At 61.1% G+C, this 56,944-nt stretch carries 51 protein-coding genes and 1 pseudogene (2 of these 52 only partly in view); 22 read left to right on the forward strand and 30 right to left on the reverse strand.

Annotation, left to right across the window (positions count from 1 at the left end; translation table 11 throughout):
* The 4 genes from GV818_RS06045 to GV818_RS06060 form a co-directional block, all read right to left on the reverse strand.
* Positions 1-725, reverse strand: the 5' portion of a protein-coding gene (locus GV818_RS06045; protein WP_161776051.1) for an AMP-binding protein. It extends 943 nt beyond the left edge of the window; 725 of the gene's 1,668 nt are visible here — the first part of the coding sequence; it begins with the start codon at positions 723-725; its stop codon lies off the left edge, out of view.
* 176 nt (positions 726-901) lie between these two features.
* Entirely contained in the window at positions 902-1,351 is a 450-nt protein-coding gene (gene sixA / locus GV818_RS06050; RefSeq protein WP_161776052.1) for a phosphohistidine phosphatase SixA, read from the reverse strand.
* The gene (locus tag GV818_RS06055) at positions 1,348-1,695 is read right to left on the reverse strand and encodes a DUF4389 domain-containing protein (protein WP_161753537.1); all 348 of its coding nucleotides are present in this window, start codon (positions 1,693-1,695) and stop codon (positions 1,348-1,350) included. Before GV818_RS06055 ends, sixA begins: the two co-directional genes overlap by 4 nt.
* 18 nt (positions 1,696-1,713) lie before the next feature.
* A complete protein-coding gene (locus GV818_RS06060) occupies positions 1,714-2,739 on the reverse strand; it encodes an NAD(P)H-dependent glycerol-3-phosphate dehydrogenase (RefSeq protein WP_161776053.1) in 1,026 nt (341 codons plus the stop codon).
* A 195-nt stretch (positions 2,740-2,934) separates the two neighbouring features.
* Between GV818_RS06060 and GV818_RS06065 the strand changes: the two genes are divergently transcribed.
* From GV818_RS06065 to fabB, 5 genes are all read left to right on the forward strand, one after another.
* Complete coding sequence (locus GV818_RS06065; protein WP_161776054.1) at positions 2,935-5,058, forward strand: TonB-dependent receptor plug domain-containing protein; 2,124 nt, start codon at positions 2,935-2,937, stop codon at positions 5,056-5,058.
* A gap of 1 nt (position 5,059) precedes the next feature.
* Positions 5,060-5,989 carry an ABC transporter substrate-binding protein gene (locus tag GV818_RS06070; RefSeq protein WP_161753543.1) on the forward strand — a complete coding sequence of 310 codons (930 nt, stop codon included), beginning with the start codon at positions 5,060-5,062 and terminating at the stop codon, positions 5,987-5,989.
* Positions 5,986-7,887, forward strand: coding sequence for an ATP-binding protein (locus GV818_RS06075; protein ID WP_161753545.1), 1,902 nt, complete (start codon positions 5,986-5,988; stop codon positions 7,885-7,887). The genes GV818_RS06070 and GV818_RS06075 overlap by 4 nt, the downstream gene beginning before the upstream one ends.
* 247 nt (positions 7,888-8,134) lie before the next feature.
* The gene (gene fabA, locus GV818_RS06080; protein ID WP_038996198.1) at positions 8,135-8,650 is read left to right on the forward strand and encodes a 3-hydroxyacyl-[acyl-carrier-protein] dehydratase FabA; all 516 of its coding nucleotides are present in this window, start codon (positions 8,135-8,137) and stop codon (positions 8,648-8,650) included.
* Positions 8,651-8,661: 11 nt separating this feature from the next.
* Positions 8,662-9,882 (forward strand): beta-ketoacyl-ACP synthase I, encoded by a 1,221-nt coding sequence (gene fabB / locus GV818_RS06085; RefSeq protein WP_161753547.1) that lies wholly within the window; start codon positions 8,662-8,664, stop codon positions 9,880-9,882.
* A gap of 96 nt (positions 9,883-9,978) precedes the next feature.
* Here fabB and GV818_RS35280 read toward each other — a convergent pair whose 3' ends face one another.
* From GV818_RS35280 to GV818_RS06095, 3 genes and pseudogenes are all read right to left on the reverse strand, one after another.
* Positions 9,979-10,842, reverse strand: coding sequence for a methyl-accepting chemotaxis protein (locus GV818_RS35280; protein ID WP_434738393.1), 864 nt, complete (start codon positions 10,840-10,842; stop codon positions 9,979-9,981).
* Positions 10,834-11,604, reverse strand: a pseudogene (locus tag GV818_RS35285) (MCP four helix bundle domain-containing protein); the annotation flags it as partial. The gene GV818_RS35280 and the pseudogene GV818_RS35285, both read right to left, overlap by 9 nt.
* A gap of 139 nt (positions 11,605-11,743) precedes the next feature.
* On the reverse strand, positions 11,744-12,208 hold the full coding sequence (locus GV818_RS06095; RefSeq protein ID WP_161753551.1) for a DUF3859 domain-containing protein: 465 nt from the start codon (positions 12,206-12,208) through the stop codon (positions 11,744-11,746).
* A gap of 254 nt (positions 12,209-12,462) precedes the next feature.
* On the opposite strand from GV818_RS06095, the gene GV818_RS06100 reads away from it, so the two are divergent.
* Both GV818_RS06100 and GV818_RS06105 read left to right on the forward strand, forming a co-directional pair.
* Positions 12,463-12,879: an OsmC family protein gene (locus tag GV818_RS06100; RefSeq protein WP_161753552.1), complete on the forward strand. Its 417-nt coding sequence runs from the start codon at positions 12,463-12,465 to the stop codon at positions 12,877-12,879.
* Positions 12,880-12,941: 62 nt separating this feature from the next.
* Positions 12,942-13,814, forward strand: a complete 873-nt coding sequence (locus GV818_RS06105; RefSeq protein ID WP_161776056.1) for a pirin family protein — start codon at positions 12,942-12,944, stop codon at positions 13,812-13,814.
* A 102-nt stretch (positions 13,815-13,916) separates the two neighbouring features.
* Here GV818_RS06105 and GV818_RS06110 read toward each other — a convergent pair whose 3' ends face one another.
* The 4 genes from GV818_RS06110 to GV818_RS06125 all read right to left on the reverse strand — a co-directional run bounded on the left by GV818_RS06110 (position 13,917) and on the right by GV818_RS06125 (position 17,637).
* Complete coding sequence (locus GV818_RS06110; protein WP_161776057.1) at positions 13,917-14,645, reverse strand: dienelactone hydrolase family protein; 729 nt, start codon at positions 14,643-14,645, stop codon at positions 13,917-13,919.
* Positions 14,646-14,716: 71 nt separating this feature from the next.
* Positions 14,717-16,621, reverse strand: a complete 1,905-nt coding sequence (htpG, locus tag GV818_RS06115; protein WP_161776058.1) for a molecular chaperone HtpG — start codon at positions 16,619-16,621, stop codon at positions 14,717-14,719.
* Positions 16,622-16,711: 90 nt separating this feature from the next.
* Complete coding sequence (locus GV818_RS06120) at positions 16,712-17,104, reverse strand: PaaI family thioesterase (protein ID WP_161776059.1); 393 nt, start codon at positions 17,102-17,104, stop codon at positions 16,712-16,714.
* Between the two features lie 56 nt (positions 17,105-17,160).
* A complete protein-coding gene (locus tag GV818_RS06125; protein ID WP_161753562.1) occupies positions 17,161-17,637 on the reverse strand; it encodes a PaaI family thioesterase in 477 nt (158 codons plus the stop codon).
* A 158-nt stretch (positions 17,638-17,795) separates the two neighbouring features.
* On the opposite strand from GV818_RS06125, the gene GV818_RS06130 reads away from it, so the two are divergent.
* Complete coding sequence (locus GV818_RS06130; protein WP_011060058.1) at positions 17,796-18,047, forward strand: hypothetical protein; 252 nt, start codon at positions 17,796-17,798, stop codon at positions 18,045-18,047.
* Between the two features lie 79 nt (positions 18,048-18,126).
* Here GV818_RS06130 and GV818_RS06135 read toward each other — a convergent pair whose 3' ends face one another.
* The 12 genes from GV818_RS06135 to sdhC form a co-directional block, all read right to left on the reverse strand.
* Positions 18,127-18,516 carry an MAPEG family protein gene (locus tag GV818_RS06135; protein ID WP_161776060.1) on the reverse strand — a complete coding sequence of 130 codons (390 nt, stop codon included), beginning with the start codon at positions 18,514-18,516 and terminating at the stop codon, positions 18,127-18,129.
* Positions 18,516-19,253, reverse strand: coding sequence for a DUF599 domain-containing protein (locus tag GV818_RS06140; protein WP_161753566.1), 738 nt, complete (start codon positions 19,251-19,253; stop codon positions 18,516-18,518). Before GV818_RS06140 ends, GV818_RS06135 begins: the two co-directional genes overlap by 1 nt.
* A gap of 172 nt (positions 19,254-19,425) precedes the next feature.
* Entirely contained in the window at positions 19,426-20,739 is a 1,314-nt protein-coding gene (gene brnQ, locus GV818_RS06145) for a branched-chain amino acid transport system II carrier protein (protein WP_161753568.1), read from the reverse strand.
* Positions 20,740-21,237: 498 nt separating this feature from the next.
* The gene (gene sucD, locus GV818_RS06150) at positions 21,238-22,119 is read right to left on the reverse strand and encodes a succinate--CoA ligase subunit alpha (RefSeq protein ID WP_071496227.1); all 882 of its coding nucleotides are present in this window, start codon (positions 22,117-22,119) and stop codon (positions 21,238-21,240) included.
* Complete coding sequence (gene sucC / locus GV818_RS06155) at positions 22,119-23,285, reverse strand: ADP-forming succinate--CoA ligase subunit beta (RefSeq protein WP_161753890.1); 1,167 nt, start codon at positions 23,283-23,285, stop codon at positions 22,119-22,121. Before sucC ends, sucD begins: the two co-directional genes overlap by 1 nt.
* 229 nt (positions 23,286-23,514) lie before the next feature.
* A complete protein-coding gene (gene lpdA, locus GV818_RS06160; RefSeq protein WP_161753570.1) occupies positions 23,515-24,951 on the reverse strand; it encodes a dihydrolipoyl dehydrogenase in 1,437 nt (478 codons plus the stop codon).
* A gap of 105 nt (positions 24,952-25,056) precedes the next feature.
* Positions 25,057-26,271 carry a 2-oxoglutarate dehydrogenase complex dihydrolipoyllysine-residue succinyltransferase gene (gene odhB / locus GV818_RS06165; RefSeq protein WP_161753572.1) on the reverse strand — a complete coding sequence of 405 codons (1,215 nt, stop codon included), beginning with the start codon at positions 26,269-26,271 and terminating at the stop codon, positions 25,057-25,059.
* 42 nt (positions 26,272-26,313) lie between these two features.
* Positions 26,314-29,145, reverse strand: coding sequence for a 2-oxoglutarate dehydrogenase E1 component (locus tag GV818_RS06170; protein WP_161753574.1), 2,832 nt, complete (start codon positions 29,143-29,145; stop codon positions 26,314-26,316).
* 263 nt (positions 29,146-29,408) lie between these two features.
* The gene (locus tag GV818_RS06175; protein ID WP_161753576.1) at positions 29,409-30,113 is read right to left on the reverse strand and encodes a succinate dehydrogenase iron-sulfur subunit; all 705 of its coding nucleotides are present in this window, start codon (positions 30,111-30,113) and stop codon (positions 29,409-29,411) included.
* A gap of 11 nt (positions 30,114-30,124) precedes the next feature.
* Positions 30,125-31,897, reverse strand: a complete 1,773-nt coding sequence (gene sdhA / locus GV818_RS06180) for a succinate dehydrogenase flavoprotein subunit (protein ID WP_161753578.1) — start codon at positions 31,895-31,897, stop codon at positions 30,125-30,127.
* Positions 31,898-31,900: 3 nt separating this feature from the next.
* The gene (gene sdhD / locus GV818_RS06185) at positions 31,901-32,269 is read right to left on the reverse strand and encodes a succinate dehydrogenase, hydrophobic membrane anchor protein (RefSeq protein ID WP_159897100.1); all 369 of its coding nucleotides are present in this window, start codon (positions 32,267-32,269) and stop codon (positions 31,901-31,903) included.
* Positions 32,263-32,649: a succinate dehydrogenase, cytochrome b556 subunit gene (gene sdhC / locus GV818_RS06190; protein WP_368668864.1), complete on the reverse strand. Its 387-nt coding sequence runs from the start codon at positions 32,647-32,649 to the stop codon at positions 32,263-32,265. Before sdhC ends, sdhD begins: the two co-directional genes overlap by 7 nt.
* 350 nt (positions 32,650-32,999) lie before the next feature.
* On the opposite strand from sdhC, the gene gltA reads away from it, so the two are divergent.
* A complete protein-coding gene (gene gltA / locus GV818_RS06195) occupies positions 33,000-34,289 on the forward strand; it encodes a citrate synthase (RefSeq protein ID WP_011060047.1) in 1,290 nt (429 codons plus the stop codon).
* A gap of 428 nt (positions 34,290-34,717) precedes the next feature.
* On the opposite strand, the gene GV818_RS06200 is transcribed toward gltA, so the two are convergent.
* The 3 genes from GV818_RS06200 to GV818_RS06210 all read right to left on the reverse strand — a co-directional run bounded on the left by GV818_RS06200 (position 34,718) and on the right by GV818_RS06210 (position 37,726).
* Positions 34,718-36,376 carry a cation acetate symporter gene (locus tag GV818_RS06200; RefSeq protein WP_161753580.1) on the reverse strand — a complete coding sequence of 553 codons (1,659 nt, stop codon included), beginning with the start codon at positions 36,374-36,376 and terminating at the stop codon, positions 34,718-34,720.
* On the reverse strand, positions 36,373-36,684 hold the full coding sequence (locus tag GV818_RS06205) for a DUF485 domain-containing protein (RefSeq protein WP_161753582.1): 312 nt from the start codon (positions 36,682-36,684) through the stop codon (positions 36,373-36,375). The genes GV818_RS06200 and GV818_RS06205 overlap by 4 nt, the downstream gene beginning before the upstream one ends.
* A 190-nt stretch (positions 36,685-36,874) precedes the next feature.
* On the reverse strand, positions 36,875-37,726 hold the full coding sequence (locus GV818_RS06210; RefSeq protein ID WP_161776061.1) for a glycine betaine ABC transporter substrate-binding protein: 852 nt from the start codon (positions 37,724-37,726) through the stop codon (positions 36,875-36,877).
* 330 nt (positions 37,727-38,056) lie between these two features.
* On the opposite strand from GV818_RS06210, the gene GV818_RS06215 reads away from it, so the two are divergent.
* A complete protein-coding gene (locus GV818_RS06215; RefSeq protein ID WP_161776062.1) occupies positions 38,057-39,610 on the forward strand; it encodes a beta (1-6) glucans synthase in 1,554 nt (517 codons plus the stop codon).
* 54 nt (positions 39,611-39,664) lie between these two features.
* Here GV818_RS06215 and GV818_RS06220 read toward each other — a convergent pair whose 3' ends face one another.
* Positions 39,665-40,024 (reverse strand): hypothetical protein, encoded by a 360-nt coding sequence (locus GV818_RS06220; RefSeq protein WP_161753586.1) that lies wholly within the window; start codon positions 40,022-40,024, stop codon positions 39,665-39,667.
* Between the two features lie 235 nt (positions 40,025-40,259).
* Between GV818_RS06220 and GV818_RS06225 the strand changes: the two genes are divergently transcribed.
* From GV818_RS06225 to GV818_RS06235, 3 genes are all read left to right on the forward strand, one after another.
* Positions 40,260-41,558 carry a serine/threonine protein kinase gene (locus GV818_RS06225; protein ID WP_161776063.1) on the forward strand — a complete coding sequence of 433 codons (1,299 nt, stop codon included), beginning with the start codon at positions 40,260-40,262 and terminating at the stop codon, positions 41,556-41,558.
* The gene (locus tag GV818_RS06230; RefSeq protein WP_161753590.1) at positions 41,551-42,339 is read left to right on the forward strand and encodes an MlaA family lipoprotein; all 789 of its coding nucleotides are present in this window, start codon (positions 41,551-41,553) and stop codon (positions 42,337-42,339) included. The genes GV818_RS06225 and GV818_RS06230 overlap by 8 nt, the downstream gene beginning before the upstream one ends.
* Before the next feature lie 160 nt (positions 42,340-42,499).
* Complete coding sequence (locus GV818_RS06235) at positions 42,500-44,533, forward strand: FUSC family protein (protein WP_161776064.1); 2,034 nt, start codon at positions 42,500-42,502, stop codon at positions 44,531-44,533.
* Between the two features lie 7 nt (positions 44,534-44,540).
* Here the strand turns inward: GV818_RS06235 and GV818_RS06240 are convergent, their stop codons facing one another.
* Positions 44,541-45,464: a DUF808 domain-containing protein gene (locus tag GV818_RS06240; RefSeq protein WP_161776065.1), complete on the reverse strand. Its 924-nt coding sequence runs from the start codon at positions 45,462-45,464 to the stop codon at positions 44,541-44,543.
* 168 nt (positions 45,465-45,632) lie between these two features.
* Here GV818_RS06240 and GV818_RS06245 point away from each other — a divergent pair, with 168 nt between their 5' ends.
* Entirely contained in the window at positions 45,633-46,241 is a 609-nt protein-coding gene (locus GV818_RS06245; protein ID WP_161753602.1) for a TetR/AcrR family transcriptional regulator, read from the forward strand.
* 142 nt (positions 46,242-46,383) lie between these two features.
* Here the strand turns inward: GV818_RS06245 and GV818_RS06250 are convergent, their stop codons facing one another.
* Entirely contained in the window at positions 46,384-46,824 is a 441-nt protein-coding gene (locus GV818_RS06250; protein ID WP_161753604.1) for a GlcG/HbpS family heme-binding protein, read from the reverse strand.
* Between the two features lie 269 nt (positions 46,825-47,093).
* Between GV818_RS06250 and gcl the strand changes: the two genes are divergently transcribed.
* The 8 genes from gcl (at position 47,094) to GV818_RS06290 (ending at position 56,662) form a co-directional block, all read left to right on the forward strand.
* A complete protein-coding gene (gcl, locus tag GV818_RS06255) occupies positions 47,094-48,869 on the forward strand; it encodes a glyoxylate carboligase (RefSeq protein ID WP_161753606.1) in 1,776 nt (591 codons plus the stop codon).
* 161 nt (positions 48,870-49,030) lie between these two features.
* Positions 49,031-49,813, forward strand: a complete 783-nt coding sequence (gene hyi / locus GV818_RS06260; RefSeq protein ID WP_161776066.1) for a hydroxypyruvate isomerase — start codon at positions 49,031-49,033, stop codon at positions 49,811-49,813.
* Between the two features lie 120 nt (positions 49,814-49,933).
* The gene (locus tag GV818_RS06265) at positions 49,934-50,827 is read left to right on the forward strand and encodes a 2-hydroxy-3-oxopropionate reductase (RefSeq protein ID WP_161776067.1); all 894 of its coding nucleotides are present in this window, start codon (positions 49,934-49,936) and stop codon (positions 50,825-50,827) included.
* Between the two features lie 168 nt (positions 50,828-50,995).
* Entirely contained in the window at positions 50,996-52,276 is a 1,281-nt protein-coding gene (locus GV818_RS06270) for a glycerate kinase type-2 family protein (protein ID WP_161776070.1), read from the forward strand.
* The gene (pyk, locus tag GV818_RS06275) at positions 52,266-53,681 is read left to right on the forward strand and encodes a pyruvate kinase (protein WP_161753614.1); all 1,416 of its coding nucleotides are present in this window, start codon (positions 52,266-52,268) and stop codon (positions 53,679-53,681) included. Before GV818_RS06270 ends, pyk begins: the two co-directional genes overlap by 11 nt.
* Before the next feature lie 122 nt (positions 53,682-53,803).
* A complete protein-coding gene (locus tag GV818_RS06280) occupies positions 53,804-54,724 on the forward strand; it encodes an urea transporter (RefSeq protein ID WP_161776072.1) in 921 nt (306 codons plus the stop codon).
* 21 nt (positions 54,725-54,745) lie between these two features.
* Positions 54,746-55,570 carry an ion transporter gene (locus GV818_RS06285; RefSeq protein WP_161753618.1) on the forward strand — a complete coding sequence of 275 codons (825 nt, stop codon included), beginning with the start codon at positions 54,746-54,748 and terminating at the stop codon, positions 55,568-55,570.
* 90 nt (positions 55,571-55,660) lie between these two features.
* A complete protein-coding gene (locus GV818_RS06290) occupies positions 55,661-56,662 on the forward strand; it encodes a sulfate ABC transporter substrate-binding protein (RefSeq protein ID WP_161753620.1) in 1,002 nt (333 codons plus the stop codon).
* Between the two features lie 64 nt (positions 56,663-56,726).
* Here the strand turns inward: GV818_RS06290 and GV818_RS06295 are convergent, their stop codons facing one another.
* Positions 56,727-56,944, reverse strand: partial view of a RidA family protein gene (locus GV818_RS06295; protein ID WP_161753622.1) — the 3' portion only. Its footprint extends 232 nt past the window's final position; the window shows 218 of its 450 coding nt (coding positions 233-450); its start codon lies beyond the right edge, outside the window; its stop codon occupies positions 56,727-56,729.

The following is a 56,944-nucleotide window of genomic DNA, read 5'->3' on the forward strand; positions in this document are numbered from 1 at the left end:
AGGCTCTCGGCAAAGAACACCGTCTGCCCGGTATAGATCGCCGCCATCTCGACGAACATGCGCTCGGCCACATGGCACAACGGCAGATAGGACAGCAGCCGATCCGTGGGGCCCAGGCCGAAGAGCCGAACCCCGTGGCTGGCAGCAAAGCCCAGGTTGGCGAAACTATGCATCACACCTTTGGGCAAGCCCGTAGTACCGGAGGTGTAGATGATGGTGGCCAACTGATCCGCAGGCGGACATGGATGGTCGGCAATCGGCTGACAAAGCTGCAGGTCGTCCCAACTGAAATCGAAATGCCCATCGGGAGCCAGCGGCAGGCAGACGGTGGGCAATCCGGGCCTGACTCCCGGGGCCATGCTCGGCCAGTCATCGAGCTTGCCGATGAACACCAGGGCCGACTCGGAGTGTTCCAGTACCTGGGCCACCGAGTCGGCGCTGAGGTTGGGATACAGCGGCACCGAAACGTGTCCGGCCATCCAGATGGCCAGGTCGCTGATGACCCAATGCGCGGAGTTCTTGCCGATGATCGCAATGTGGCTGCCTGGGGGCAGTTGCCGCTCCCGTAGCCATTGGGCGGCGCGCCGGGCCTGCTGGCCGACCTCGGACCAGTTCAGCTCCTGCACCTGCCCTCCGGCACTGGGCTGAACCAGGAAACGTTGCTGGGGATGACCAGCCTCGCGCTCGTAGAACACTTGCAGCGGCAAACGAAAAGCAGCAGACATGACTCGCTCCTTTGTTTTTATTCTGTTCGTGAGACCAGCCAACCAAGCACTTGCTCGGTCGACTATTCCACGCACAAAGGAGCGCTGCAAGTTAAGAAATGTAGCGGATCGCAACCGGCTGCCGGTCCCGCCCCGGAGATCAGGGGCGGCCTGGACATGCCCGGCCGCCGGGGGCGTTATGGATGGGTGACGCCGTTGAGGCTCATCAACCCGGCCAGCGGCCAATCGCCTTCCAGCTCAGCCAGGCTGGCGGTATTCATCGACAGAGGATCACGCAGATGACCGTGCTGCAGCAAGCCGATCAGGCTGCCCACCAGGGGTTGATGGCTGACCAACAGCAGATTGTCCGCACTGTCCAGCTGTTCCAGCACCTGCAACGGATTGGCGTCTGGCGTCAGCCAGGGCACTGTGCGGATCTCCCCTTCGAAACCCAGTGCTTCGCACACCAGTTGGGCGGTCTGCTGGGCCCGCACATATGGACTGGCAATGATCGCGCTGATGGGCTGGCCAATCAGTTGGGCGGCACTGCGCAGCACCTCCTCGCGGCCATGGGCCGTGAGGTTGCGCTCGGCATCGGTGGCCGCGTGGGACTCGGCTTGACCGTGCCGCAGGATCCACAGCTTCACAGCTTGGGCTCCTCGTCACGGGCAGGATGGGGCGCTGGTGGCACGCTGTGGGGGGCCTCCCCTTCAGGCGCCCGCGGGGCCGGCCAATCGGCAAACGGCCAGGGTTTCTGCTCACTATGGAAGCTGCCAAAACGGCCGATCTGCGCGAGGAACTGGCTCAGGCTGTCGCCAAAGTTCATCAGGCTGGCATTCGGCGCGCCGTAGATCAGCCGGTAGATCAGCTGCACCAGGACCAAGGCACCGAGAAGAAACTGCGCCACCTGCCACACCAGCACGAACACCAGCATCCACAACACCCGCAGGAGGATGGACTGGTATTTGGCTTCGGAATTCGTATCGTTCATGTCTGGCTCCTGTACTGCTCAGTTGAATCCGCTGGTGGAGATAAAGTCGACGTCGGTTTTCGGCTCGCCACGCATCAGCAACTCGATCACCTGATTCAGCGTACGCCCTTCGAACAGAATCGCGTGCAGCCCGGCCACCAGCGGCATATAGACTCCCAGCTCCTGGGCCTTGACCTTGAGCACCTTGAGGGTATTGACGCCTTCCGCCACTTCGCCCAGGCGGGCCACCGCATCCTCCAGGCTCAGCCCCTGGCCCAGGGCAAAGCCTACCTGGTAGTTGCGGCTCTTGGACGAGGAGCAGGTGACGATCAGGTCGCCAACGCCGGCCAGGCCAAGGAAGGTCATGGGGTTGGCCCCTTGGCTGACGGCGAAACGGGTCATCTCCGCCAGGGCGCGGGTGATCAGCATGCTCTTGGTGTTCTCCCCCATGCCCAGGGCCACTGCCATCCCGGCGATGATTGCGTAAACGTTCTTCAAGGCCCCGCCCAGTTCCACACCGAAACGGTCGGCACTGGCGTAGACCCGGAAAGTCCGGCCGTGCAGCGCAGCCTGGACCCGCTGGCACAACTCTTCATCTTCACTGGCGACCACGGTAGCAGTCAGCGCGTGCTCCGCCACTTCCCGAGCCAGGTTGGGCCCGGAGAGCACCCCGATCCGTGCCTGTGGCGCGATGTCCTCGAGGATCTCGCTCATCAGCTTGAAGGTCTGGGCTTCGATGCCCTTGGTCAAGCTGACCAGCATCTTGCCGCTCAACAGCTGCGCATGAGGCGCGAGCACCGAGCGCAGGGCGCTGGAAGGCAGCGCGACAAAACACAGGTCGCTGTCATTCAGGGTGGCCAGCAGGTCGGTGACCGGCTCCACCGCCGGATGAATCTTGATGCCCTTGAGGTAACGCGGATTCTCGCGATTGACCCGAATGGCCTCGGCCTGCTCGGGGTCACGCATCCACTGCCGCACCGGGTGACCGTTCTCGGCTAGCAGGTTGGCCACGGCGGTACCAAAACTTCCGCCTCCCAGGACCGCAATAGGGCGCTGTTGTGTCATATGCAATCCGTTTATCCATAGCAGTGGCGATGGCGGCATTATACGGGGCGGTTTTCTCATCACCAGCCCCAGCGGCCATTGAAAAAAAATGTTGAGAACAAGTGCCGTCACTCGGGGAATGTCGGGGTTCCTGAATGGAAAAATCGACCGTCTCGGTTAACATGCGCGCCATCCATCAAGATTCAAGGCTGTGTCGTGTTCGTTGGTCCCTCACCTCTTCGTCTGTCACTGTTGCTGGGCATGCTGTTCGGCCACTCGGTGCTGGCCGACGATCTGTTTGTCGACGGCTCCGCCCTGCCGCAAGTGCTGACCGCCACCCGCCTGAAACAATCTCCCGCAGCGGTCCCCGGCAGCATGACCGTGCTCGACAACGAACTGATCAAGGCCAGTGGCGCCCGCGACATCAGCGAGCTGCTGCGCCTGGTGCCGGGGATGATGGTCGGCGCCATCAGCGGCAACCAGGCCACGGTCAACTACCACGGCACCAACGCCAGCGAAGCGCGGCGCATGCAGGTGCTGATCGACGGACGCTCGGTGTACCGCGCGGGCCTGGCGACGGTGGACTGGAGCGATATTCCGGTGGCCATGGAAGACATCGAGCGCATCGAGGTGTTTCGCGGCCCCAACACCGTCAGCTATGGCGCCAATGCGCTGATGGCGGTGGTCAACATCATCACCCGCGCCCCGGCCAACAGCCATGGCACGCGGGTCAAGCTGACCCGGGGCCAGCGCGGCATCAGCGACTGGTACGCCAGCCAGGGCGCCGGCTGGGAAACCGGCGACCTGCGGCTGTCGCTGTCAGGGCAGGAGGATGATGGCTTCGACGAGAATCGCCTGGGCGCCGACTACCGCGACAGCAAACGCTTGAACCGCTTCAGTCTCTCCGTGAGCCAGATGCTCAACGAACAGCAGAGCATCGACTGGCAGTTGAACGCCAAGGAAGGCACCAATCAGCGGCCCTATACCTATCAGCCGGTGTTCCATGGCGTATCCCAGCAGGGCAACAACTCCGATGTGGTGGCCAAGGACTACGCCGGATCGCTGCGCTGGAACCTGGAGCTCAACCCCCAGCACAGCCTCTATATCCAGGGCTCGGCCCAGCACTGGGACCGCCAGCAGACCTGGCGTGCCTGCGATGCGGCGATTTCCTTCAGCCCCGAGCTGACGCGCCTGTGGCAAGTCAATCCGAACTACGCCGAGCGCCTGGCGCGCCACATGCCCGATTATTTAAGCGCAGCGCCCAGCGGAACCCCAACGGAACAGGCATTGGCCACTCAAGTCATCGACCAATGGAAAAACGGCGGTGGCAAGAACACCGTCTGCGGCAACATCGACCAGAGCGCCCGGGAAACCCGCTACGACCTGGAACTGCAAGACACCCTGAGCCTCAGCGATAACCTGCGACTGGTCAGCGGCATGAACTATCGTTACGACCGGGCCGACTCCGAAACCTACTTCAACGGCACCCTCGACGACACCACCTGGCGCCTGTTCGGCCAGCTGGAATGGCGGGCCAGCGAGCATTGGCTGATCCAGGGCGGGGCTATGTACGAAGACACCCAGCTGACCGGCAACTCCCTGACTCCACGGCTCGCGGTCAACTACCTGATCAACCCGCGCCACGGCTTGCGCGCGGTCTACTCGGAAGCCATCCGCTCCCCGGACATGTTCGAGAACAACGTCAATTGGAGCTATCGGGTCACCGGCCTGAGCAGCCCGATCAACGGCCAGAGCAGCGCCCAGTACTTCGTCAAGACCCGCGGCCCCGGCAACCTCGACCAGGAACACATGCGCTCCCGGGAGCTGGGCTACAACGGCTACTTCATCGACCAGGCGCTGAACCTCGACATCAAGCTGTTCTATGACGAAATCAGCGGGATGATCAGCGAACCGCTGCGCAACAACCAGTACATCGCCAGCAACAGCAACTCGTCACGCTTCTCCGGCACCGAGACCCAGCTGGACTGGCAACTGAGCCGCGCCGACCGGCTACGCCTGACCTACGCCTACGTCCATGCCGACGCCAGCAATCGCCTGGACCAGCGCCTGACCGCCAGCAACAGCGGCTCCGCCGGCTGGCTGCGCAATTGGGGCCAGGGCTGGTCCAGCGCGCTCTTCTACTATGGCGACAACGCCCTCAACGGCTACCGCTTCGAACGGGTCGATACCCGTATTGCCAAACGCCTGGCCCTGGGCAAGGCAAACCTGGAACTGGCCGGCACACTGCAGCAACGGCTCGACCATGAGCCCACCACCTTCGCCGACAACCGCTACGATTCGCGACACGTGGTCTATTTCAGCGCAGAGCTCGAGTTCTAGCATGGCCCGCTACCGGCCCCGGGGGGGCTTGCGCATACCACGTCGACTCGGCTGGATCCTGCTCCTCCTGGGGCTGCTGCTGTGCACACCGCTGCGCGCCGCCGAGGTCCTGCTGACGGCCAGCGAAGACAACGAAGGCGTACGCACCTTTACCCAGGAACTGGCCGCCCAGCGCCCCCAGGACCGGGTACGCTTCGTGCCGCTGGCACAGTTGCCGACGCCAAGCCAGTTGCCCAGCGCCACGCGCCTGATCCTGCTGGACCCGCAAAGCCTCGACTGGCGCCTGCAAGACCCTCAAGGCCCGGCCACCCTGGTGCTGCGCATCAGCCGCCTGCAGGCCGAACAACGCCTGCCGCAGGTGCCTCACCCTAAACTCAGCTTGCTCTGGAGCGACCCACCCCTGAGCCGCCAGCTGCACCTGATCCACGCGGTCCTGCCTCAGGTGCGTCGGGTGGGAGTGCTGTACAGCGAAGAAAGCCGCTTCCTGCTGAAAGAACTGCGCACAGCGGCGCAATCCCTGGATATGGAAATCGTCGCAACCCTCTGGGACAGCACCAGTGACAGCCGTCCGCTGCAAGAAGTACTGCGCAACAGCGACGTCCTCCTGGGCCTGGATGACCCCAGGCTGTACAACCCCAAGACTGTAAAAAACCTGTTGCTCAGCAGCTACGCCAGGCACCAGGCCTTGATCGGCCCCAATGCCGGCTTCGTCAGGGCCGGCAGCCTGGCCAGCACCTACAGCGACCAGCAAGACTGGTTGCGTACCCTGGACCAACTGCTTGACCAACCACCAACACGCTGGCCCCGCGCGCTGTACCCGGCGGCCTTCAAAGTACTGAGCAACCCACAGGTGGCACGCTCCCTGGGCATCGAGGAAATCGACCCCGAGGCCGTCGCACGCCAGTTGAGTGAAGGAGAGAAACGCCCATGACATTGCGTCGACGTTGGGACATCCATACCCGCACTCAGCTCATCAGCCTTGGTCCGGCCCTGCTCCTGACGTTGCTGCTGATCAGCTTCTTTACCTTTGTGCGCATCCAGGATCTGCGCCAGGAGCTGAACCATACGGGCCAACTGATTGCCAACCAACTGGCACCGGCCACCGAATATGGGGTGATCTCCGGTAACAACGAGGGCCTGGAAAGCCTGTTGCAAGCCACATTGGCCACGCCGCACGTGCATTTCCTGGAAGTCCAGGACAGCGCCAACAACATTCTGGTGTATGTCGAGCAGCCATCTGCCAGTCACAACCACGCGCAACAGATCAAAGTGTTCCAGGCGCCGATACGCCTGCAGCGCATCCAGGTGCACAACGACTTCCTGCAGAATGATCCCACCAGCCAGGCCAACCAGAGCGACGGCTATCTGGGGCGAGTGATCGTCGGCATGTCCAACGATGCCTTCAATCAGCGCCAGCAGGAGATCCTCCTCAAGGCTGGCGTCCTCGCGCTGTTCGCCCTGCTCTTTACCTATCTGCTGGCACGACGCCTGGCGGCAGGCCTGGCGCAGCCCATCAGCGCCATGGGCCACGCGGTGAAAGCGATCCAGGAAGGCGACTTCAAGACCCCGCTGCCGATCGTCGATGACGGTGAACTGGGCAACCTGGCGCGGCATATCAACAACCTCGCCACCGGCCTGGAGCTGGCCAGCCGCGAACAGCAGCAAGCCATGTCCCAGCTGATTCAGACCCGGGAAGAAGCGGAACGGGCAAACAAGGCCAAATCGGACTTCCTGGCCATGATGAGCCACGAGCTGCGCACCCCGATGAATGGCGTACTGGGCATGCTGCAGTTGCTGGAAACCACCGAGATGACCCAGGAGCAGAGCGAATACGCGGCGCTGGCCTCCGAATCCACCGAGCACTTGCTGAAAGTGATCAACGACATCCTCGACTTCTCGCGCATCGAGCGCTCGGCGCTGGAACTGGAACACATCCCGTTCAACCTCGCCGAGTTGATCAGCAGCTCGGCCCAGGCGTTCCAGCACAGCGCCTTGCAACGGGGCCTGGACCTGCAACTGCGGCTACCGCCGGGCATGGAGTCGCTGCAGGTCAAGGGCGACCCGACGCGAATCCGCCAGATCCTGGTCAACCTGATCGGCAATGCGTTGAAGTTCACCGAGCAAGGCAGTGTCACCATCGAACCGCAGTGGCAGGCCCTGGATCATGAGCTCCTGTGGTTCACCTGCTCGGTGCGCGACAGTGGGATCGGCATCAGCCCGGCCAGCCTGGAGCTGATGTTCGATGCTTTCCAGCAGGCCGACAGCTCGATCTCCCGACGCTATGGCGGTACCGGCCTGGGCTTGCCTATCGCCCGGACCCTGGCCGAGCACATGGGCGGCACCCTAAGGGCCCAGAGCGAGGAAGGTCGCGGCTCGGTGTTCACCCTGGAAATCCCTCTGGCGCTGTTTCAGCAGAGCTTGCCGGTGCTGGCCCCGCGGGTGAACACCACAGCGCATCAGGGTGAAGGGCGCAACGTGCTGCTGGTGGAGGACAACCCGGTGAACCAGACAGTGATCCAGGCCATGCTGCGCAGCCTGGGCTTCACCGTGAGCATCGTCACGGACGGCGCCCAAGCGGTGCGCAGTGCCGAAAGCCTGATTTTCGAGGCGATCCTGATGGATTGCCGATTGCCGCTGGTCGACGGCTATGAAGCCACCCGGCAGATCCGCCAACTGCCCGGCTGTGCCGATTTACCGATCATCGCCCTGACTGCCAACGCCTTGCAGGGCGACCGTGAAGCCTGTCTCTCGGCGGGCATGAACGACTACCTGGCCAAGCCGTTCAAGCGCGCGGATCTGCAGCAAATTCTCCAACGTTGGGTGCAGTAACAGGCTATTTTCAAACATCTGCGACTGGCGTCATGGGCGAAAGTGCGGCAGTCTTAGGCACCCGACGGGGCCCCGAAAAGGCCCTCAAAAAAAATTTCAGTGCACAAGTGTACATTCATGCCCTTTGCGCTGTGACTTTCACTACAACGCAATAGTCTATGAGTAGGCTGCCGGCTCGAGGCATGAACGCTTCGATCGGCCGGGAAGATTGCCCAACCCTGCCGCACGGGACTATTGAGGAGCTCGCATGACCAAACAAAACGCCTTTACTCGGGAAGACCTGCTGCGCTGCAGTCGCGGTGAGCTGTTCGGCCCAGGTAACGCGCAACTGCCCGCCCCCAACATGCTGATGGTGGATCGTATCGCCCATATCAGCGAAGAGGGTGGCAAGTACGGTAAAGGTGAATTGGTCGCTGAGCTGGATATCACTCCAGACCTGTGGTTCTTCGCTTGCCACTTCGAAGGCGACCCGGTAATGCCAGGCTGCCTGGGCCTGGATGCCATGTGGCAGCTGGTCGGTTTCTTCCTCGGCTGGCAAGGCCTGCCGGGCCGTGGCCGCGCCCTGGGTTCGGGGGAAGTGAAATTCTTCGGCCAGGTACTGCCAACCGCGAAAAAAGTCACCTATAACATTCACATCAAGCGCGTGCTCAAGGGCAAGCTGAACATGGCCATCGCCGATGGTTCGGTCAGCGTTGACGGCCGCGAAATCTATACCGCCGAAGGCCTTCGGGTCGGCGTGTTTACCTCAACTGACAACTTCTAAGGGTTATCCGCATGCGCCGCGTCGTTATCACAGGTCTTGGCATCGTTTCGTGCCTGGGCAATGACAAAGAGACCGTCTCCGCTAACCTGCGTGCAAGTCGCCCGGGCATCCGCTTCAACCCGGAATATGCCGAAATGGGTCTGCGTAGCCAGGTTTCCGGCTCCATTGACCTGAACCTCGAAGAGCTGATCGATCGCAAGATCTATCGTTTCGTCGGCCATGCGGCGGCTTACGCCTACCTGGCCATGAAAGACGCCATTGCCGACTCCGGCCTGAGCGAAGAACAAGTCTCCAACCCGCGTACCGGCCTGATCGCCGGTTCCGGTGGTGCCTCGACCCTGAACCAGATGGAAGCGCTGGACATCCTGCGCGAGAAAGGCGTCAAGCGCGTTGGCCCGTACCGCGTCACGCGGACCATGAGCAGCACGGTCTCCGCCTGCCTGGCCACGCCATTCAAGATCAAGGGCCTGAACTACTCGATCGCTTCTGCCTGCGCTACCAGTGCCCACTGCATCGGTACCGCCATGGAACAGATCCAGATGGGCAAGCAGGACATCGTCTTCGCCGGCGGCGGTGAAGAAGAGCATTGGAGCCAGTCGTTCCTGTTCGACGCCATGGGCGCCCTGTCCAGCCAGTACAACGACACTCCGGAAAAAGCCTCCCGCGCCTACGACGCCAAGCGTGACGGTTTCGTCATTGCCGGTGGTGGCGGCATGGTGGTGGTCGAGGAGCTGGAACACGCTCTGGCCCGTGGTGCCAAGATCTACGCGGAAATCGTCGGTTACGGCGCCACTTCCGACGGCTACGACATGGTCGCTCCAAGCGGCGAAGGCGCAATCCGCTGCATGCAGATGGCGATGTCCACCGTCGACACACCGATCGACTACCTGAACACCCACGGCACCTCGACTCCGGTCGGCGACGTCGCGGAAATGAAAGGCGTGCGTGAAGTGTTCGCCGGCAAGGCTCCAGCCATCAGCTCCACCAAGAGCCTGTCGGGTCACTCCCTGGGCGCCGCCGGCGTTCACGAAGCGATCTACTGCATGCTGATGATGGAAGGCAACTTCATGGCCGGCTCGGCCAACATCGACGAACTGGATCCGGAAGTGGCCGATATGCCGATCCTGACCAAGACTCGCGAAGACGCCACCATCAACACCGTGATGAGCAACAGCTTCGGCTTCGGCGGCACCAACGCTACCCTGGTGCTCAAGCGCTGGCAGGGCAAGTAAGCCCCGCTGCTTGATTGAACAAGAAGCCCCGACTGGTTCGGGGCTTTTTTTCGCCTGCCATTCGCCGGCAAGCCGGCTGCCACGGGCAAATCCGGCTTACACCGAGAATCGCGCCACCATGGTGTTCAGGTCCACCGCCAACCGCGACAGCTCCTGGCTGGCGGCGCTGGTCTGATTGGCCCCAGCAGACGTCTGCTGGGCCAGGTCGCGGATGTTCATCAGATTACGGTCCACCTCACGCGCTACCGCCGCTTGCTGCTCCGAAGCACTGGCAATCACGATATTGCGCTCATTGATCAGGGTGAAGGCCGAAGCGATCTCCTCCAGCGCCTGCCCCGCCGCCTTGGCCACTTCCAGGGTCGAGCGGGCGCGGCTGTTGCTCTGCTGCATGGAACTGACCGCCTGATCGGTGCCCTGCTGGATACCGCCGATCATCTGTTCGATTTCCTGGGTCGACTGCTGGGTTCGATAGGCCAGGGCCCGCACCTCGTCGGCCACCACGGCAAATCCGCGCCCGGCATCCCCAGCCCGCGCCGCCTCGATGGCCGCGTTCAGCGCCAGCAAATTGGTCTGATCGGCGATGGAACGGATCACCTCCAGCACCTTGCTGATGCCATAGACCTTCTGCGCCAGGTCTTCCACCTGGCTGGCATTGGCTGTCACATCCTCGGCCAGCGACTCGATGGACAGCACGGTCTGACGCACCTGCTCACGCCCCTGCTGGGCGATCCGGTCGGACTCCCGGGAGGCCTCGGACGTGGCCACCGCGTTGCTGGCCACCTCTTCCACTGCCGCGGTCATCTGATTCACCGCGGTGGCGGCCTGTTCGATCTCCAGGCTCTGCTGATGCAAGCCACGGGTCGCATCCTCGGTGACGCAACTGAGCTCCTCCGAGGCCGAGGCCAACTGGCTGGAAGAGTCGGAGATGCGCCGGATGGTTTCCCTCAGGCTCTGCTGCATGGCCTTGAGCGCCTGCAACAGCCGCGCCGGCTCGTCCTTGCCGCTCACCGTGATATCACCGGTCAGGTCACCGCCGGCCACCACCTCAGCCACATTCAACGACTGCGCCAGCGGCAGGACGATGCTCCGGGTCAACAACAGCGCCAAGCCAATGGTCACCAGCGCCGCCAGCACAATCATCGCCACCACCCAGACCCGCGATTTGCTGAACACCGCCTGGGCCAGATCGGTGGCGCGGGTCGCACTCTGCTTGTTCAACTCGATCAGCTCGTGCAGGGTCGCAGCCATTTCATCGGCCAACTGGTTCATCTCACCGTTGACCACCTTGACCGCCTCCTCCAGCTGATTCTGCCCGGAGAACGCCATGACCTGGGCCTGACGTTGCAGGTACTGTTTTTCTATGGCTTTAAAACGATCGAACAGGACTCGCTCCTGGGGCAGCACAATCAGCGACTCATAGCGCCCCTGAGCGACGCCCAGGCCATTCTTGATGTCGTTGATCTTGCTTTCGTTCTGGGCAATCGCCTGCGGGTCGCGATTGATCAGCAGACGCAGGGTCAGGGCGCGAATGCGCAGCAGGTCCTGGTTCATGTCACCGACGGACATGACGCTGGGCAGCCAATTGCTTTCCACCTCATCGGATTGCTCGCGCATGTTGGCCATCTGCATCAGGGCGAATATCCCCAGGGCAAACACCATCAGCGCCAGCAAACCGAAACCCAGGCTTGCGCGAGGCGCAATATTGAGACTTCTGAGACTCATTCCTCTGGCTCCTTCCTAGAGCGCTGCAAAGCCTTGCAGCAGGTTGCTCTTAGACGGTATCGGGCCGGCGGAAATTTGCGTAAGACAAAAACGTGATATCAAAACGCCCTAGCACTTCGATACCAGGGCATGAAACGATTCAGCGCACAGAAAATCGCTGTTGTGCCAACAAACGGTCACCTTGGAAGACCATGAAATGCCACTCGCCGGGAACCACTTCATGGTTTTCGGTGAACTCGTAGGCCATCACATCCTGAGGCGCATTGGGCACCAGCTTCTGGGTGATCTCGAACTTGTCGTGACGCACACCGTCCGGCGTACGGATGCCCGGAGTCAGGTAAAGCAGAGTCAGGGGCTGATCTCCGGCGACCTTGCCCAGCAGTTGGTAACGCATGCCGAACTTGGTCCCGAGCCGGGCCGGAATCACCTCTGTCTGCTGGATCGTCTCATTGCTGCGACGCAACACCCGCTCCCCCGATTGCAGCTCGGCCTTGGGCCCTTCGAACACGCCATGTTCCACAGGGCCTTCGAGACGAACCTCGGCACTGGCCAAACCACTGAAGATCATCAGCGCTACCAGTGCGCTTGAACGAGTGAAGTGCATATCACGCTCCTTGATTGAGATGGCGCGAGCTTATGAAGCAGGCGTGACAGGCTGATGACAGTCTGTCGCGCCCAATGATTCGGGAGCCACCAGAAGCATCAGTCGGCGAGCCGGCGGCTCCACATCGATGCTGGATAGAACGCAGCACCACGCCGCAGGCACGGAAAAAAGAGCAACGCACGCGCCTGGAGATGCTCTATAACTCCAGCACCTTCAACGCCTGATCCCAGTTTCTTCACTGCCTGAGGTTTGCCATGACTATTACCGTCAATACCGAGTCCAGCGACAGCTACCGCCACAGCATCCAGGTCGACGACCATCAATTGTTCGCCGATCTGCCTACGTCCGCTGGCGGCGAAGGTACCGCGCCCGAACCCCATGATTACTTCGACGCCGCCCTGGGTGCCTGCAAGGCCCTGACCCTGAAGCTCTACGCGCAGAAGAAAAACATCCCGCTCACCGGGGTCACGGTGGAGATCAAGCACGACAACAGTGAAGAGCAGAAAGGCAAGTACGCCCTGCACGTGAAGCTGACCCTCAAGGGCGTGCTCAGCGACGCCCAGCGCGATGAACTGCATCGCGTGGCTGACCGCTGCCCGATCCACAAACTGATGACCACCAGCGAAGTCAGCATCGAAACCCATCTCAGCGAAGGCACCTTCAGCCAGTAGCGGCAAGGGCTGCGCAAGCGGGTTATGCTCCCGGGCATAACCCGATCAGCCTGGAATCCGCCATGAACTCTCCCCTCGTGATCCGTCCCCGCATCGAGGACGTTGAAGGCCAGCCCATCCTGCGCCCCTTGCCGTCGGCCCAATGCCGCAGCGTCGGACCTTTCGTATTCTTCGACCATATGCTGGAAACCGCCTACCCGGCGGGCAAGGGCATGAACATTCGCCAGCATCCGCATATCGGCCTGTCCACCCTCACCTACCTGTTCAATGGGCAGATCCAGCATAAGGACAGCCTTGGCTCGGACCAGATCGTGCAAGCCGGGGATGTCAGCTGGATGACCGCCGGCAGCGCCATCGCCCACGTCGAACGCACACCCGAGGCGTTGCTGGCCGAGGACTTCGAGATGCATGGACTCCAGGTCTGGCTGGCGTCGCCCAAGGAGCATGAACAGGGGCCTGGGCACTACAGTCATCACCCCGCCGCCACACTGCCAGTGAGCGACAACCTCGGGGTGGCAATCCGCATGATTGCAGGCACGGGATTTTGCCTGGAGTCTCCGGTGCCGGTGCTCTCCCCGACCCTGTACGCCGAGTTGCGATTACAGACCGCCACCAGCCTGCTGATTCCTACCGAACATCAGCAGCGCGCGCTGTATGTACTCGACGGCGAAGCACAGCTGGACGGCGAGCCATTGCCCCTGCACTCGCTGGTGGTGTTGCCGGAGGGAGAAAACGCCACGCTGTTCGCCGAGAGCGATTGCCATGCGGTACTGATCGGCGGTGCGCCCCTGGACGGGCCGCGACGGATCAACTGGAACTTTGTTGCCAGCGACCCGCTGTTGATCAATGAAGCACGCAGGCGCTGGGAGGCCGGGGACTGGCCGCAGGTGCCGGGAGAAAACGAGCGCATCGAACTGCCCCCTTCCCGCCACTGATCCGTAGGAGCCGGCTTGCCGGCGAACAGGCCCGTGAGTCTGGTGTTGCTCTCACTGACGCCTTCGCTGGCAAGCCAGCTCCTACAGGGCCAGGGGTTGCGGTCAGTCCTGGAATACTTCGTCCAGCAGGTAGTGCATGGTGGCGAAGGCCCGGGCAGACGTCTTGGCGTCGTACATCATCTTGCCCGGGACATTGGCATGGGGGTCGGTGAAGGAATGCACCGCACCGCCGTAGCTGACCAACTGCCAGTCAACCCCCGCCGCATCCATTTCCGCCTCAAAGGCCGGTAGTTGCTCCTTGGCCACCAGAGGATCGGCGGCACCATGCAGCACCAGCACCGAGCCGTTGATGTTCTGCGCATCAGCCGGATTGGGAGTATCCAGGGTTCCATGGAAGGACACCGCAGCCTTGACCGGCGCGCCATCGCGAGCCAGCTCCAGGGCACAGCAGCCGCCGAAGCAGAAACCGAAGGTGGCCAGCTTTGAGGTGTCCACAGCCGCTTCAACCTGGCTTTGCAAGGCCGCAAACGCCGCCTGCATGCGCTTGCGCAACAGCGCCCGGTCATTCTTCAGCGGCATCATCGCGGCACCCGCCTGATTGGCATCGCTGGGACGATTCGACTGGCCGTACAGGTCGGCAATCAACACCACATATCCCTTGGCCGCCACCGACTCGGCGATTTTCTCCGCGCCGGCGCTGATACCCATCCAGTTCGGCGCCATCAGCAACCCCGGGCGCGCGCCCTGATGTGCGGCATCGAATGCCAGGCGCCCCTCATAAGGCTCGCCATCAATCTGATAGACCACGGAACGTACAGTGATTTGACTCATGGTTCAGCTTCTCCAGTAGGGGGACACCAGAATGAAAAAACCCGCCGAAGCGGGTTTTTCTTGCAACGCGGTTAAACCGACAGTTCAACCAGCAGCTTGTTCAGCCGGCGCACATAGGCCGCCGGATCCTTCAAGCTGTCGCCGGCCGCCAGGGCCGCCTGATCGAAGAGGATGTGCGACAGGTCGCCAAACCGCTCTTCGCTCTGCTCGCTGTCGAGTTTCTCGATCAGCGGGTGGCTCGGGTTGAATTCGAAGATCGGCTTGGAATCCGGAACCTTCTGCCCGCTGGCTTCGAGGATCTGGCGCATTTGCAGCCCCAGGTCCTGCTCGCCAATGGCGAGGATCGCCGGCGAGTCGGTCAGACGGTGGGAAACCCGCACTTCGCTGACGCTCTCGCCCAGGGCAGTCTTGATCCGCTCCACCAGGCCTTCCTTGGTCTTGGCGACTTCCTCGGCAGCCTTTTTGTCCTCTTCCGAGTCCAGGTTGCCCAGGTCCAGGTCACCACGAGCCACGTCGACAAAGTTCTTGCCGTCGAACTCGCTGAGGTAGCTCATCAGCCACTCGTCGATGCGGTCGGTGAGCAGCAGCACTTCGATGCCTTTCTTGCGGAAGACTTCCAGGTGCGGGCTGTTCTTGACCTGCGCGTAGGTTTCGCCGGTCAGGTAGTAGATCTTGTCCTGACCTTCCTTGGCGCGAGCCAGGTAGTCGGCCAGGGACACCGCTTGCTCACCGTCATCACCCTGCGTGGAGGCGAAGCGCAGCAGGCCGGCGATTTTTTCCTTGTTGGAGAAATCTTCTGCCGGGCCTTCTTTCATCACCTGACCGAAGTTTTTCCAGAAACCCTTGTATTGCTCAGGCTCGTTCTTCGCCAGTTTTTCCAGCATGTCGAGGACGCGCTTGGTCAGCGCCGACTTCATCGAATCAATGATCGGGTCTTTCTGCAGGATTTCCCGCGACACGTTCAGCGACAGGTCGTTGGAATCCACCACGCCCTTGATGAAGCGCAGGTACAACGGCAGGAAGGACTCGGCCTGATCCATGACGAACACGCGCTGCACATAGAGCTTCAGGCCTTTCGGCGCTTCACGCTGGTACAGGTCGAACGGTGCGCGGGCCGGCACGTAGAGCAACGAGCTGTATTCCAGCTTGCCTTCGACCTTGTTGTGGCTCCAGCTCAGCGGGTTCTCGAAGTCATGGGCAATATGCTTGTAGAACTCCTGGTATTCCTCGTCCTTGATCTCGGTACGCGGACGGGTCCACAGAGCACTGGCGCGGTTGACGGTCTCCCATTCCAGCGCAGGCTGCTCTTCGCCTTCAGCGGCAGCAGCCTCTTTCGGCAGCTCGATCGGCAGGGCAATGTGGTCGGAGTACTTCTTGATGATGTTGCGCAGGCGCCAGCCATCAGCGAACTCTTCTTCGCCGGATTTCAGGTGCAGGACGATGCGCGTACCGCGTTCGGCTTTCTCGACGGTGGCGACTTCAAAGTCGCCCTCGCCCTTGGACGACCAGTGCACGCCTTCGCTGGCAGGCTGGCCGGCACGGCGGCTGAACACTTCAACCTGGTCGGCGACAATGAATGCCGAGTAGAAGCCGACACCGAACTGACCGATCAGGTGCGAGTCCTTTTTCTGGTCGCCGCTGAGGTTTTTCATGAAATCGGCGGTGCCGGACTTGGCGATGGTCCCCAGGTGGGTGATCACATCTTCACGGCTCATGCCGATGCCGTTGTCTTCGAGGGTGACGGTTTTCGCGTCCTTGTCGAAGCTCACACGGATTTTCAGCTCCGCACCACCTTCCAGCAACTCAGGCTTGGACAGGGCTTCGAAGCGCAATTTGTCTACGGCGTCAGAGGCGTTCGAGATCAATTCGCGAAGGAAGATTTCCTTGTTGGAATACAGCGAATGGATCATGAGGTGCAACAGCTGCTTCACCTCGGTCTGGAAGCCCAGGGTTTCCTTTTGAGTTTCCACACTCATGGTCATCAAACTCCGATCAGATGGCAGTGGCCGCATTCCGGAAGCGGAGGGCGGCGGGATGACATGAAAGTGGGGGTCACTTGCAGGATTTCAAGGGCTGGGGCTTTCTTCAATCTTGAAATGTGCGCGAGCGGTAGCTATCGGCTCATCCGCATTGCTCTGCCAGGCAGTGATCGCAACGTTGGCCACGCGCCGCCCCTGACGGCACACCTGGCAGCGAGCGAAGGTATCGCGAAACTGACCGGCACGCAGGTAATCCAGGGAGAAGTCGATAATCTTCGGCACCCCCGGCGAGCCGGTGAAGATCAGCAGATGCAGGGCCGCCGCTAGCTCCATGAAGCCGGCGATCACGCCGCCATGCAGCGCCGGCAACAACGGGTTGCCAATGTTGTCCTTGTTGGCAGGCAGACGAAACAGCAACTCATCACCCTGCCGCGAACACTCGATACCGATCAACGCGGCATAGGGAATTTTCCCCAGCAACGGCCCGTAGTCACCCTGCTGGTGCGCCTAGTCCAGCAACGCCTTGAGATCTTCGCTCATGGACGGCCTCCTTTGAGCGTATTGGCGAAACCCGGGCTGCCTTTGAGGCCTTTACCCATGCGCATGAAGGTGCCGACCACGTGCGCCACCGGGCGCTCCGGATCATCCTGATAAGCAAAGCCGCGGGTGAAGATCACATCCGTGGTGACGCGGTAGCACTGGGCGAAGCCATGCACATCACGATGGGGCATCGCCGGGTGCATATAGTCGATACGCAGATCCAGAGTCGGGCACACCTCGAACTCCGGCAATACACAGAGCGTGGCCATGCCACAAGCGGTGTCCATCAGCGAGGTCAAGGCACCGCCGTGGATGATTCCACTTTGCGGATCACCCACGATCTGTGGGTTGTAGGGCAGGGTCAGGGTCATGCCCTCTGTAGAGGCGCTGTGCACCATGATGCCCAGTACCTGACAGTGGCGCAGCGCTGAAAGAAAGCGTGTAGCACGCTCAAAGATAGGGTTTTGCGCCATGGCTTATGTCTCTTGTTATTGTCAGGAGTGTGCATTGAATGAAGCAGGTAAAAGTTCCGCGAAACCAACACTTAATATATCTGCGAGCCTCAAGGAACTTAAATCACAAGGCCATGATCGAAAGGCCAGTAAATATCTTCACTAAGGAGAAACACCCCATGCGTAAGACTTTAGCTATTGCCCTGATGCTGACTGCCTCCCTTGGTCTGGCTGCCTGCGACAAAAAATCCGAGGACAAAGCTCAAGATGCCAACCAACATGCTGAGCAAGCGCAACAGAAAATGAACGAAGCTCAGGATAAAGTGAACGACGCAGCCAAGGAAAATGCCGAAGCTGCCAAAGATCAGGCTGAATCCAACAAAGCGGCGGCCGAAGAAAGCGCCAAGGAAGCAGCTCCTAAAACCAACTAATTCGGTTTTAGTGCAACAAAAGATAAAGCCCGCCAAGTGCGGGCTTTATCTTGCCTGGAAGAAACTCTTACATCAGCAGCTAGCGAAAAGTTGGACTAAGCATCAGCAATAAGGAACACAAGAGCCCAATTGCCCAGACCAGACTTCGCTGCCAGGTCAGGTCCGCCAGGTAGCACAGCAGAAAGACGATTCGCGCCACCACGAAAGTAATGGCCAAGGTGTCGATCAACCAGCCTTGAGTCTGGGTGGTATGCGCGATCAATACACCGACGGCAAACAGGATGAAGGCTTCGAAACTGTTCTGGTGCGCCGCCAGCGCTCGTGCACCGAGCCCCGTGAGCTGCGCCTGCTGCTGGCGAGGCAAATGGTTGTTATAACCGCCCTGCTCTTTCATGGCCTTTGCCACCGGCATGCGCGCAATGAAAATCAGCAACGCGCTGATAAACACGCACCAGAACGGAATACTCATCAGCCTATCTCCTTGCTCACATCAGGCAATGGCGCCTCTGTAGGGGTATAGACCATGACATCCAGCACGTCGGAATGAAACTCACGACGATAGAGCACCAGCACTACACCGGTGCTCATCAACATAAACAGCCATGGACTGACGAACCAGGCCAGCATGCTCATGCCGAAGTAATAGGAACGCAAACCGAAGTTGAATTGGTTGGCGGCCAGGGAGATGACCCGCGCCGCTCGTGAGGCAAAAGCTTTACGCTCCTGCTCGGACACCTGCCGCTCACCGATCATCGGTGCCGAGCCCACCAGGATCGCGGCGAAATTGTATTGGCGCATGCACCAACTGAAGGTGAAGAAGGCGTAGACAAACACCAGCGCCAGGCATAGCAACTTGATTTCCGACATGCCCTGGGATGCTTGCTGGACCATGGGAATATCTGCCAGCAGCGACACTGCGCGCTCGGAGGCGCCGAGCACCGTAAGAATACCGGCCAGGATAATCAGAGTGCTGGAAGCAAAGAACGAAGCGTTGCGCTCCAGGTTACCAATCACGCTGGCGTCGGCGATGCGGTTGTCCCGCAGCAGCATGCGGCGCATCCAATCCTCGCGATATAGATGCAGAACGCTGGCCAGACAGGCCGTATCGCGGCCCTTCCAGGTCGCATAGCGGGTGTAACCGCCCCAGCAGATGACAAACCACAGGGCGGCCAGGAGGTGGATCTGGTTGGCTTGGACAAACGACATGCAAATTCCTGTCAGGCGTTGGCGGAGGACAAAAGCAAAGGGCACCTCTTCGACGCACAGACGAGGAAAAAGGCACCGCCAAAGGCCCATAAAAAATGCCCCGCATCGATGGATACGGGGCATTTTTTAGTCCTCGGGCCGCTTGTGGCGGTCACCAAGCATCAGTGACTGATCAAGCCAGGGCTTCGCTGCGCTTGCCCAGTACGCGGTCGCAGACTACCGCTACCACCAGAATGATCACCGAAGGCACCAACCAGGCCAGACCCTGCTCGCTCAGCGGCAGGTGGGACAGTTGGGTCGGCATCCAGTCAGCCAGACCCGCGCCCTTGAATGCATCGATCAGGCCGAACACGAAGGACACCAGCATCACTGGACCGACGATGCGACGCTGATCCTGCCAGAAGTCCTTGCAGAAGCTCAGTGCCACCAGGGCGATGCAAGGCGGATAGATCGCCGTCAGCACCGGAATCGAGAAAGCGATCAACTTGGTCAGGCCCAGGTTCGATACCAGCAGCGAGAACGCTGCGAGGATCACCACCAGGGTCTTGTAGGACAGTGGCAGAACGCGGCTGAAGTACTCGGCACAGGCGCAGGTCAGGCCTACCGCGGTCACCAAGCAAGCCAGGGAGATCAGCACCGCGAGGAAGCCGCTGCCCAGGGAGCCGAAGGTGTGCTGCACATAGGCATGCAACACTGCCGCACCATTGGTGGCACCGGCGGCCACTTCATGACTGCCCGCCCCCAGGCGGAACAGACTGATGTACACCAGTGCCAGGCCGACACCGGCGATCAGGCCGGCGATGACTGCGTAACGGGTGATCAGTTGAGGCGACTCGACCCCACGAGAACGGATCGCGTTGACGATGACAATACCGAACACCAGAGCGCCCAAGGTATCCATGGTCAGGTAACCATTGATGAATCCCTGGGAAAACGGTGCCGCCATGTACTCGGGAGTGGCGGTGCCAACTTCCCCTCCAGGCAAAGCGAAGGCGGCGATACCCAGCACTGCCAGGGCGATGATCTTCAGCGGCGCCAGGAAACGCCCGACGGTGTCCAGCAAACGCCCCGGATACAGCGAGATGAAGAACACCAGCAGGAAATACGCCGAGCTGTAGAGGAACAGCGCCAGCGGGCTTTCACCGGTCAGCGGCGCGAGCCCCACTTCAAAGGACACGGTGGCGGTACGTGGCGTGGCGAACAGCGGGCCTACAGCCAGGTAGCAGACGGCAGCCAACAGGCCGCCGGCCACCTTGCCGATAGGCGTGCTCAGTGCGTCCATGGCGCCGCCGACCTTGGCCAGGGCAACCACGGTGATCACCGGCAGACCGACCGCGGTGATCAGGAAGCCTAGCGCCGCCATCCAGACATGGGGTCCGGACTGCAGGCCGACAATAGGCGGGAAGATGATGTTACCGGCCCCGACGAACAGGGCGAAAGTCATAAAGCCGAGTGCCAGAATGTCCTGGCCTTTCAACACTTTCATTAAGGAAATACCACACTACTGAATCGGAATTTAGAGAGGGATTTCCCTTATGGGTGAGGGAAATGCTGTCAGTCCGTATAAGACTGACCCGTTTAGCGCGCAGCGACCTTGTGGGCAGCAGACGCAAAAAGAGGCGGCTAGCCTACCGAATCTGCAAGACGAACGCACCGGCGCAGTGCGAATTTTCTGATATGCGACATTGGGATGTCGCATTTTCGAAATTATATTTCCACCAGACTTAATCCATCCCCTGCGCAACCACTGGCTAGCCGGGGACCGAACCTTGCGAGAAGCGGCTTATGCTGCGGATGGCCTGTGCAAGAGCGGGTTTACACAGCAGATGGCTTGTGTGGGAGATGGCTTGTGTAGGAGCTGGCTTGCCAGCGAAGGCGCCCTCAAAGGGCAAGACCTCACCCTCAGCAGTCCCTCCTACGCCAGAAAGCACAAAGGCCACCCGAAGGTGGCCTTTGCTGGTTTTGCGTCAGCTAAGCGCGAGGCTTACTTGACAGCCCAACCAGTCAGCTCGGCCAAGGCCTTGCCGATGTCTGCCAGCGAACGCACGGTTTTCACGCCTGCGTCTTGCAGAGCAGCGAATTTCTCGTCTGCAGTGCCTTTGCCGCCAGAGATGATTGCACCAGCATGGCCCATGCGCTTGCCCGCAGGGGCAGTCACACCAGCGATGTAGGAAACAACCGGCTTGGTTACGTGAGCCTTGATGTAGGCAGCCGCTTCTTCTTCAGCCGAACCACCGATCTCACCGATCATCACGATCGCTTCGGTCTTCGGGTCTTCCTGGAACAGCTTCAGGATGTCGATGAAGTTGGAGCCTGGGATCGGGTCACCACCGATGCCGACGCAGGTGGACTGACCGAAACCGGCGTCAGTGGTCTGCTTCACAGCTTCGTAGGTCAGGGTGCCGGAACGGGAAACGATACCGACCTTGCCTGGCAAGTGAATGTGACCTGGCATGATGCCGATCTTGCATTCGCCTGGGGTGATCACGCCTGGGCAGTTAGGGCCGATCAGGGTAACACCCAGCTCGTCGCACTTAACTTTAGCGTCCAGCATGTCCAGGGTAGGAATGCCTTCGGTGATGCAGACGATCAGCTTGATGCCGCCGAAAGCCGCTTCCAGGATCGAGTCCTTGCAGAAAGGAGCTGGAACGTAGATCACGCTGGCGGTGGCGCCAGTGGCTGCTACAGCGTCTTTCACGGTGTTGAACACTGGCAGACCCAGGTGCTCGGTGCCGCCTTTGCCCGGAGTTACGCCACCGACCATCTTGGTGCCGTATTCGATGGCTTGCTGGGTGTGGAAACTACCTTGCGAACCGGTAATACCCTGGCAGATAACTTTGGTGTCTTTATTGATCAGGACGCTCATTATTTGCCCTCCGCAGCTTTGACAACTTGTTGAGCAGCGTCGGTCAGGCTGGTAGCAGCGATGATGTTCAAGCCGCTTTCTGCCAGTACTTTAGCGCCCAGTTCAGCGTTGTTGCCTTCAAGGCGAACAACAACCGGGATTTTCACGCCGACTTCTTTCACGGCGCCAATGATGCCTTCGGCAATCATGTCGCAACGAACGATGCCGCCGAAGATGTTAACCAGTACTGCAGCGACGTTAGTGTCGGACAGAATGATTTTGAAGGCTTCGGTCACGCGCTCTTTGGTAGCACCACCACCTACGTCGAGGAAGTTGGCTGGCTTGCCGCCGTGCAGGTTGACGATGTCCATGGTACCCATGGCCAGGCCAGCACCGTTGACCATGCAGCCGATGTTGCCTTCCAGGGCTACGTAGTTCAGTTCGAACTTGGCAGCGTGCGCTTCGCGCGGATCGTCCTGGGACGGATCGTGGAAAGTCTTCAGCTTAGGCTGACGATACATGGCGTTGGCGTCGATGTTGATCTTCGCGTCCAGGCAATGCAGATCGCCGTCAGCCTTGATCACCAGCGGGTTCACTTCCAGCAGTGCCAGATCGTGGTCCTGGAACAGTTTGGCCAGGCCGACGAAGATCTTCGCGAACTGAGCAACTTGCTTACCTTCCAGACCCAGCTGGAATGCCAGCTCGCGACCCTGGAATGGCTGAGCGCCAACCAGTGGATCGATAGTGGCCTTGAGGATTTTCTCAGGGGTGTCGTGAGCGATTTTCTCGATGTCCACGCCACCTTCGGTGGAAGCCATGAACACGATGCGACGGCTCGAACGGTCAACGACAGCGCCCAGGTACAGCTCTTTAGCGATATCAGTGCACGATTCAACCAGGATCTTGGTGACAGGCTGGCCATTGGCGTCAGTCTGATAGGTCACCAGACGCTTGCCCAACCACTGCTGAGCGAAGGCTTTAGCGTCTTCTTTGCTGCGAACCAGCTTAACGCCGCCCGCTTTACCGCGACCACCAGCGTGAACCTGGGCTTTGACAACCCACTCGGAGCCGCCGATTTTGTCGCAAGCTTCTGCTGCTGCTTCCGGGGTGTCTACTGCGTAGCCTTGGGATACTGGCAGGCCGTATTCAGCGAACAGCTGCTTACCCTGATACTCGTGAAGATTCATGCTTTTTACCGTCTTCGTTAGGTACTGCGCATTCGGCGCTGCGCTCGTGATGAGTGCCGCGCCACCTGTGACCGCTACTCTCAAACCAGCGCCACACCCTGAACCTGGAACCTGGGCTCCGGTCCAGTGTGTGGCGCTACCCCGAGAGGTCGAGTCCAGCGGATATTCCGCGGTGAGTCTTGCGCACAAGGCTCACGACGGGCCAACCGCCGTGGTTTCTTATTATTGCTTAGCGTTTCTTGCGGTTGGCAATGTGGATGGCAGTGCCATTCACAGCCAGAGCTGCTTCGTGCAGGGCTTCGGACAGGGTCGGATGGGAGAAAACCATCATGCCCAGGTCTTCGGCGCTGGTGCCGAATTCCATGCCGATCGCACCTTGCTGAACCAGTTCCGCAGCGCTTGGGCCAATCACGTGGACGCCCAATACGCGGTCAGTCTTGGCATCGGCGATGACTTTGACGAAACCGCCGGTGTCGTTGGCTGCCATGGCACGGCCGCTGGCGGCAAACGGGAAGGTGCCGACGTTAACTTCAACGCCTTCAGCTTTCAAGGCCTGCTCGGTTTTACCGACCCATGCAATTTCCGGGTGAGTGTAGATAACCGAAGGGATCAGGTCGTAGTTCATCTGGGCTTTGTGGCCCTTGATGCGCTCGGCAACCATGATGCCCTCTTCCGAGGCTTTGTGAGCCAGCATCATGCCGCGCACCACGTCACCGATGGCGTAAACACCCGGTACGGTAGTCGCGCAGTGATCGTCAACGTGCACGAAACCGCGCTCGTCGAGGGTCACGCCGCAATCAGCAGCCAGCAGATCAGTGGTCACTGGACGGCGACCAACGGCTACGATCAGCTTGTCGAAAGTGATGGTCTGCTCGCCCTTGGCGTCGGTGTAGGTCACCACGACTTCTTCGCCATTGACCTTGGAGCCGGTCACGCGAGCGCCCAGCTTGATGTCCAGGCCCTGTTTGGTCAGGGTTTTCAGCGCTTCCTTGGAAACAGCAGCGTCAGCCGCCATCAGGAAGGTGTCCAAAGCCTCCAGGACAGTCACTTGCGCGCCCAGGCGCGACCAGACCGAACCCAGTTCCAGGCCGATGACGCCAGCGCCAATCACGCCCAGACGTTTTGGCACGGCTTGGAATTCCAGGGCGCCGGTGGAGTCGACGATCACGTTCTGATCAACCGGTGCAGGTGGAATGTCGATTGGACGCGAACCTGGAGCCAGGATCACGTTCTCGGCTTCGATCACTTCAACCGAACCGTCAGCCTTGGTGACTTCGACTTTCTTGCCGGCCAGCAGTTTGCCGTGGCCCTGGATCGAGGTCACGCCGTTAGCTTTGAACAGGGTGGCAACACCGCTGGTCAGGCCTTTGACGATGTTGGCCTTGCGGCCGACCATGGCCGGTACGTCCATGGTCACGCCAGCGTGGTTGATGCCGTGGATGGCAAAACCGTCCTGGGCTTCATGGAATTTCCAGGAGCTGTCCAGCAGCGCCTTGGAAGGAATGCAACCGACGTTCAGGCAAGTACCGCCGAGGGCCAGCTTGCCCTCTTTGTCGGTGTACTTCTCGATGCAAGCAGTAGTGAAACCGAGCTGTGCGGCCTTGATTGCGGCTACATAGCCGCCAGGGCCCGCACCGATCACTACCACGTCGAATTTCTGAGTCATAAAAGGTTCCTTTTAGCGGCAAGCTAGAAGCCGCAGACCGCAAGCTTGAAGCTCCTTCGCCCGAATCGGGCCTGGAGCTTGTCGCCTGCAGCCGGCGGCTGCTTTTTAGATGTCCAGGAGCAGACGCGCTGGATCTTCCAGCAGGTTCTTGATGGTCACCAGGAACGTCACGGCTTCTTTACCGTCGATCAGGCGGTGGTCGTAGGACAGCGCCAGGTACATCATCGGACGGATTACCACCTGACCGTTGATCGCCATAGGACGCTGCAGGATATTGTGCATGCCCAGGATCGCTGCTTGTGGCGGGTTGACGATCGGGGTCGACATCATCGAACCGAAAGTACCACCGTTGGTGATGGTGAAAGTACCACCAGTCATCTCTTCCATCGATAGCTTGCCGTCACGGGCCTTCTTGCCGAAGGTGGCAATGCCGCCTTCGATTTCAGCCAGGCTCATCAGTTCGGCGTTACGCAGAACCGGAACCACCAGGCCACGGTCGCTGGAAACCGCAACACCAACGTCGGCGTAGCCGTGGTAAACGATGTCGGCACCGTCGATCGAAGCGTTGACAGCCGGGAAGCGCTTCAGCGCTTCTGTAGCGGCCTTGACGAAGAACGACATGAAGCCCAGGCGTACGCCATTGTGGGACTTCTCGAACAGATCCTTGTACTTCGAACGCAGGGCCATGACTTCAGTCATGTCGACTTCGTTGAAGGTGGTCAGCATCGCCATGTTCGACTGGGCTTCAACCAGACGCTCGGCAACCTTGGCGCGCAGACGGGTCATTGGCACACGCTTTTCAACGCGGTCGCCGGCAGCGAATACCGGAGCAGCAGCGGCAGGAGCCGGAGCCTTGGCAGGCGCGGCAGCTGGAGCGGCTTTCTTCGCGGCAACAGCAGCCACCACGTCTTCCTTGGTCACGCGACCGCCTTTGCCGGTACCGGCAACGGACGCAATGTTGATGCCATTCTCTTCAGCCAGCTTGCGCGCAGCAGGCGCAGCGATTGGATCGTCTTCGCCTTCGGCAGCAGTTGGGGCAGCAGCGGCAGCGGCCGGAGCAGCAGGAGCCGCGGCAGCAGCAGCGCCTTCAACGATGGAGCCCAGGACTTCGTCGGACAGAACGGTGTCGCCTTCGTTCTTGACGATAGCGCCCAGCACGCCGTCAGCAGTGGCCAGCACTTCCAGCACAACCTTGTCGGTCTCGATGTCAACAATCAGGTCGTCGCGCTTGACGGCGTCGCCTGGTTGTTTGTGCCAGGTGGCAACGGTGCCATCGGCAACCGATTCCGGGAAAGTGGGGGCTTTGATCTCGATAGCCATTATCTGTGGTTCCTTAAATTCGGTTTCAGGTGCGCGAAGGCGTTAAACAGTAAAGGCATCTTGCAGCAGTTTTTCCTGCTGCTCAGCGTGCATCGATGCGTAACCACAAGCAGGGGCAGCAGAAGCGTCACGGCCCGCGTACTCGAGTACGAGCGACTTGTTGTGACCGCTGATGATGCGACGCATGTGATGCTGGCTGCAGTACCAGGCACCCTGGTTCATCGGCTCTTCCTGACACCAAACGATGTGTTTGAGGTTGGTGTAGGGAGCCAGGACTTCAATCAAGTCGTCCTCAGGGAATGGGTACAGCTGCTCAAGACGCACGATGGCGATATCGTCACGACCTTCGGCACGGCGTTTTTCCAGCAGGTCGTAGTAGACCTTGCCGCTCGCCAGCACGATACGACCGACCTTTTTCGGGTCCTGGGCATCGATTTCCGGAATAACGGTCTGGAATGAACCTTCGGCCAGATCTTCCAGGGTCGAGATGGCCAATTTATGACGCAGCAGCGACTTCGGTGTCAGGACGATCAACGGCTTGCGCAGCGGGCGAATCACCTGACGACGCAGCAAGTGGTAGATCTGCGCCGGCGTGGTCGGTACGGCTACCTGAATGTTGTGCTCAGCGCACAGCTGCAGATAACGCTCCAGGCGAGCCGAAGAGTGCTCCGGCCCCTGACCTTCATAACCGTGCGGCAGCAGCATGGTCAGACCGCAGAGACGGCCCCACTTGTGCTCGCCACTGGTGATGAACTGGTCGATAACCACCTGGGCACCGTTGGCGAAGTCGCCGAACTGGGCTTCCCAGATCACCAACGCGTCAGGCGTGGTGGTCGAGTAACCGTATTCGAACGCCAGTACGGCTTCTTCGGACAGGAACGAATCGTACAGGTCGAAACGTGGCTGGCCTTGGTACAGGTGCTGCAGCGGGATGTAGGTACCCGCGTCTTTCTGGTTGTGCAAGACCGCGTGACGGTGCGAGAACGTACCGCGACCGATGTCCTGGCCAGTCATGCGAATCGGGTGACCTTCGAACGCCAGGGTCGCGTACGCCATGGTTTCAGCGTAACCCCAGTTGATCGGCAGGCCGCCGGCTTGCATCTTTTGACGGTCTTCGTAGATCTTCGCCACTTGGCGCTGCACCACGAAGCCTTCCGGGATTTCCAGCAGCTTGGCGGACAGCTCTTGCAGGGTCTTGAGATCGAACCGGGTGTCATGACGCGCAGTCCAAGCGTGACCCAGATACGGACGCCAGTCGACGAACAACTCTTTGTTCGGCTCTTTGACCAAGCTTTTTACCACGTGCAGACCATTGTCCAGCGCGTTGCGGTATTCATCGATCTTCGCTTGAACACGCGCATCATCGACCACACCGGCCTGGGTCAGGCGTTCGGCGTACAGCTCACGGGTGGTGCGCTGCTTGGTGATTTGCTGGTACATCAACGGCTGGGTGCCGCTCGGCTCATCCGCTTCGTTGTGGCCACGACGACGGTAGCAGACCAGATCGATCACCACGTCGCGCTTGTACTGCATGCGGTAGTCGATCGCCAGCTGGGTCACGAACAATACGGCTTCCGGATCATCACCATTCACATGGAGGATCGGCGCCTGGATCATCTTCGCGACGTCGGTGGCGTACTCGGTGGAACGCGAGTCCAGCGGGTTGCTGATGGTGAAACCGACCTGGTTGTTGATCACGATGTGCACAGTACCGCCGGTCTTGAAACCGCGGGTCTGGGACATCTGGAAGGTTTCCATGACCACGCCTTGACCGGCGAATGCCGCGTCACCGTGGATGGAGATCGGCAGAACCTTCTCGCCGGTTGGGTCGTTACGACGATCCTGACGGGCGCGTACCGAACCTTCGACCACTGGAGATACGATTTCCAGGTGGGACGGGTTGAACGCCATCGCCAAGTGGACTTCGCCACCGGTAGTCATCACGTTGGACGAGAAGCCCTGGTGATACTTGACGTCACCGGAACCCAGCTCGACCTTCTTCTTGCCTTCGAACTCGTCGAACAGCTCGCGCGGGTTCTTGCCGAAGGTGTTGACCAGCACGTTCAGACGGCCACGGTGGGCCATACCGATGACGATTTCCTTGGTGCCGTAGGAACCGGAACGCTGGATCAGCTCGTCGAGCATCGGGATCAGGCTTTCGCCGCCTTCCAGACCGAAACGCTTGGTGCCCGGGTATTTGGTGCCCAGGTATTTTTCCAGGCCTTCACCGGCAGTCACACGCTCGAGCAGGTGGCTCTTGATGTCAGCAGAGTACGTCGGACGACCACGCACGCTTTCCAGACGCTGCTGGAACCACTGGCGCTGCTCGGAATCGGTGATATGCGTGAATTCAGCGCCGATGGTGCGGCAATATGTCTGCTGCAACGCTTCGTGAATTTCGCGTAGGCTCGCTTCCTCTTTGCCGATGAACAGGTCGCCGGCACGGAAGGTCGTATCAAGATCGGCATTGGTCAAGCCGTAATGATTGATCGACAGGTCTGCAGGTGCAGGACGCTGCCACAGCCCCAGCGGGTCCAGCTGGGCTGCCTGGTGGCCACGCATCCGATAGGCCTGGATCAATCGCAGCACTTCAACTTGCTTCTTTTCGTGCTCACTGCTCACGCTGCCGGCGGATACCGGTTGGGCGCGGCGCTGGTTCTTTGCCAGCAAGACGAAATGATCGCGGATTGTCGAGTGCGAAACATCGATGGCAGTGCTGCCGTCGGTAGGCAACTTCTGAAAGTAAGTGCGCCACTCTTCTGGCACAGCGTTAGGGTCGTGCAGGTAGAGCTCGTAGAGCTCTTCCACATAGGCAGCGTTACTACCGGATAGGTAGGCGCTGTTCCACATGCGCTGCATCACGCTTTCTTGCATGCTTGGTCACCCTCGGTTAGGGGAACACCACCGGCGACGACACCGAGCAAGCTTGCAGAAGTCCGAATGCAGCGACCAAAACAAGCCACTTAGGATCACGCTGATAGTCCGGGTACCAGCCCGGATGCCCCTGCTTGTCTCATTTCTTCAAAAATAAGAGCAGCCACTTTGTGAGCTGCTGCTCAGGTTAGAGCCATGACGCGGGTTGAAGCCCGCGCCGTGGCTTTTACGGGTACAGCGGTCCTACGGGTACAGCAGCTGAATCACACGCCACTTTGCAGCAACATGTTACGGATGTGACCGATGGCCTTAGTCGGGTTCAGGCCTTTCGGACAAACGTTGACGCAGTTCATGATCCCCCGGCAGCGGAATACGCTGAACGGGTCATCCAGTGAAGCCAGACGCTCGGACGTCTTGGTGTCACGGCTGTCTGCCAGGAAGCGATAGGCTTGCAGCAGCGCAGCTGGACCCAGGAACTTGTCCGGGTTCCACCAGAAGGACGGGCAAGAGGTCGAGCAGCAAGCGCACAGGATGCACTCGTACAGACCGTCGAGCTTCTCGCGCTCTTCCGGGGACTGCAGACGCTCGATGGCCGGAGCCGGCGTATCGTTCTGCAGGAATGGCTTCACCTTCTCGTATTGCTTGTAGAAGATGCTCATATCGACGACCAGGTCACGGATAACCGGCAAACCTGGCAGCGGACGAACAACCAGCTTGTTCTTCTTGACCACGGCGGACAGCGGCGTGATGCACGCCAGGCCGTTCTTGCCGTTGATGTTCATGCCGTCGGAACCGCAGACGCCTTCACGGCAGGAGCGACGATAGGAGAAACCTTCGTCCTGCTCTTTGATCAGCGCCAGCACGTCCAGCACCATCAGGTCTTTACCACCGGTATCGACCGAGAATTCCTGCATGAACGGCGCAGCGTCCTGATCAGGGTTGTAGCGATACACACTGACTTGCAACATAGTGGCCACCCTTAGTAAGTCCGAATCTTAGGTTCAAAAGTCGGAACAGTCTTCGGCGAGAAGTTCACGGCACGTTTGGCAACGCGTTTCTCACCCGGGAAGTACAGGGTGTGGCACAGCCAGTTTTCGTCATCGCGGTCTTCGAAGTCTTCACGGGCGTGAGCACCGCGGGACTCTTTACGCACTTCGGCAGCGATGGCCGTGGCTTCGGCCACTTCCAGCAGGTTCTGCAGCTCAAGTGCTTCGATACGCGCAGTGTTGAAAGCTTGAGACTTGTCGTTGATCTTGACGTTGGCGATACGCTCACGCAGGTCAGCCAACTGGGCAATACCCTTCTGCATGTATTCGCCAGTGCGGAATACACCGAAGTAGTTCTGCATGCAGTTCTGCAGTTCACGACGCAGGGTCGCAACGTCTTCACCGGTGGTGCGCTCGTTGAGCTTGGCCAGGCGGTTCAGGGCAACTTCTACGTTGGTGTCGCTGGCGTCGCGGTATTCGATACCGTCGGTCAGCGCTTTTTCCAGGTGCAGACCGGCCGCACGACCGAATACCACCAGGTCCAGCAGCGAGTTGCCGCCCAGACGGTTGGCACCGTGCACCGATACGCAAGCCACTTCACCCACTGCGAACAAGCCAGGGATGATGGTGTCTTCGCCATCAGTGTTCTGAGTGATCGCCTGACCGTGAATGTTGGTGGCAACGCCGCCCATCATGTAGTGGCAGGTTGGAACAACCGGAACCGGAGCAACTACCGGGTCAACGTGGGCGAAGGTCTTGGACAGCTCGCAGATACCTGGCAGGCGGCTGTGCAGCACTTCCTCACCCAGGTGGTCGAGCTTGAGCATCACGTGGTCGCCATTCGGGCCACAACCGTTGCCGGCGATGATCTCTTTGACCATGGAACGTGCCACAACATCGCGACCCGCCAAGTCTTTGGCGTTCGGAGCATAACGCTCCATGAAACGCTCGCCGTGCTTGTTGATCAGGTAACCGCCTTCACCGCGGCAGCCTTCAGTCACCAGGACACCAGCGCCGGCGATGCCGGTCGGGTGGAACTGCCACATCTCGATGTCTTGCACCGGAACGCCAGCACGCAGCGCCATGCCGACACCGTCACCGGTGTTGATCAGGGCGTTGGTGGTGGAGGCGTAGATACGGCCCGCACCGCCAGTTGCCAGAACGGTAGCCTTGGCGCGGATGTAGGTGGTTTCACCGGTTTCGATGCAGATGGCGATCACGCCGACAAAGGCGCCGTCTTCGTTCTTCACCAGATCGACCGCGTACCACTCATTAAGGAAGGTGGTGCCGGCTTTCAGGTTGCCCTGGTAAAGGGTGTGCAGCAGTGCGTGACCGGTACGGTCGGAAGCCGCGCAAGTACGGGCAGCCTGACCGCCCTTGCCGTAGTCCTTGGACTGACCGCCGAAAGGACGCTGGTAGATACGACCGGTTTCGGTACGGGAGAACGGCAGACCCATGTGGTCCAGTTCGAAGACCGCAGCCGGGCCTTCCTGACACATGTATTCGATAGCGTCCTGGTCACCGATGTAGTCGGAACCCTTGACGGTATCGTACATATGCCAGCGCCAGTCATCGTTCGGGTCCGCCGAGGCGATCGCACAGGTGATGCCGCCTTGGGCAGACACAGTGTGCGAACGGGTCGGGAACACCTTGGTGATCACTGCAGTCTTGTGGCCGCCCTGGGCCAGCTGCAGTGCGGCACGCATGCCGGCGCCGCCGCCGCCAATGATGATGGCGTCGAAAGAAATGGTTGGAATGTTAGCCATGAATCAGATACCCCAGAGAATCTGCACACCCCAGACGAAGTAAGCGAACATCGCGACGCCGCATACTGCCTGGAAAAGGAAACGCACTGCTGTCGCCGACTTGCCCAGCGCCATCGGCGTCAGGTAGTCAGTCGAGATGGTCCACATGCCGACCCAGGCGTGAGCGCCCAGGGCCACCATGGCCAGCAGACTGAAGATACGCATCCAGTTGTTTGCGAACAGGCCATGCCACTGTGCGTAGTCAATGCCCGGATTCGCTACGAGGTACCCGATCAGGAAGATGAAATAAGCCGCGAGAACGACCGCAGACACACGCTGTGCCATCCAGTCATAAAGGCCCGAACGCGACAGGTTCGTAACGCTGGTTACCATATCCAAACTCCCGCCAGAACGATAATCACCACGGATACGGCGATAACGATTTTCGAGCCCAGCTTGCCGCCTTCCAGCGTTTCACCGATGCCCATGTCCATAATCAGATGGCGCACACCGGCCACCAAGTGATACAGCAAGGCGGACAGGAGGCCCCATGCAACGAATTTGGCCAGCGGACTGGTCAAGCACGCCTTCACCTCGGCATAACCTTCCTCAGAGCCCAGGGACTTGCTCAATGCGTAAAGCATGATGCCGATGCCCAGGAAGAGGATGATGCCGGAAACACGGTGGAGAAACGACGTAACGCCGGTGATGGGGAGTTTGATGGTCCTTAGGTCTAGGTTTACAGGTCGTTGGCTATTCACGGCTTTTTTCACACTGAAGAGCCCCTAACAATCAGGGCAAAGTTGTTGGGGAGTGCACTGGTCAGGCAACCACTACCCAGGGAGTGCGACCCCCAGCAAAGCGGGCCCAGAAGCCTACGGAGGTCGGTGGCCGAGTATAGACAGTTAGGCTACTAATGACAACGCAAAGACCTTCCCCTAATAGCTCATTGCGTTAGCCTAATAAAAGGCGTAAATGGCAGTGAATTTCGCGCAAAAAACCCTCCCAAAGCCTTCTGGGACAAGACTTTAGGCAAATTGACATTCGGATTTATCTCACTATAGTGGTGCGGGCCCTGCGTGGGGGGTCTGTCTGATGATTTCAAGCATAAATAGGAGGCCACATGGCTGACAAAAAAGCGCAGTTGATCATCGAGGGCGCAGCCCCCGTCGAGCTGCCCATTTTAACCGGCACCGTTGGTCCTGATGTAATCGATGTTCGGGGCCTGACGGCCACGGGCCGCTTCACTTTTGACCCAGGCTTCATGTCGACCGCTTCCTGCGAGTCGAAGATCACCTACATCGACGGCGACAACGGCATCCTGCTGCACCGCGGCTACCCGATCGAACAGCTGGCTGAAAAGTCGGACTACCTGGAAACCTGCTACCTGCTGCTCAACGGCGAACTGCCGACCGCAGAACAGAAGGCCCAGTTCGTCAGCACCGTGAAGAACCACACCATGGTTCACGAACAGTTGAAGAGTTTCTTCAACGGTTTCCGTCGCGACGCCCACCCAATGGCGGTGATGTGCGGCGTAGTCGGCGCACTGTCGGCGTTCTACCACGACTCCCTGGACATCAATAACCCGCAGCACCGCGAGATTTCCGCCGTGCGCCTGGTGGCCAAGATGCCAACCCTGGCAGCGATGGTTTACAAGTACTCCATGGGCCAGCCGATGATGTACCCGCGCAACGACCTGTCGTACGCGGAAAACTTCCTGCACATGATGTTCAACACCCCGTGCGAGATCAAACCGATCAGCCCGGTACTGGCCAAGGCAATGGACCGGATCTTCATCCTCCACGCCGACCACGAACAGAACGCCTCGACTTCCACCGTGCGCCTGGCAGGCTCCTCGGGTGCCAACCCGTTCGCCTGTATCGCTGCCGGCATTGCGGCACTCTGGGGCCCGGCTCACGGCGGCGCCAACGAAGCCGTGCTGACCATGCTCGACGAAATTGGCGATGTCTCGAACATCGACAAGTTCATCGCCAAGGCCAAGGACAAGAACGATCCGTTCAAACTCATGGGCTTCGGTCACCGTGTGTACAAGAACCGCGATCCACGCGCCACGGTAATGAAGCAGACCTGCGACGAAGTTCTGAAAGAGCTGGGCATCAACAACGATCCACAACTCGAACTGGCCATGCGCCTGGAAGAGATCGCCCTGACCGATCCGTACTTCATCGAGCGCTCGCTGTACCCGAACGTCGACTTCTACTCGGGGATCATCCTCAAGGCCATCGGCATTCCAACCAGCATGTTCACCGTGATCTTCGCCCTGGCGCGGACCGTCGGCTGGATCTCCCACTGGAAGGAAATGCTCTCCAGCCCTTACAAGATCGGCCGTCCACGCCAGCTGTACACCGGCTACGAGTCGCGTGACATCACTAAACTGGAAGACCGCAAATAAGACCTGTCTTGCGATCAAGTCTTAGCTGCAGCGGATACGGCCTCTCTTAGAGGTCGTATTTGTTTTCGCCCTCCCCTGACACGGCACTCACAGCCCTCTGTAGCCGCGAAGGCTGCGGATAGTGACAACCTGCCCCCCTCCCCCCAGCAGGTGCTCAGCCGCCGTATTTGCAGCGCCTTCCCGCATCCGCGGCCATAAGCGCCCGATCGCACTTCACGCCAACCACCGACCATCAGCCCCGCTATCGCTACGCCGCGCTGCCGCTCAGCCTGCTCGAGCAGTGACAAGAGCTACGCACCAGCACAACACCATTCAGCACTACAGATACCTCCACTTAATCCGCCCCCATAAAAAAGTGCCCCGATCTCGCGATCAGGGCACTTAGCTACTACTCGGCTTATTAATAGAAGCCGATGCACATCACTCTTTTAGTGCGATACCGCCCCACTTGCACCCAGGCCGGTCTGCGAACGTACGAACTGCGGGAAGAACAGCGCCCGTTCGTTGGCCGCCGAGGTCGACTTGTCAGTGATGGAGAAGAACCAGATACCGATGAAGGCAATCATCATCGAGAACAGCGCTGGGTACTCGTACGGGAAGATCGCCTTCTCGTGATGCAGGATCTGCACCCAGATGGTCGGCCCGAGGACCATCAGGCCAACGGCACTGACCAGGCCCATCCAGCCGCCGATCATCGCGCCACGGGTCGTGAGCTTCTTCCAGTACATGGAAAGCAGCAGTACCGGGAAGTTGCAGCTGGCAGCGATGGAGAACGCCAGACCCACCATGAACGCAATGTTCTGGCTCTCGAAGAGAATGCCCAGGCCGATCGCCAGCACGCCCAAGGCCACGGTGGTGATCTTGGAAACGCGGATCTCGTCCTTCTCGTTGGCCTTGCCCTTCTTGATCACGCTGGCATACAGGTCGTGGGACACCGCCGAGGCGCCGGCCAGGGTCAGGCCCGCCACGACTGCCAGGATGGTGGCGAAGGCCACTGCCGAGATGAAGCCGAGGAACACGCTGCCGCCCACCGCATTGGCCAGGTGCACCGCCGCCATGTTGTTACCGCCCAGCAAGGCGCCTGCGGCATCCTTGAAGTCCGGGTTGGTGCTCACCAGCAGGATCGCGCCAAAGCCGATGATGAAGGTCAGGATGTAGAAGTAGCCGATGAAGCCTGTGGCGTAGAGCACGCTCTTGCGGGCTTCCTTGGCGTCGCTCACGGTGAAGAAGCGCATCAGGATATGAGGCAAGCCAGCAGTACCGAACATCAGCGCAAGCCCCAGCGAGAACGCCGAGATTGGATCCTTCACCAGACCGCCAGGACTCATGATCGCCTCACCTTTGGGGTGGACCTTGATCGCCTCGGAGAACAGCGTGTTGAAGTCAAAGTTGACGTGTTTCATCACCATCAGCGCCATGAAGGACGCACCGGAGAGCAGCAGCACCGCCTTGATGATCTGTACCCAGGTAGTGGCCAGCATGCCGCCGAACAGCACATACAGGCACATCAGGATACCTACCAGGATCACCGCCACGTGGTAGTCGAGACCGAACAGCAGCTGGATCAGCTTGCCGGCACCGACCATCTGCGCGATCAGGTAGAACGCCACCACCACCAGCGAACCACAGGCCGACAGGGTACGGATCTGGGTCTGCCCGAGGCGGTAGGACGCCACGTCGGCAAAGGTGTACTTGCCCAGGTTACGCAGGCGCTCGGCGATCAGGAACAGAATGATCGGCCAGCCCACCAGGAAGCCGATGGAATAGATCAGGCCGTCATAACCGGACGTGAACACCAGGGCGGAAATCCCCAGGAAGGACGCCGCCGACATGTAGTCACCGGCAATCGCCAGACCGTTCTGGAAACCGGTGATCTTGCCACCCGCCGCATAGTAGTCAGCGGCCGACTTGTTGCGCTTGGAGGCCCAGTAGGTGATGCACAGGGTGGCACCGACAAAGACCACGAACATCAGGATCGCCGATACGTTGAGGGGTTGCTTGTGGACTTCACCCGTCAAAGCGTCTGCGGCCCAGAGGGCAGGAGCGAAAGCGGCAAGTCCGAGTGCTGCGAATAGACGTCGGATCATTGCTGAGCCTCCTTCAGAATCGCGTTGTTCAGGTCATCGAACTCACCGTTGGCGCGGCGCACATAGATAGCCGTCAGGACGAAGGCCGAGAGAATCAAGCCAACACCGATGGGAATGCCCCAGGTGATGGATGAGGTTGGACTGATTTTGGCCCCCAGGATCTGGGGCCCATAGGCGATCAACAGGATGAAAGCCGAGTAAAGCCCAAGCATGATCGCCGAGAGAATCCAGGCGAACCGCTCTCGCTTGCTGACCAGCTCCTTGAAGCGCGGGCTGTTTTGAATCGAGAGGTAAATGCTGTCGTTCATTGTTTTTATCCTCGCAGCACAGATTTTAGGTAGAACCTAATCCACTCTATGCGGCTGCAGAACAGGTTCCAGACGACCTTAGTATTAGAACGACATTAGCGGCCGCGCCAACTTTCCTCCTCGAAAAGACAAGGCCATCCACGGACTTTCCGTGGATGGCCTCAAGACCCTTGTTCTAGACGCTTTTCGACTACTTGGCAGTCCACTCGGCAACGCGTTCCGGGTGCTTGCTGACCCAGTCCTTGGCCGCCACATCGGGTTTTGCGCCGTCTTGAATGGCCAGCATGACTTCGCCGATTTCGTCCTTCGACGCCCACTGGAATTTCTTCAGGAACGCCGCCACTTCCGGAGCCTTCTTCTCCAGGCCCTTGCTGCCGATGCTGTTGACGGTTTCAGCAGCGCCATACACGCCTTTTGGATCATCGAGGAAACGCAGCTTCCACTTGGCGAACATCCAGTGCGGCACCCAGCCGGTCACGGCGATGGAATCCTGCTTCTCTTCGGCACGAGTCAACTCGGCGATCATCGCCGCCCCGGAACTGGCCTGCAGCTTGTAGTCCAGGCCGTAGTCCTTGATCGCCTGGTCGGTCTTGAGCATCACCCCTGAACCGGCGTCGATGCCAACGATCTTGTTCTTGAACGTGGTGTCGATCTTCAGATCCTCAATGGACTTGGCCTTGACGTACTCCGGCACGATCAGGCCGATCTTGGCATCCTTGAAGTTTGGGCCGTAGTCGACCACCTTGTCCTTGTTCTTGGCCCAGTACTCGCCGTGGGTCACCGGCAGCCACGCCGAGAGCATGGCATCGAGCTTGCCGGTGGCCACGCCCTGCCACATGATCCCGGTCGCCACCGCCTGCAGCTTGACGTCATAACCGAGCTTCTGCTTGATCACCTCCGCCGCCACATGAGTCGTCGCCACACTGTCGGACCAGCCATCGACGTAGCCGATGCTCAGGGTCTTGCTATCGGCACTGGCCAGAGTGGAGCTGATGGCAAGTACCAGTGCGGCACCTGCGCCTAAGAGTCGTCGCATCTTCATCGTTACTTCCCCGAAAAGTGCAGTGCCGGGCGAGTGCCGGGCACGTCAACGTATGGTTATGGTGCGCTGCGCCTCCATCACGCCTCACCGCGAACGCGTTCGATCATCAGCGGAGTGCTGATGCCCTGATCATCAACCCGCCACTGTCCGCGACCTGCTCTGTCTGCGACCTCAAGGCAACAAGCAACGACATCAGATAGCCAGCAACCAGCCGCCTCCACAGCCCGGACAGCGGGCCCGCCCGAACTTTGCATGTCAAAATCATGCAGGCCACCAAGCCGCGAACAAATGCAGGTAAGATGCCCGGCTTTGTTCCACGACGGCCTGACCATGCCCGCCACTGCACGCTTCCCCGCCCTTGCTTATCTATCGTCCTGTCTGCTTGGCCTGCTGGCCCTCTGCGGTTACTGGTACGGCCTCGGCCAGCCGGTGCATCTACCGGACGTCGCCAGCGCCAGCCACAAACTGCAGTGCGCCTCCTACACCCCGTTCGACAAGGACCAGTCGCCCTTCGACCAACCGTTCAAGTTGCGCCCCGAGCGCATGGACGCCGACCTGGCACTGCTGGCCACCCGCTTCGAGTGCATCCGCACCTACTCCATGACCGGCCTTGAGGCCCTGCCCGAGCTAGCCCGCAAGCACGGTCTGAAGCTGATGATCGGCGCCTGGGTCAACAGCAACCCGGTGGACACCGAGAAAGAAGTGGACCTGCTGATCGCCTCGGCCAACGCCAACCCGGATGTGGTCAGCGCGGTGATCGTCGGCAACGAAGCCCTGTTGCGCAAGGAAGTCACCGGCCCGCAGCTGGCGCGATTGATCCTCAAGGTCAAGGCCGGGGTCAAACAGCCAGTAACCTATGCCGACGTCTGGGAGTTCTGGCTCAAGCACCCGGAAATCGCCCCGGCGGTGGACTTCCTCACCATCCACCTGCTGCCGTACTGGGAAGATGATCCGTCGAACATCGACGCCGCCCTCAACCACGTGGCCGAGGTGCGCCAGGTGTTTGGCAACCGCTTCGCGCCCAAAGACGTAATGATCGGTGAAACCGGCTGGCCCAGCGAAGGCCGCCAGCGAGAAACCGCACTGCCGAGCCGGGTCAACGAGGCCAAGTTCATTCGCGGTTTCGTTGCGCTGGCAGAACACAATGGCTGGCATTACAACCTGATCGAAGCCTTCGACCAGCCATGGAAACGCGCCAGCGAAGGTGCGGTGGGCGGGTACTGGGGGCTGTTCGACGCAGATCGCCAGGACAAGGGTATTCTTGCCGGCCCCGTGTCCAACCTACCTTATTGGCCGCTATGGCTAGGGGTAGGCGCCGTGATCTTCTTCGGCACCTTGATCCTCGGCGGCCGGGTTCGCAGTCGACGTGCGGCGCTGCTCTTGCCGCTGCTGGGGGCATTGGCCGCCAGCACGATCGGTACCTGGGGGGAGCTGGCCCGCGTCACCAGCCGCTTCACCGGCGAATGGTGCTGGGCCGCGCTGCTGCTCGGCCTGAACCTGCTGGTCCTGGCCCATGCCGCGCTGACCTTGAGTGCTCGCGAAGGCTGGCGCCTGCGAGCCTTCAATGCTCTGGAGAAGCGTGCAGGCTGGTTGCTGGCGACAACAGGGTTCGCCGCGGCAGTAATGATGCTGGAGTTGGTGTTCGACCCACGCTATCGCAGCTTCCCCAGCGCCGCCCTGCTGCTGCCGGCGGTGGTCTACCTGTGCCGCCCGGTGCGGGTGCCGCGCCGCGAGATTGCCCTGCTGACCTTTATCGTCGGCGCCGGTATCGCTCCCCAGCTGTACCAGGAAGGCCTGGCCAACCAGCAGGCCTGGGGCTGGGCCCTGGTCAGCCTGTTGATGGTGGCGGCAATGTGGCGCAGCCTGCGGGCGCGTATCGCCTGATCCATCGCAACCTGTAGCCGACTGCCACGGCAGTCGCTACAGCGAGCCCAGTCCTTACTTGGCGCGCACCAGGCGCAGGGCCGCGATCACCACCGCAAACACCGCCAGGGTGGTGTTGTACAGAGCCAAGGCGGGAATGCCGGCCAACACGGCCAGCACCGCCAACCCCCAGCCGGCACGCCCGGGAACGACAAACGCCAGCAGTGCCGCGCCCAAGGCACTCCAGCCCAGCACCTTGAAGTGGATCATCCAGCCCAGGTTCGAGCGCAACGAACATTCCCAACGGCTGGCCTCATCGACACAGACGCCCACCCATCGAGCATCCTCCATGAAGCCGTAGCGCAGGCCATAACTGGCGGCCAACCACAGCGGCAGGACAACAAGCAGCAGAATCAAGGGCAAGCGGCGAGACATGAAACACTCCGAACAATCAAAACGGCGCCCAGCATAATCGTCCATGGACGCTTGGCAAGCTCGATGCATAGATAACTGTTAAGCAAATAGCGGCAAAGTGTATCGCCCGGCTACTATCACCCCCCTGATGTGCCTGCCACAGGCGTTATTTGCATCCAACCATGGCACTTCGGCAGCAGCGCGGTGGTCATAGCCTGCGAACCTCATTCGGCACCTTCCTTCTAGGGATATAGTCATGCTTCGTTTCTTGCGCTTCGCCGCCCTGTTCGGCGGCCTTATCCTGAGTGCGTCCGCACTGGCGGTCGACGTTGACGCGGCCAGTTATGGCTATCCGTTGACCAACCCCTTCGAAGCCACCATTGCCACCACGCCACCGGAGTTGCGCCCGGAACTGCCCTCCAATGACGATATCCGTCAGTCGGACCACAGCCTGACCCTGCGCCCGGAGCGCGAGTTCATCCTCCCGGACAATTTCTGGGCGGTGAAGAAGCTCACCTACCGCATCGCCACCCAGGACCACGCTGCGCCGCTGATCTTCCTGATTGCCGGTACCGGCGCGCGCTACGACAGCAGCCTCAACGAGTACCTGAAGAAGCTCTACTACAAGGCCGGCTACCACGTGGTGCAACTGTCCTCGCCCACCAGTTTCGACTTCATCAGCGCCGCCTCGCGCTTCGCCACGCCCGGCGTGACCCAGGAAGATGCCGAAGACATGTACCGGGTGATGCAGGCCGTGCGGGCGCAAAATCCCAAGCTGCCGATCACCGAGTTCTATCTCACCGGCTACAGCCTGGGGGCCCTGGATGCGGCGTTCGTCAGCAAGCTGGATGAAACCCGGCGCAGCTTCAACTTCAAGAAAGTCCTGCTGCTCAACCCGCCGGTCAACCTCTACACCTCGATCACCAACCTCGACAAGCTGGTACAGACCGAGGTCAAGGGCATCAACAACAGCACCACCTTCTACGAATTGGTACTGGGCAAGCTGACCCGCTACTTCCAGCAGAAGGGCTACATCGATCTCAACGACGCCCTGCTCTACGATTTCCAACAGTCCAAGCAACACCTGACCAACGAACAGATGGCGATGCTGATCGGCACCTCGTTCCGCTTCTCCGCGGCGGACATCGCCTTCACCTCGGACCTGATCAACCGTCGCGGCCTGATCACCCCGCCCAAGTACCCGATCCGCGAAGGCACCAGCCTCACGCCGTTTCTCAAGCGCGCCCTGCAATGCGACTTCGACTGCTACCTGACCGAACAGGTGATCCCGATGTGGCGTGCCCGTACCGACGGCGGCAGCCTGTTGCAACTGATCGACCAGGTGAGCCTCTACGCCCTGCAGGACTACCTCAAGAACAGCACCAAGATCGCCGTGATGCACAACGCCGACGACGTGATCCTCGGCCCCGGCGACCTGGGCTTCCTGCGTAAAACCTTTGGCGACCGCCTGACCGTCTACCCCCATGGCGGCCACTGCGGCAACCTCAACTACCGCGTCAACAGCGACGCCATGCTGGAGTTCTTCCGTGGCTAAACATCTCCTGCTTATCGCTGCGTTGCTCTGCACCGGCTATGCCCAAGCTGACAACAGCAAGGCCAACACCCCCACCGTGCCGGATGCCGACGGTTTCACCGAGCCGCTGAAGAAACTCAAGTTCAACCCCGGGCTGGACCAGCGTGAGTTCGAACGCTCGACCCTCAACGCCTTGAACATCTACGACCCGCTGGAGTCCTGGAACCGCCGGGTCTACCACTTCAACTACCGCTTCGACCAGTGGGTATTCCTGCCGGTGGTGGACGGTTACCGCTATGTGACGCCAAGCTTCCTGCGCACCGGGGTCAGCAACTTCTTCAACAACCTCGGCGACGTGCCCAACCTGGTCAACAGCCTGTTGCAGTTCAAGGGCAAGCGCTCCATGGACACCACGGCGCGGCTGCTGCTCAACACCACCATCGGCGTAGCCGGCCTGTGGGACCCGGCCACCAAGATGGGCCTGCCACGCCAGAGCGAAGACTTCGGCCAGACCCTGGGTTTCTATGGCGTACCCGGTGGCGCCTACCTGGTGCTGCCAATCCTCGGCCCTTCGAACCTGCGCGATACCGCGGGGCTGGCGGTGGACTACACCGCAGAGTCGGCGATCAACTTTCTCAATGTCTCGGAAGTCAGCAGCAACCACCCGGAGATCTGGGCACTGCGTGGCGTCGACAAGCGCTACCAGACCAGCTTCCGCTATGGCCAGTTGAACTCGCCGTTCGAGTACGAGAAAGTGCGCTACGTGTATAGCGAATCGCGCAAGTTGCAGATCGCCGAGTAACCCCTACCCCGACAGTCCCGCCCATCCGGCGGGGCGACACTCCTCGGGCGGTCCGCCTGCAGCCGTTACAACCCCACAACGAGAGCGAAAAGCCGATTGGCATCTCTCGGGGAAATAGATACGATGCTAATCATTAGCTAGCTATCTATGTGTCTGAAGCATGAGATTCCCCACCCTTCACATCGCCGATGTCTGGCAAGCACTCTTCGCCCCCGCGCCTTCGGACCTGTTGTTCGCCGCCAGGAACCTGATTGCCGGCGGACTGGCCCTGTACCTGGCGCTGCGCCTGAATTTCGAACAGCCGCAATGGGCCCTGACCACCGTGTTCATCGTCAGCCAGCCCAGCAGCGGCATGGTGCTGGCTAAAGGTGCCTACCGCTTGCTGGGGACGTTTACCGGGGCCGTGGTTTCGATCCTGCTGATCGCCGTGCTGGGCCAGGCACCGCTGCTTTTCCTGCTGGCCATGGCCCTGTGGCTGGCCTTCTGCACCACCGGTGCCTCACTGCTGCGCAATCACGCCGCCTATGGCTTCGTACTGGCCGGCTACACCACCGCAATCATTGCCCTGCCCGCCACCGCGGCGCCATTGCAGGTATTCGACCAGGCCGTGGCACGCTGCTCGGAGATCGGCCTGGGAATCATCTGCGCCGCGGTGGCGAGCATCGTTCTATGGCCACGCCGGATTGAACAGACACTGGCCATTCAGGGCCGGGCCGCCTGGCTGGCGGGGCGGCGTGCGGCCGCCTCGGAACTGCTGGGGGAAGACCAGCGCAAGGGGCTCCTGGAAGCCCTGGGGCGCATCGTCGCGGTGGACGCCCAACGTGACCATGCCTGGTTCGAAGGCCCCCTGGGACGCCGCCGCTCCCAGGCGCTGCGAGTCCTCAGCCGAGACCTGCTGGGGTTGCTGCGAGCCGCCCGGGGCGTGGCACGACAACGGCAGATGCTCGACCTGGAAAACGCCCAGCGCCTGGAGCCATTGATTCAGCAGACGATCCAGACCCTCGAAGCCGAGCATGAGCCAATCCTCGCGCCCCTGGCCCAGAGCCTGGAGCAGGCCCTGGAAGATCGCTCGCTATCAGCCGAAAACCACCTGTGCCTGGTCCAGTTGACCCAGGTATTGAACCTGGTGGAACAGAGCGCCAGCAGCATCAGCGCCGTGGAACAGGGCCGGGTACCCGCCGGCGCTCCCGGCGCCCTGTCATGGCACCGGGACATTCAGCAAGGGCTGCTGGGCGGGCTGCGCAGTGCCCTGGCCTTTCTCGCTGTGGCCGGTTTCTGGCTGCTGTCCGCCTGGCCTTCGGGACTGGGTGCCGTGTCCATCTGCGGGGTGGTATTGAGCCTGTTTGCCGGGCGCGAGAACCCCGCGGCCGCCTGCCTGAACTTCCTCAAGGGCATAGCCCTGTCGATCCCCGTGGCGGCGGTGGTCAGCCTCGGCCTGTTGCCCGGCTGGGACGGTTTCCCGCTGCTGTGCCTGGGCCTGGGAGTGCCGTTGTTTTTTGCTTCGCTGTGCATGAGTCGGCCAAAGATCGCGCCGATCGCCTCGGCCTTCTGCATCTTCTTCGTCAACAATGTCGGCCCGAGCAATCTGATGACCTATGACCTGGGGGCCTTTCTGAACAAGGCCATGGCCACCCTGATCGGGGTCGGCATTGCCGTGGTGGTGCTGCGGCTGATCAGCCTCAACCCGGGCGAGCATCACTACCGGCGAATGTTCAAGGCGTCACTGTTCGACCTGGCACAACTCACTGCGCGCCCTGCGGAACAGGCCGAGAGCTGGTTCGGCGGGCGCATGGCCGACCGCCTGATCCGGTTATCGAGGTATTGGCAGATGCAACCCGAGAACCGTCGCGTTCACTGGGACAACGGCCTGCTGGGGCTGGACCTGGGCGATGAGTTGCTGCAATTGCGCAGTTGCCTGGACCCGGCGCAGGGAGCCCTGGCTGCCGAGCGCGACCGCTATCTGTTGCACTTGGCAGCACTGCTCAAGCATGGCGGCCCGACTGTGGCACGCGGCGATCAGTTGGACGCGGCCTCGGTGGCTCTGCTCAAGGCCCTGGAGAAAGACCGAGGCCTGGCCGTTCAGCCTCAAGAGATGGCCCGGGCGGCGATCCTGCAGTTGCAGTTCACCTGGCGTCGCTGGTGCCGGCAGCAGCCATCCGGCGCATTACCGGCCAGGCTGACAGCCGCCGGCTGAACAGGGATCAGCCGCGTACCGCGCGCCAACCCCTGCCCACCAGCGTCACAGCCAACAGCACCAGCCCCCCGGCAATGATCCCGGCCACGGCATTGAGCAGGGTCGGCATGATCACCGAGACCACGCCGATCAGCGCCGCGCTGCGCTCGGCCAGGCCTTCAATCAGATGATGCACTGCAGGAACGCCGTGGGTGAGGATGCCGCCGCCGACCATGAACATGGCCGCCGTGCCGATCACCGACAGACTCTTCATCATCAGTGGCGCCGCCCGCAAGATCGCCCCGCCAATGCGCTTGGCCAGGGCACCCGGCTTCCGCGCCAGCCACAGTCCCAGGTCATCCAGCTTGACGATGCCACCCACCAGGCCATAGACACCGACCGTCATGACAATCGCGATCCCCGAAAGCACCACCACCTGCTGCGTCAGCGAAGCCCCCGCCACGATCCCCAGGGTGATGGCGATGATTTCTGCGGAGAGAATGAAGTCGGTGCGGATTGCCCCTTTGATTTTCTCCCGCTCAAAAGCCACCAGGTCCACCTGGGGATCGGCCAGCGCCTGCAGGGTCGACTCGTGCCCAGTCACCTCCTCGGCCTGGTGCAGGTACTTGTGCGCCAGCTTCTCGAACCCCTCAAAACACAAGTAGGCGCCGCCGAGCATCAGCAATGGCGTGACCAACCAGGGCGCCAGGGCACTGATGGCCAGCGCCGCGGGCACCAGGATCAGCTTGTTGCGAAACGACCCCTTGGCCACGGCCCAGACCACCGGAATTTCCCGCTCCGCGCGCACCCCGGAAACCTGTTGGGCGTTGAGCGCCAGATCGTCGCCCAGTACCCCTGCGGTTTTCTTCGCCGCCATCTTGCTCATCAAGGCCACGTCATCCAGTACCGCGGCGATGTCGTCGAGCAAAACCAGCAAACTGCTTCCAGCCATGGGCCAGGCTTCCCTGCGTGAAATAAGACCCGAAGCATACCGCGCCGCAGGCCGGGCAGGCGAGATGCCGGAAGCTGGAAAACCACGGCCAACGGGCATTCTTGAGCCCCTCGCGACGCCGGTGCTACCATGCGCAACCGCCCGAACAGGCAAGGAATCCCCCGGTTTATGAGCACCATCCGCGAGCGCAATAAAGAACTGATCCTGCGGGCCGCCAGTGAAGAGTTTGCCGACAAGGGCTTTGCAGCGACCAAGACCAGCGACATCGCCGCCAAGGCCGGGTTGCCCAAGCCCAACGTCTACTACTACTTCAAGTCCAAGGAAAACCTCTACCGCGAGGTGCTGGAAAGCATCATCGAGCCGATTCTCCAGGCTTCCACTCCGTTCAACGCCGACGGCGTGCCCAGTGAAGTGCTCAGTGGCTACATCCGTTCGAAGATCCGCATCTCCCGCGACCTGCCCTTTGCTTCCAAAGTGTTTGCCAGCGAGATCATGCATGGCGCCCCGCACCTGAGCCCGGACCAGGTGGAACAGCTCAACGTCCAGGCCAAGCACAACATCGAATGCATCCAGACCTGGATTGACCGTGGCCAGATCGCCCCGCTCGATCCCAACCACCTGATGTTCAGCATCTGGGCCGCGACCCAGACCTACGCTGACTTCGACTGGCAGATCTCGGTGGTCACCGGCAAGGCCAAGCTTACCGAAGAAGACTACGAGGCGGCGGCGCAGACCATCATCCGCCTGGTACTCAAGGGCTGCGAACCGGACCGCTGAGATCCAGCCCGCTCATCCCCCTTCGCTCGCCACTGGCGCAAGCTGCGCACCTCAATAGCAGTCACGGCAAGCATCCTGACCCGGAAACACCTTCGGGCCGGGTTGCCCGATCAGACCCCGAGCCCGCGACAGCGGCTTGGGGTCAGGCCGCTACGCCGCCGTCCGCCTTCAGGCCCTGGGCCTCGATGGCGCTGATGGCACACTGCTCGTCAATGTCCGAGGTATCGCCACTGATGCCGATCGCGCCAATCACCGCACCGGCCTGATCCCGGATCAATACCCCACCCGGCGCCGGCACCACACTGCCCTGTCCCAGCCCATTCAATGCACCGATGAACGCGGGGCGCTGCTGTGCGTCCAGGGCCAGCAGGCGCGAGCCCTTGCCCAGGGCCACTGCCCCCCAGGCCTTGCCGATGGCGATCTGCGGCCGCAGCAGGCTGGCGCCATCCTCGCGTTGCAGGGTCACCAGGTGCCCGCCGGCATCCAGCACGGCGATGGTCAACGGGGCCGCGCTGATCTTGCGCCCCGCACTGATGGCCTGGTTGGCCAGGTTGACTGCGACTTTCAAGGTTAAAGCGCTCATGGGTGCCGTCCTTATCTTGTTATTGAGAAAGCCAGAGGAAGCTTCTTGTAGGAGAAGTCCGATACAACAAATAGAACACAATGAATTTATTTTTTGTATACAATAATTCGCGAAACACCTCTCCTGCGACAAAAGGACGCCGGTTTATCGGGGTCTTGCTGAAAGCCACTGTAGCCCAAGAAAATGGATTGACCTGCGTAGCCCGCCGTGAATACACTTTGCGGAAAAGCCACTTGTATACAATTACAAAACGTAAGAGGCACAAAACCATGAGCAAAATGAGAGCAATCGAAGCCGCCGTTCTGGTGATGCGCCGTGAAGGGGTCGATACCGCTTTTGGCATCCCGGGTGCCGCCATCAACCCGTTGTATTCCGCGCTGCAGAAAGTCGGTGGCATCGATCACGTACTCGCTCGCCACGTTGAAGGCGCCTCGCACATGGCCGAGGGCTACACCCGCACCAAGGCCGGCAACATCGGCGTGTGCATCGGCACTTCGGGCCCCGCGGGTACCGACATGGTCACCGGCCTGTACAGCGCCTCTGCCGACTCGATCCCGATTCTCTGCATCACCGGCCAGGCACCGCGGGCACGCCTGCACAAGGAAGACTTCCAGGCCGTGGACATCACCAGCATCGTCAAGCCGGTGACCAAGTGGGCCACCACTGTGCTGGAACCCGGCCAGGTGCCTTACGCCTTCCAGAAAGCCTTCTATGAAATGCGCTCCGGCCGTCCTGGCCCAGTGCTGATCGACCTGCCATTCGATGTACAGATGGCAGAAATCGAATTCGATATCGACGCCTACCAGCCCCTGCCGCTGGCCAAGCCTGCGGCGAGCCGGATCCAGGCGGAAAAGGCCCTGGCCATGCTGGACCAGGCCGAGCGTCCGCTGCTGGTGGCCGGTGGTGGCGTGATCAACGCCGACGCCAGCGAACTGTTGGTGGAGTTCGCCGAACTGACCGGCATTCCGGTGATCCCGACCCTGATGGGCTGGGGCACTATCCCCGACGATCACCCGCAGATGGTGGGCATGGTCGGCCTGCAGACCTCCCACCGCTACGGCAACGCCACGATGCTCAAGTCGGACGTGGTGCTGGGCATAGGCAACCGCTGGGCCAACCGCCACACCGGTTCGGTGGACGTCTACACCGAAGGCCGCAAGTTCATTCACGTGGACATCGAGCCTACCCAGATCGGCCGGGTATTCACCCCGGACCTGGGCATCGTCTCGGACGCCGGCAGTGCCCTGACCGTGCTGCTGGAAGTGGCTCGCGAATGGCAGACCGCCGGCAAGCTGAAAGATCGCAGCGCCTGGTTGCATGACTGCCAGCAGCGCAAGGCCAGCCTGCACCGCAAGACCCACTTCGACAACGTTCCGGTCAAGCCGCAACGGGTCTACGAAGAGATGAACCAGGTGTTCGGCAAGGACACCTGTTACGTCAGCACCATCGGCCTGTCGCAGATTGCCGGTGCACAGTTTCTCCACGTCTACAAACCACGCCACTGGATCAACTGCGGCCAGGCCGGCCCGCTGGGCTGGACCATTCCCGCCGCCCTGGGCGTGGTCAAGGCTGACCCGAGCCGCAAGGTGGTGGCACTGTCCGGCGATTACGACTTCCAGTTCATGATCGAGGAGCTGGCAGTGGGTGCGCAGTTCAAGCTGCCGTACATCCACGTGGTGGTGAACAACTCCTACCTGGGGCTGATCCGCCAGGCCCAGCGCGGCTTCGAGATGGACTACTGCGTGCAGCTGTCCTTCGACAACCTCAACGCCCCCGAGCTCAATGGCTATGGTGTCGATCACGTCGCCGTGGTCGAGGGGCTGGGTTGCAAGGCACTGCGGGTGTTCGAGCCGAGTGAAATCCAACCGGCACTGCGCAAGGCCCAGGAAATGGCCGAGGAGTTCAAGGTACCGGTCATGGTGGAAATCATCCTCGAGCGGGTGACCAACATCTCCATGGGCACCGAGATCAACGCGGTCAACGAATTCGAAGACCTGGCGCTGGTCGGCAACGACGCCCCTACTGCGATTTCCCTGCTCGACTAACCCCCCGAAGCCACTGCCACAGGCTCGGTCCGCGTTTGGCCGAGCGGGTTCGCCGAACCTTGCGGCGGTCTGCCCAGTGCGGCCTCTTCCGAGAGGTCGCACGCAGATCGAACGCAGCCTTCGCAGCGGCCACAGGCTTAACCGCTTTACAGGAGACCACCATGCCGCGTTTCGCTGCCAACCTGTCCATGCTGTTCACCGAACAGGACTTCCTCGCCCGCTTCAAGGCTGCTGCCAATGCCGGTTTCAGCGGTGTCGAATACCTGTTCCCCTACGAATTCAGCTCTGCGGAGATCAAGGCTCAACTTGATGCCCATGGCTTGACCCAGGTCCTGTTCAACCTGCCGGCCGGCGACTGGGGCAAGGGTGAGCGGGGTATCGCCTGCCTGCCCGATCGGGTCGAGGAGTTCCGCGCCGGTGTCGACCTGGCCATCGCCTACGCCCAGGTCCTGGGCAACACCCAGATCAACTGCCTGGCCGGCATCCGCCCTCAGGGCGCAGACGCGGCCCTGCTGGAAAAAACCTTCGTCGCCAACCTCAAGTACGCCGCCGAGAAACTCCAGGCGGTCGGCATCAAGCTGGTGATGGAAGCCATCAATACCCGCGACATCCCCGGCTTCTACCTCAACACCACCGCCCAGGCACTGTCGATCCGCGAGCAGGTAGGCAGCGCCAACCTGTTCCTGCAGTACGACATCTACCACATGCAAATCATGGAAGGTGACCTCGCGCGGACCATGACCAGCCACCTGGGCCAGATCAACCACATCCAGCTGGCGGACAATCCCGGGCGCAACGAGCCGGGCACCGGCGAGATCAACTATCGCTTCCTCCTCGAGCACCTGGACAGCATCGGCTACCAGGGCTGGGTCGGTTGCGAGTACAAGCCGCTGACCACCACCGAGGCCGGCCTTGGCTGGCTGAAAACCCACAACGCAATCTGAACCCGCCCCCGTAGGAGCCGGCTCGCCGGCGAACAGGCCCGAAGCCTTGCAGCGCCCTTGCGGCCGCCTTCGCCGGCAAGCCGGCTCCTACCAGGTCTGTCTGAATAGAGGATTTTTATCATGGCTAAAATCGGATTTATCGGCACCGGCATCATGGGCCACCCAATGGCCGCCAACCTGCAAAAGGCCGGTCACAGCCTGCTGCTCTCCGAACACCACGGCAAGGCACCGACCGACCTGATCGCCGCTGGCGCCGTGGCCCTGGCCTCGCCCAAGGAAGTGGCCCAGGAAGCCGAGTTCGTCATCATCATGGTCCCCGATACCCCTCAGGTCGAAGACGTGCTGCTGCGTGCCGACGGCATCGCCGCCGGGATCGGCAAGGGCAAGATCGTCATCGACATGAGCTCGATCTCTCCCACCGCCACCAAGGCCTTCGCCGCCAAGATCAACGAAAAAGGCGCGCAATACCTCGACGCCCCGGTATCCGGAGGCGAAGTCGGCGCCAAGGCCGCGACCTTGAGCATCATGGTCGGTGGCGACAGCCAGGCTTTCGAACGCGCCCTGCCGCTGTTCCAGAGCATGGGCAAGAACATCACCCTGGTAGGTGGCAACGGTGACGGCCAGACCGCCAAGGTGGCCAACCAGATCATCGTCGCCCTGAACATCCAGGCCGTGGCCGAAGCCCTGCTGTTCGCCGCGAAGAACGGTGCCGACCCGGCCAAGGTGCGTGAAGCGCTGATGGGCGGCTTCGCTTCTTCGAAGATCCTCGAAGTGCACGGCGAGCGCATGATCAAGGGCACCTTCGATCCGGGCTTCCGCATCAACCTGCACCAGAAGGACCTGAACCTGGCCCTGAGCGGTGCTCGCGAACTGGGCATCAACCTGCCCAACACCGCCAACACCCAGCAAGTGTTCAGCACCTGCACCGCCATCGGTGGCGGCAACTGGGACCACTCGGCGCTGATCAAGGGCCTGGAGCACATGGCCAACTTCTCGATTCGCGACAAGCAATAAGCAATAAGCAATAAGCACCATCTGTAGCCGCTGCCACAGGCTGCGAAAGGGTCCGCAGGAAACGCTTTTCAGCGGGCCAGGGACAGGCCCTGCGGATCCTGGCGCCGCCCTCGGCGGCGGCTACACCCTGTTTCAAGCCCCCCATAACAAGAAATCCGGGAGCCCGCCATGTCGGTCGATCCGCAACAATTCCTGCGTGAGCTGTTCGCTACAGCCATCGACGCCGCCCATCCGCAACACGTTCTCGAAGCCCATTTGCCCAGCGACCGCAGCGCTCGGGTGATCGTCATCGGCGCCGGCAAGGCCGCCGCCGCCATGGCCCAGGTGGTCGAACGCAACTGGCAGGGCGAGGTCTGCGGCCTGGTGGTCACCCGCTACGGCCACGGCGCCCCCTGCAGCAAGATCGAAGTGGTCGAAGCCGCCCACCCAGTGCCCGATGCCGCCGGCCTGGCCGTGGCCAAACGCGTGCTGGCCCTGGTCAGTGACCTGTCGGAACAGGACCGGGTGATCTTCCTGCTTTCCGGCGGCGGCTCGGCGCTGCTGGCCCTGCCTGCCGCCGGCATCACCCTGGCCGACAAGCAGGCAATCAACAAAGCCCTGCTGAAATCCGGCGCGACCATCGGCGAGATGAATTGCGTACGCAAACACCTCTCGGCGATCAAGGGCGGTCGCCTGGCCAAGGCCTGCTGGCCGGCCACGGTCTACACCTACGCGATATCCGATGTCCCCGGCGATCTGGCCACGGTCATCGCCTCCGGCCCCACCGTGGGCGACCCGAGCACCTCGAGCGAAGCCCTGGCGATTCTCAAGCGCTACGCGATCGAAGTACCGGCAGCGGTACGCAGCTGGTTGCAGAGCCCCGAGTCGGAAACCGTCAAGCCCGGCGACCCGTGCCTGGCCCGCAGCCACTTCCAATTGATCGCCCGGCCCCAGCAATCCCTCGAGGCGGCAGCGGTGAAAGCCCGCCAGGCCGGTTACAGCCCGCTGATCCTCGGCGACCTGGAAGGCGAATCCCGTGAGGTGGCCAAGGTCCACGCCGGCATTGCCCGCCAGGTGGCCCTGCATGGCCAGCCCCTGGCGGCGCCCTGCGTGATTCTCTCCGGTGGCGAGACCACGGTTACCGTGCGTGGCAATGGCCGCGGCGGACGCAATGCCGAGTTCCTCCTGAGCCTCACCGACAGCCTCAAGGGTTATCCCGGGATCTATGCCCTGGCTGGCGACACCGATGGCATCGATGGTTCCGAAGACAATGCCGGGGCAATCATGACCCCGGACAGCTACGCCCGCGCCGCCGCCCTCGGACTGAGCGCCAGCGACGAGCTGGATAACAACAACGGCTATGGTTACTTCGCGGCCCTGGACGACTTGATCGTCACCGAGCCGACCCGGACCAACGTCAACGACTTCCGCGCCATCCTGATTCTCGAGACCCCTAAACATGACGCCTGACAAGAAGGTCAAAATCCTCGCCACCCTGGGCCCAGCCACTGACGGCATCGAGGACATCCGTGAGCTGGTAAAAGCCGGGGTGAACATCTTTCGGCTCAATTTCAGCCATGGCAGCCACGCCGATCATGCCCAGCGCTATGAGTGGATCCGCCAGATCGAACGCGAGCTGAACTATCCACTGGGCATCCTCATGGACCTGCAGGGGCCAAAACTGCGGGTCGGCTGCTTCGCCGAGGGCAAGGTCCAACTGGTGCGCGGACAAGCCCTGCGCCTGGACCTCGACCCGACACCCGGAGACACCCTGCGGGTCAACCTGCCGCATCCGGAAATCATCGCCGCGCTGGAACCCGGCATGGACCTGCTGCTGGACGACGGCAAGCTGCGCCTGCGGGTCATCGCCAAACATGCTGACGCCATCGATACCACCGTACTCAATGGCGGCGAGCTGTCGGATCGCAAGGGCGTCAACGTGCCCCAGGCGGTGCTCGACCTCAGTCCGCTGACCGCCAAAGACCGTCGCGACCTGAGCTTCGGCCTGGAACTGGGCGTGGACTGGGTGGCGCTGTCCTTTGTGCAACGTCCGGAAGACATCCGCGAAGCCCGCACGCTGATTGGCGACAAGGCCTACCTGATGGCCAAGATCGAAAAACCTTCAGCAGTCACCCAACTGCGGGAAATAGCCGAACTGAGCGATGCGATCATGGTGGCCAGGGGCGACCTGGGGGTGGAAGTACCGGCGGAAAGCGTGCCGCAGATCCAGAAGAACATCATCAGCACCTGCCGCCAGCTGGGCAAACCGGTGGTGGTGGCCACGCAGATGCTCGAGTCCATGCGTTTCTCCCCGGCACCGACCCGGGCCGAGGTGACCGACGTCGCCAACGCCGTGGCCGAAGGCGCCGATGCGGTGATGCTGTCGGCGGAAACCGCTTCCGGCGAATACCCACTGGAAGCCGTGCAGATGATGAGCAAGATCATCCGCCAGGTGGAAACCGGCCCCGACTACCAGACCCAACTGGACGTCAGCCGGCCCCAGGCCGATGCCACCGTGTCCGATGCCATCAGCTGCGCGATCCGCCGGATATGCAGCATCCTGCCGGTGGCGGTGCTGGTGAACTACAGCGAATCCGGCAGCTCGACCCTGCGCGCCGCCCGGGAACGCCCTTCGGTGCCGATCCTCAACCTGACGCCAAACCTTACGACCGCACGCCGCCTGACCATTGCCTGGGGCGTGCACTCGGTGGTCAATGACCGCCTGCGCCAGGTTGACGAGGTCTGTGCCACGGCACTGGAAATCGCCCAGGCCCAAGGCCTGGCCAGGCGCGGCGACACCGTGGTGATCACCACCGGCGTACCGTTCGGCCAGCCGGGAACCACCAACTCTCTGCGCGTCGAAACCCTTCTCTGACCGATAACCACCACCGCAGGCTGCGATGAGCCCGGGCTACACGGGTCGCAGGTCTCAGGGGCATTCCCTGCCCCGAGATCGCTCGCAGTCTCCACCAACAACCACAACCACCGACTGCCACCATGCCAGTACCCTCCTTCAACGCTTTCTGTCCTGACTGGGCCACTGCCCTGCTCAACGGTTTCAGTCAGATCTTCCTCCAGCGCCATCCCCTGTGCGGCCTGCTGTGCCTGCTGGCAATCCTGATCAGTGCCCCCACCCTGCTCGGCGGCGCCCTGCTGGGGGCCCTGGCCGGACTGCTCACCGCCCAACGACGGGGTTACGCCAAGGCCGACCGACAAGCCGGACTCTTCAGCTACAACGGCGTGCTGCTGGGCCTGCTGCTGAGCCTGTACCTGCCCTGGTCGGTGCTGTTGCCACCGCTGATCATTGCCGCCGCAGGCCTCAGCGCGATCATTACCCAGCAATGGCTGAAGCGCGCGCGCAACCCCGGCAGCCTGCCGGCCTATACCGCGCCCTTCGTCGGCCTCGGCTGGCTGCTGTTGAGCCTGATGGAGCCCACCCAATCCATGCCCCAGGCAGTGCCCCCCCTGAACCTGTGGAGCCTGCTCGGCGGCCTGGTCCAGGGCTTGGGCCAGATCATGTTCCTTGGCCAGCCACTGGCCGGGGTGCTGATCCTCATCGGCCTGCTGCTGGCCAACCGCCGCGCCGCGGCCTGGGCCCTGATCGGCTCAGCCACCGGCCTGGCCTGGGCCCTGCTGCACCAGCAGCACAGCCAGGCCCTGTTGGGCCTGGCCGGCTACAACTGCGCACTGGCGGCCCTGGCCCTGGGCCAACAGGCCCGGCGCCCATGGCGGCCGCTGCTGGGCATGCTCCTGGCACTGCTGATCACCCCGGGGCTGGTCACCCTGGGCCTCGCCCCTCTGACCGCGCCCTTCGTCCTCGCCTGCTGGCTGGTACACGCCAGCACCCGCGTCCTCGGCCGAACGCCAGCGGACAACGCACCTTGCGCTCCCCCGGCAACTCCCCCTAGGCTTCGCTGACTTTCGATTCAGGCGACTTCCATGGGCAACAGCAACAACTGGCGGCAACGCCTCTACGTGATGATCTTCCAGACCGATACCGTGGCTGGAAGACGCTTCGACACCACCCTGCTGCTGATCATCCTCGCCAGCCTGGTGATCGTGATCCTCGACAGCATCGACCAGGTGCACCGCGACTACGCCAATGTCCTGGCCTATATCGAATGGGGCTTCACCCTGATCTTCGCCATCGAGTACGGCCTGCGGCTGTATTGCTCACCCAAGCCACTGCGCTATGCCTTCAGCTTCTATGGCCTGGTGGACCTCTTGGCCATCGTCCCCGGGATCCTTGCCCTGTACTACAGCGACGCCCAGTACCTGTTGATCATCCGCATCATCCGCATGCTGCGGATTTTCCGCGTGCTCAAGCTCGCGCCCTACCTGAAACAGGCCCACTACCTGCTGGACGCCTTGCGCGGCAGCAAGCAGAAGATCCTGGTGTTCCTGCTCTGCGTCTGCACCCTGGTCACAGTGTTCGGCACTCTGATGTACGTGGTCGAAGGCCCGGAACACGGCTTCACCAGCATTCCCAAGGGCATCTACTGGGCCATCGTCACCCTGACCACCGTGGGTTATGGCGACATCGTGCCCAAGACCGTGATCGGCCAGATGATTTCCTCCATGGTAATGATCACCGGCTACTCGATCATCGCCGTGCCCACCGGGATCTTCACCGCAGAACTGGCCAGCGCCATGCGCGGCGAACAGCTCAAGCACGACTGCCCCGTGTGCCAGAAAAATAGCCATGAATCGGCAGCGGCCTTCTGCTCGCGCTGTGGCAATGCACTATTCAAAAAACTGGAATAAGCAAAGATCTTTTTAATCTTTAAAGAGATATAGCGACGCAGCTATAGTCGGCGGCAAATTGCCTTCACTCTCGAACAAAAGGAATGTGCAGTGAAAAAACTCTTCAGCGCCTCGCTACTGGCCGCCGGCCTGGCCCTGGGCAGTGTGGCCCAGGCCGCACCGACCCTGCTCAACGTGTCCTACGACGTGATGCGCGACTTCTACAAGGACTACAACGCCGCCTTCCAGAAACACTGGAAAGCCGAGCACAACGAGAACATCACCCTGCAGATGTCCTTCGGTGGCTCCAGCAAACAGGCGCGCTCGGTGATCGACGGCCTGCCGGCAGATGTCATCACCATGAACATGGCCACCGACATCAACGCCCTGGCCGACAACGGCAAACTGGTGCCGGAGAATTGGGTAACCCGCCTGCCGGACAACAGCGCGCCCTTCACTTCGGCCACGGTGTTCATCGTCCGCAAGGGCAACCCCAAGGCTCTGAAAGACTGGCCGGACCTGCTCAAGGATGGCGTACAGGTGATTGTGCCCAACCCGAAGACCTCGGGTAATGGCCGCTACACCTACCTGTCGGCCTGGGGTTATGTACTGAAGAACGGTGGCGACGAAAACAAGGCCAAGGACTTCGTCGGCAAGCTGTTCAAGCAGGCACCGGTGCTGGACACCGGTGGCCGTGCCGCCACGACCACGTTCATGACCAACCAGATCGGCGATGTGCTGGTGACCTTCGAGAACGAAGCGGAAATGATCGCCCGTGAATTCGGTCGTGATCAATTCGAAGTGATCTACCCGAGTGTCTCCGCGCAAGCCGAGCCACCGGTGTCGGTGGTGGACAAGGTGGTGGACAAGAAAGGCACCCGCGCCGCGGCCGAGGAATACCTGAAGTACCTGTGGTCGCCGGAAGGCCAGGAAATCGCTGCCAACAACTACCTGCGCCCACGGGACCCGAAGGTGCTGGCCAAGTACACCGACCGCTTCCCGAAAGTCGACTTCCTCTCGGTGGAGAAAACCTTCGGCGACTGGCGCAGCGTGCAAAAGACCCACTTCAATGACGGCGGGATCTTCGACCAGATCTACACCAACGCCAAATGACCCCACTGGGGTGAATGAAAAAAGCGACCTGTGCGGTCGCTTTTTTTATGCCCGGGCTCAGCGTTCAGAGAGCCCGCACCGGGTTGAACAACGCTGCTTCGGCGACCTGGTGGCGCTCCTCCAGCACCGCCTCTGCCTCGACCTCGATCAGCCACTCCGGCAGCGACAGCCCGCTGACGATGATCCACGAGGACGCCGGTGGCTGGTAGGCAAAGCGCTCCAGCAACACCGCGCTGATGTGCTCTTGCTGGTCCCGGGCCGCTTCGGCGATGTAGATCCGCA

The sequence above is a fragment of the Pseudomonas sp. Fl4BN1 genome, assembly GCF_009908285.1.
Lineage (GTDB): Bacteria > Pseudomonadota > Gammaproteobacteria > Pseudomonadales > Pseudomonadaceae > Aquipseudomonas.

What these genes read in the sequence shown, in the direction of transcription:
- GV818_RS06055 (WP_161753537.1), bottom strand. Translation starts at nt 1,695, where the DNA reads ATGAACGATACGAATTCCGAAGCCAAATACCAGTCCATCCTCCTGCGG.
- GV818_RS06060 (WP_161776053.1), bottom strand. Translation starts at nt 2,739, where the DNA reads ATGACACAACAGCGCCCTATTGCGGTCCTGGGAGGCGGAAGTTTTGGT.
- GV818_RS06070 (WP_161753543.1), top strand. Translation starts at nt 5,060, where the DNA reads ATGGCCCGCTACCGGCCCCGGGGGGGCTTGCGCATACCACGTCGACTC.
- GV818_RS06075 (WP_161753545.1), top strand. Translation starts at nt 5,986, where the DNA reads ATGACATTGCGTCGACGTTGGGACATCCATACCCGCACTCAGCTCATC.
- fabA (WP_038996198.1), top strand. Translation starts at nt 8,135, where the DNA reads ATGACCAAACAAAACGCCTTTACTCGGGAAGACCTGCTGCGCTGCAGT.
- fabB (WP_161753547.1), top strand. Translation starts at nt 8,662, where the DNA reads ATGCGCCGCGTCGTTATCACAGGTCTTGGCATCGTTTCGTGCCTGGGC.
- GV818_RS35280 (WP_434738393.1), bottom strand. Translation starts at nt 10,842, where the DNA reads ATGCAGCAGAGCCTGAGGGAAACCATCCGGCGCATCTCCGACTCTTCC.
- GV818_RS06095 (WP_161753551.1), bottom strand. Translation starts at nt 12,208, where the DNA reads ATGCACTTCACTCGTTCAAGCGCACTGGTAGCGCTGATGATCTTCAGT.
- GV818_RS06100 (WP_161753552.1), top strand. Translation starts at nt 12,463, where the DNA reads ATGACTATTACCGTCAATACCGAGTCCAGCGACAGCTACCGCCACAGC.
- GV818_RS06105 (WP_161776056.1), top strand. Translation starts at nt 12,942, where the DNA reads ATGAACTCTCCCCTCGTGATCCGTCCCCGCATCGAGGACGTTGAAGGC.
- GV818_RS06110 (WP_161776057.1), bottom strand. Translation starts at nt 14,645, where the DNA reads ATGAGTCAAATCACTGTACGTTCCGTGGTCTATCAGATTGATGGCGAG.
- htpG (WP_161776058.1), bottom strand. Translation starts at nt 16,621, where the DNA reads ATGAGTGTGGAAACTCAAAAGGAAACCCTGGGCTTCCAGACCGAGGTG.
- GV818_RS06125 (WP_161753562.1), bottom strand. Translation starts at nt 17,637, where the DNA reads ATGGCGCAAAACCCTATCTTTGAGCGTGCTACACGCTTTCTTTCAGCG.
- GV818_RS06130 (WP_011060058.1), top strand. Translation starts at nt 17,796, where the DNA reads ATGCGTAAGACTTTAGCTATTGCCCTGATGCTGACTGCCTCCCTTGGT.
- GV818_RS06135 (WP_161776060.1), bottom strand. Translation starts at nt 18,516, where the DNA reads ATGAGTATTCCGTTCTGGTGCGTGTTTATCAGCGCGTTGCTGATTTTC.
- GV818_RS06140 (WP_161753566.1), bottom strand. Translation starts at nt 19,253, where the DNA reads ATGTCGTTTGTCCAAGCCAACCAGATCCACCTCCTGGCCGCCCTGTGG.
- brnQ (WP_161753568.1), bottom strand. Translation starts at nt 20,739, where the DNA reads ATGAAAGTGTTGAAAGGCCAGGACATTCTGGCACTCGGCTTTATGACT.
- sucD (WP_071496227.1), bottom strand. Translation starts at nt 22,119, where the DNA reads ATGAGCGTCCTGATCAATAAAGACACCAAAGTTATCTGCCAGGGTATT.
- sucC (WP_161753890.1), bottom strand. Translation starts at nt 23,285, where the DNA reads ATGAATCTTCACGAGTATCAGGGTAAGCAGCTGTTCGCTGAATACGGC.
- lpdA (WP_161753570.1), bottom strand. Translation starts at nt 24,951, where the DNA reads ATGACTCAGAAATTCGACGTGGTAGTGATCGGTGCGGGCCCTGGCGGC.
- odhB (WP_161753572.1), bottom strand. Translation starts at nt 26,271, where the DNA reads ATGGCTATCGAGATCAAAGCCCCCACTTTCCCGGAATCGGTTGCCGAT.
- GV818_RS06170 (WP_161753574.1), bottom strand. Translation starts at nt 29,145, where the DNA reads ATGCAAGAAAGCGTGATGCAGCGCATGTGGAACAGCGCCTACCTATCC.
- GV818_RS06175 (WP_161753576.1), bottom strand. Translation starts at nt 30,113, where the DNA reads ATGTTGCAAGTCAGTGTGTATCGCTACAACCCTGATCAGGACGCTGCG.
- sdhA (WP_161753578.1), bottom strand. Translation starts at nt 31,897, where the DNA reads ATGGCTAACATTCCAACCATTTCTTTCGACGCCATCATCATTGGCGGC.
- sdhD (WP_159897100.1), bottom strand. Translation starts at nt 32,269, where the DNA reads ATGGTAACCAGCGTTACGAACCTGTCGCGTTCGGGCCTTTATGACTGG.
- gltA (WP_011060047.1), top strand. Translation starts at nt 33,000, where the DNA reads ATGGCTGACAAAAAAGCGCAGTTGATCATCGAGGGCGCAGCCCCCGTC.
- GV818_RS06200 (WP_161753580.1), bottom strand. Translation starts at nt 36,376, where the DNA reads ATGATCCGACGTCTATTCGCAGCACTCGGACTTGCCGCTTTCGCTCCT.
- GV818_RS06205 (WP_161753582.1), bottom strand. Translation starts at nt 36,684, where the DNA reads ATGAACGACAGCATTTACCTCTCGATTCAAAACAGCCCGCGCTTCAAG.
- GV818_RS06210 (WP_161776061.1), bottom strand. Translation starts at nt 37,726, where the DNA reads ATGAAGATGCGACGACTCTTAGGCGCAGGTGCCGCACTGGTACTTGCC.
- GV818_RS06215 (WP_161776062.1), top strand. Translation starts at nt 38,057, where the DNA reads ATGCCCGCCACTGCACGCTTCCCCGCCCTTGCTTATCTATCGTCCTGT.
- GV818_RS06220 (WP_161753586.1), bottom strand. Translation starts at nt 40,024, where the DNA reads ATGTCTCGCCGCTTGCCCTTGATTCTGCTGCTTGTTGTCCTGCCGCTG.
- GV818_RS06225 (WP_161776063.1), top strand. Translation starts at nt 40,260, where the DNA reads ATGCTTCGTTTCTTGCGCTTCGCCGCCCTGTTCGGCGGCCTTATCCTG.
- GV818_RS06235 (WP_161776064.1), top strand. Translation starts at nt 42,500, where the DNA reads ATGAGATTCCCCACCCTTCACATCGCCGATGTCTGGCAAGCACTCTTC.
- GV818_RS06240 (WP_161776065.1), bottom strand. Translation starts at nt 45,464, where the DNA reads ATGGCTGGAAGCAGTTTGCTGGTTTTGCTCGACGACATCGCCGCGGTA.
- GV818_RS06245 (WP_161753602.1), top strand. Translation starts at nt 45,633, where the DNA reads ATGAGCACCATCCGCGAGCGCAATAAAGAACTGATCCTGCGGGCCGCC.
- GV818_RS06250 (WP_161753604.1), bottom strand. Translation starts at nt 46,824, where the DNA reads ATGAGCGCTTTAACCTTGAAAGTCGCAGTCAACCTGGCCAACCAGGCC.
- gcl (WP_161753606.1), top strand. Translation starts at nt 47,094, where the DNA reads ATGAGCAAAATGAGAGCAATCGAAGCCGCCGTTCTGGTGATGCGCCGT.
- hyi (WP_161776066.1), top strand. Translation starts at nt 49,031, where the DNA reads ATGCCGCGTTTCGCTGCCAACCTGTCCATGCTGTTCACCGAACAGGAC.
- GV818_RS06265 (WP_161776067.1), top strand. Translation starts at nt 49,934, where the DNA reads ATGGCTAAAATCGGATTTATCGGCACCGGCATCATGGGCCACCCAATG.
- GV818_RS06270 (WP_161776070.1), top strand. Translation starts at nt 50,996, where the DNA reads ATGTCGGTCGATCCGCAACAATTCCTGCGTGAGCTGTTCGCTACAGCC.
- pyk (WP_161753614.1), top strand. Translation starts at nt 52,266, where the DNA reads ATGACGCCTGACAAGAAGGTCAAAATCCTCGCCACCCTGGGCCCAGCC.
- GV818_RS06280 (WP_161776072.1), top strand. Translation starts at nt 53,804, where the DNA reads ATGCCAGTACCCTCCTTCAACGCTTTCTGTCCTGACTGGGCCACTGCC.
- GV818_RS06285 (WP_161753618.1), top strand. Translation starts at nt 54,746, where the DNA reads ATGGGCAACAGCAACAACTGGCGGCAACGCCTCTACGTGATGATCTTC.